This window comes from Salinivibrio sp. IB868, from assembly GCF_001995655.1.
GTDB classification, from domain to species: Bacteria; Pseudomonadota; Gammaproteobacteria; order Enterobacterales; family Vibrionaceae; genus Salinivibrio; species Salinivibrio siamensis.
In genome coordinates, this window is sequence record NZ_MUEW01000002.1 from 1 (window position 1) to 57,671 (window position 57,671).

At 50.5% G+C, this 57,671-nt stretch carries 55 protein-coding genes and 1 tRNA gene (1 of these 56 running past the window's edge); 46 read left to right on the forward strand and 10 right to left on the reverse strand.

Annotated elements, in window-relative coordinates; genetic code table 11:
- Positions 1 to 57 precede the first annotated feature (57 nt).
- From BZG20_RS02040 to BZG20_RS02055, 4 genes are all read left to right on the forward strand, one after another.
- Positions 58 to 1,131 (forward strand): DUF4297 domain-containing protein, encoded by a 1,074-nt coding sequence (locus BZG20_RS02040; RefSeq protein ID WP_077577986.1) that lies wholly within the window; start codon positions 58 to 60, stop codon positions 1,129 to 1,131.
- A 51-nt stretch (positions 1,132 to 1,182) separates the two neighbouring features.
- Positions 1,183 to 2,907: a hypothetical protein gene (locus BZG20_RS02045; RefSeq protein WP_077577987.1), complete on the forward strand. Its 1,725-nt coding sequence runs from the start codon at positions 1,183 to 1,185 to the stop codon at positions 2,905 to 2,907.
- A 441-nt stretch (positions 2,908 to 3,348) separates the two neighbouring features.
- Positions 3,349 to 4,347: a type IV toxin-antitoxin system AbiEi family antitoxin gene (locus BZG20_RS02050; RefSeq protein WP_077577988.1), complete on the forward strand. Its 999-nt coding sequence runs from the start codon at positions 3,349 to 3,351 to the stop codon at positions 4,345 to 4,347.
- Positions 4,301 to 5,134 (forward strand): nucleotidyl transferase AbiEii/AbiGii toxin family protein, encoded by an 834-nt coding sequence (locus tag BZG20_RS02055; RefSeq protein WP_077577989.1) that lies wholly within the window; start codon positions 4,301 to 4,303, stop codon positions 5,132 to 5,134. The genes BZG20_RS02050 and BZG20_RS02055 overlap by 47 nt, the downstream gene beginning before the upstream one ends.
- Before the next feature lie 82 nt (positions 5,135 to 5,216).
- On the opposite strand, the gene BZG20_RS02060 is transcribed toward BZG20_RS02055, so the two are convergent.
- Positions 5,217 to 6,077, reverse strand: a complete 861-nt coding sequence (locus BZG20_RS02060) for a pirin family protein (protein WP_077577990.1) — start codon at positions 6,075 to 6,077, stop codon at positions 5,217 to 5,219.
- Between the two features lie 349 nt (positions 6,078 to 6,426).
- On the opposite strand from BZG20_RS02060, the gene BZG20_RS02065 reads away from it, so the two are divergent.
- Positions 6,427 to 7,941: an AbgT family transporter gene (locus BZG20_RS02065; RefSeq protein WP_077578142.1), complete on the forward strand. Its 1,515-nt coding sequence runs from the start codon at positions 6,427 to 6,429 to the stop codon at positions 7,939 to 7,941.
- A 98-nt stretch (positions 7,942 to 8,039) separates the two neighbouring features.
- Positions 8,040 to 8,582: a tRNA adenosine(34) deaminase TadA gene (gene tadA / locus BZG20_RS02070; protein ID WP_077577991.1), complete on the forward strand. Its 543-nt coding sequence runs from the start codon at positions 8,040 to 8,042 to the stop codon at positions 8,580 to 8,582.
- Here tadA and BZG20_RS16040 read toward each other — a convergent pair.
- Both BZG20_RS16040 and mltF read right to left on the reverse strand, forming a co-directional pair.
- Positions 8,579 to 8,740 (reverse strand): hypothetical protein, encoded by a 162-nt coding sequence (locus BZG20_RS16040; protein ID WP_167369481.1) that lies wholly within the window; start codon positions 8,738 to 8,740, stop codon positions 8,579 to 8,581. The two genes, tadA and BZG20_RS16040, sit on opposite strands and share 4 nt — an antisense overlap.
- A 7-nt stretch (positions 8,741 to 8,747) precedes the next feature.
- Positions 8,748 to 10,268 (reverse strand): membrane-bound lytic murein transglycosylase MltF, encoded by a 1,521-nt coding sequence (gene mltF, locus BZG20_RS02075; RefSeq protein ID WP_077578143.1) that lies wholly within the window; start codon positions 10,266 to 10,268, stop codon positions 8,748 to 8,750.
- A 388-nt stretch (positions 10,269 to 10,656) separates the two neighbouring features.
- On the opposite strand from mltF, the gene purL reads away from it, so the two are divergent.
- The gene (gene purL / locus BZG20_RS02080; protein ID WP_077577992.1) at positions 10,657 to 14,547 is read left to right on the forward strand and encodes a phosphoribosylformylglycinamidine synthase; all 3,891 of its coding nucleotides are present in this window, start codon (positions 10,657 to 10,659) and stop codon (positions 14,545 to 14,547) included.
- Between the two features lie 150 nt (positions 14,548 to 14,697).
- Positions 14,698 to 15,036 carry a nitrogen regulatory protein P-II gene (gene glnB / locus BZG20_RS02085; RefSeq protein WP_046074987.1) on the forward strand — a complete coding sequence of 113 codons (339 nt, stop codon included), beginning with the start codon at positions 14,698 to 14,700 and terminating at the stop codon, positions 15,034 to 15,036.
- A gap of 104 nt (positions 15,037 to 15,140) precedes the next feature.
- Here glnB and BZG20_RS02090 read toward each other — a convergent pair whose 3' ends face one another.
- Entirely contained in the window at positions 15,141 to 15,758 is a 618-nt protein-coding gene (locus tag BZG20_RS02090; protein WP_046074986.1) for a YitT family protein, read from the reverse strand.
- A 522-nt stretch (positions 15,759 to 16,280) separates the two neighbouring features.
- On the opposite strand from BZG20_RS02090, the gene glyA reads away from it, so the two are divergent.
- The 9 genes from glyA to pgpA all read left to right on the forward strand — a co-directional run bounded on the left by glyA (position 16,281) and on the right by pgpA (position 23,677).
- The gene (glyA, locus tag BZG20_RS02095) at positions 16,281 to 17,531 is read left to right on the forward strand and encodes a serine hydroxymethyltransferase (protein WP_046074985.1); all 1,251 of its coding nucleotides are present in this window, start codon (positions 16,281 to 16,283) and stop codon (positions 17,529 to 17,531) included.
- A 182-nt stretch (positions 17,532 to 17,713) separates the two neighbouring features.
- On the forward strand, positions 17,714 to 18,163 hold the full coding sequence (gene nrdR / locus BZG20_RS02100; RefSeq protein WP_046074984.1) for a transcriptional regulator NrdR: 450 nt from the start codon (positions 17,714 to 17,716) through the stop codon (positions 18,161 to 18,163).
- On the forward strand, positions 18,160 to 19,290 hold the full coding sequence (gene ribD / locus BZG20_RS02105) for a bifunctional diaminohydroxyphosphoribosylaminopyrimidine deaminase/5-amino-6-(5-phosphoribosylamino)uracil reductase RibD (RefSeq protein WP_077577993.1): 1,131 nt from the start codon (positions 18,160 to 18,162) through the stop codon (positions 19,288 to 19,290). The genes nrdR and ribD overlap by 4 nt, the downstream gene beginning before the upstream one ends.
- A gap of 5 nt (positions 19,291 to 19,295) precedes the next feature.
- Complete coding sequence (locus BZG20_RS02110) at positions 19,296 to 19,958, forward strand: riboflavin synthase (protein ID WP_077577994.1); 663 nt, start codon at positions 19,296 to 19,298, stop codon at positions 19,956 to 19,958.
- Between the two features lie 10 nt (positions 19,959 to 19,968).
- Positions 19,969 to 21,078, forward strand: a complete 1,110-nt coding sequence (ribBA, locus tag BZG20_RS02115; protein WP_046074981.1) for a bifunctional 3,4-dihydroxy-2-butanone-4-phosphate synthase/GTP cyclohydrolase II — start codon at positions 19,969 to 19,971, stop codon at positions 21,076 to 21,078.
- A 123-nt stretch (positions 21,079 to 21,201) separates the two neighbouring features.
- Positions 21,202 to 21,672, forward strand: coding sequence for a 6,7-dimethyl-8-ribityllumazine synthase (gene ribE / locus BZG20_RS02120; RefSeq protein ID WP_046074980.1), 471 nt, complete (start codon positions 21,202 to 21,204; stop codon positions 21,670 to 21,672).
- Entirely contained in the window at positions 21,673 to 22,137 is a 465-nt protein-coding gene (gene nusB / locus BZG20_RS02125) for a transcription antitermination factor NusB (RefSeq protein WP_069363225.1), read from the forward strand.
- Between the two features lie 63 nt (positions 22,138 to 22,200).
- A complete protein-coding gene (gene thiL, locus BZG20_RS02130; protein WP_077577995.1) occupies positions 22,201 to 23,190 on the forward strand; it encodes a thiamine-phosphate kinase in 990 nt (329 codons plus the stop codon).
- Positions 23,177 to 23,677: a phosphatidylglycerophosphatase A gene (gene pgpA / locus BZG20_RS02135; RefSeq protein ID WP_046074977.1), complete on the forward strand. Its 501-nt coding sequence runs from the start codon at positions 23,177 to 23,179 to the stop codon at positions 23,675 to 23,677. The genes thiL and pgpA overlap by 14 nt, the downstream gene beginning before the upstream one ends.
- Before the next feature lie 15 nt (positions 23,678 to 23,692).
- Here pgpA and BZG20_RS02140 read toward each other — a convergent pair.
- Positions 23,693 to 23,768 (reverse strand) — tRNA-Arg (locus BZG20_RS02140).
- 51 nt (positions 23,769 to 23,819) lie between these two features.
- Positions 23,820 to 24,953, reverse strand: a complete 1,134-nt coding sequence (locus tag BZG20_RS02145; protein WP_077577996.1) for a flagella assembly protein FlgT — start codon at positions 24,951 to 24,953, stop codon at positions 23,820 to 23,822.
- Positions 24,954 to 25,163: 210 nt separating this feature from the next.
- Between BZG20_RS02145 and BZG20_RS02150 the strand changes: the two genes are divergently transcribed.
- Positions 25,164 to 25,799, forward strand: a complete 636-nt coding sequence (locus BZG20_RS02150; RefSeq protein WP_046074975.1) for a FlgO family outer membrane protein — start codon at positions 25,164 to 25,166, stop codon at positions 25,797 to 25,799.
- A 24-nt stretch (positions 25,800 to 25,823) separates the two neighbouring features.
- Positions 25,824 to 26,258: an LPP20 family lipoprotein gene (locus tag BZG20_RS02155; protein WP_046074974.1), complete on the forward strand. Its 435-nt coding sequence runs from the start codon at positions 25,824 to 25,826 to the stop codon at positions 26,256 to 26,258.
- Positions 26,259 to 26,560: 302 nt separating this feature from the next.
- Here BZG20_RS02155 and BZG20_RS02160 read toward each other — a convergent pair whose 3' ends face one another.
- The 3 genes from BZG20_RS02160 to flgA all read right to left on the reverse strand — a co-directional run bounded on the left by BZG20_RS02160 (position 26,561) and on the right by flgA (position 28,117).
- Positions 26,561 to 26,995, reverse strand: coding sequence for a flagellar protein FlgN (locus tag BZG20_RS02160; RefSeq protein ID WP_046074973.1), 435 nt, complete (start codon positions 26,993 to 26,995; stop codon positions 26,561 to 26,563).
- A gap of 16 nt (positions 26,996 to 27,011) precedes the next feature.
- Positions 27,012 to 27,335 (reverse strand): flagellar biosynthesis anti-sigma factor FlgM, encoded by a 324-nt coding sequence (gene flgM, locus BZG20_RS02165; RefSeq protein WP_046074972.1) that lies wholly within the window; start codon positions 27,333 to 27,335, stop codon positions 27,012 to 27,014.
- An 89-nt stretch (positions 27,336 to 27,424) separates the two neighbouring features.
- Positions 27,425 to 28,117, reverse strand: coding sequence for a flagellar basal body P-ring formation chaperone FlgA (gene flgA / locus BZG20_RS02170; protein ID WP_077577997.1), 693 nt, complete (start codon positions 28,115 to 28,117; stop codon positions 27,425 to 27,427).
- 125 nt (positions 28,118 to 28,242) lie between these two features.
- Here flgA and BZG20_RS02175 point away from each other — a divergent pair, with 125 nt between their 5' ends.
- The 13 genes from BZG20_RS02175 (at position 28,243) to flgL (ending at position 40,988) form a co-directional block, all read left to right on the forward strand.
- Complete coding sequence (locus BZG20_RS02175; protein ID WP_046074970.1) at positions 28,243 to 29,166, forward strand: chemotaxis protein CheV; 924 nt, start codon at positions 28,243 to 28,245, stop codon at positions 29,164 to 29,166.
- Between the two features lie 26 nt (positions 29,167 to 29,192).
- A complete protein-coding gene (locus BZG20_RS02180; protein ID WP_046074969.1) occupies positions 29,193 to 30,020 on the forward strand; it encodes a protein-glutamate O-methyltransferase in 828 nt (275 codons plus the stop codon).
- Positions 30,021 to 30,206: 186 nt separating this feature from the next.
- A complete protein-coding gene (flgB, locus tag BZG20_RS02185; RefSeq protein WP_046074968.1) occupies positions 30,207 to 30,602 on the forward strand; it encodes a flagellar basal body rod protein FlgB in 396 nt (131 codons plus the stop codon).
- 3 nt (positions 30,603 to 30,605) lie between these two features.
- Entirely contained in the window at positions 30,606 to 31,019 is a 414-nt protein-coding gene (gene flgC / locus BZG20_RS02190; RefSeq protein WP_046074967.1) for a flagellar basal body rod protein FlgC, read from the forward strand.
- 14 nt (positions 31,020 to 31,033) lie between these two features.
- Positions 31,034 to 31,777, forward strand: a complete 744-nt coding sequence (gene flgD / locus BZG20_RS02195; protein ID WP_046074966.1) for a flagellar hook assembly protein FlgD — start codon at positions 31,034 to 31,036, stop codon at positions 31,775 to 31,777.
- Between the two features lie 24 nt (positions 31,778 to 31,801).
- Positions 31,802 to 33,115 (forward strand): flagellar hook protein FlgE, encoded by a 1,314-nt coding sequence (gene flgE / locus BZG20_RS02200; protein ID WP_046074965.1) that lies wholly within the window; start codon positions 31,802 to 31,804, stop codon positions 33,113 to 33,115.
- A gap of 172 nt (positions 33,116 to 33,287) precedes the next feature.
- Positions 33,288 to 34,037, forward strand: a complete 750-nt coding sequence (gene flgF, locus BZG20_RS02205; RefSeq protein WP_046074964.1) for a flagellar basal-body rod protein FlgF — start codon at positions 33,288 to 33,290, stop codon at positions 34,035 to 34,037.
- A 22-nt stretch (positions 34,038 to 34,059) separates the two neighbouring features.
- Entirely contained in the window at positions 34,060 to 34,848 is a 789-nt protein-coding gene (gene flgG / locus BZG20_RS02210) for a flagellar basal-body rod protein FlgG (RefSeq protein WP_046074963.1), read from the forward strand.
- Between the two features lie 20 nt (positions 34,849 to 34,868).
- Positions 34,869 to 35,663 (forward strand): flagellar basal body L-ring protein FlgH, encoded by a 795-nt coding sequence (locus BZG20_RS02215; protein WP_101494468.1) that lies wholly within the window; start codon positions 34,869 to 34,871, stop codon positions 35,661 to 35,663.
- 25 nt (positions 35,664 to 35,688) lie between these two features.
- Entirely contained in the window at positions 35,689 to 36,777 is a 1,089-nt protein-coding gene (locus BZG20_RS02220; protein WP_046074962.1) for a flagellar basal body P-ring protein FlgI, read from the forward strand.
- Positions 36,778 to 36,785: 8 nt separating this feature from the next.
- Positions 36,786 to 37,736: a flagellar assembly peptidoglycan hydrolase FlgJ gene (flgJ, locus tag BZG20_RS02225; RefSeq protein ID WP_077577998.1), complete on the forward strand. Its 951-nt coding sequence runs from the start codon at positions 36,786 to 36,788 to the stop codon at positions 37,734 to 37,736.
- A 169-nt stretch (positions 37,737 to 37,905) separates the two neighbouring features.
- Positions 37,906 to 39,783, forward strand: coding sequence for a flagellar hook-associated protein FlgK (flgK, locus tag BZG20_RS02230; protein ID WP_077577999.1), 1,878 nt, complete (start codon positions 37,906 to 37,908; stop codon positions 39,781 to 39,783).
- 11 nt (positions 39,784 to 39,794) lie between these two features.
- Positions 39,795 to 40,988: a flagellar hook-associated protein FlgL gene (gene flgL / locus BZG20_RS02235; RefSeq protein WP_046074959.1), complete on the forward strand. Its 1,194-nt coding sequence runs from the start codon at positions 39,795 to 39,797 to the stop codon at positions 40,986 to 40,988.
- Positions 40,989 to 41,094: 106 nt separating this feature from the next.
- Here the strand turns inward: flgL and BZG20_RS02240 are convergent, their stop codons facing one another.
- A complete protein-coding gene (locus BZG20_RS02240; RefSeq protein ID WP_077578000.1) occupies positions 41,095 to 43,197 on the reverse strand; it encodes a tetratricopeptide repeat protein in 2,103 nt (700 codons plus the stop codon).
- A 445-nt stretch (positions 43,198 to 43,642) separates the two neighbouring features.
- On the opposite strand from BZG20_RS02240, the gene BZG20_RS02245 reads away from it, so the two are divergent.
- From BZG20_RS02245 to fliI, 14 genes are all read left to right on the forward strand, one after another.
- On the forward strand, positions 43,643 to 44,785 hold the full coding sequence (locus BZG20_RS02245; protein ID WP_046074957.1) for a flagellin: 1,143 nt from the start codon (positions 43,643 to 43,645) through the stop codon (positions 44,783 to 44,785).
- A gap of 268 nt (positions 44,786 to 45,053) precedes the next feature.
- Positions 45,054 to 46,178 (forward strand): flagellin, encoded by a 1,125-nt coding sequence (locus tag BZG20_RS02250; protein WP_077578001.1) that lies wholly within the window; start codon positions 45,054 to 45,056, stop codon positions 46,176 to 46,178.
- 56 nt (positions 46,179 to 46,234) lie between these two features.
- Positions 46,235 to 46,663 (forward strand): flagellar protein FlaG, encoded by a 429-nt coding sequence (locus BZG20_RS02255; protein WP_046074955.1) that lies wholly within the window; start codon positions 46,235 to 46,237, stop codon positions 46,661 to 46,663.
- 18 nt (positions 46,664 to 46,681) lie between these two features.
- Positions 46,682 to 48,040, forward strand: coding sequence for a flagellar filament capping protein FliD (gene fliD, locus BZG20_RS02260; protein ID WP_046074954.1), 1,359 nt, complete (start codon positions 46,682 to 46,684; stop codon positions 48,038 to 48,040).
- An 11-nt stretch (positions 48,041 to 48,051) separates the two neighbouring features.
- The gene (locus tag BZG20_RS02265; RefSeq protein ID WP_131825338.1) at positions 48,052 to 48,345 is read left to right on the forward strand and encodes a hypothetical protein; all 294 of its coding nucleotides are present in this window, start codon (positions 48,052 to 48,054) and stop codon (positions 48,343 to 48,345) included.
- A gap of 12 nt (positions 48,346 to 48,357) precedes the next feature.
- A complete protein-coding gene (gene fliS / locus BZG20_RS02270; RefSeq protein ID WP_046074953.1) occupies positions 48,358 to 48,762 on the forward strand; it encodes a flagellar export chaperone FliS in 405 nt (134 codons plus the stop codon).
- A 163-nt stretch (positions 48,763 to 48,925) separates the two neighbouring features.
- On the forward strand, positions 48,926 to 50,410 hold the full coding sequence (locus BZG20_RS02275; protein WP_077578002.1) for a sigma-54 dependent transcriptional regulator: 1,485 nt from the start codon (positions 48,926 to 48,928) through the stop codon (positions 50,408 to 50,410).
- A gap of 138 nt (positions 50,411 to 50,548) precedes the next feature.
- Entirely contained in the window at positions 50,549 to 51,598 is a 1,050-nt protein-coding gene (locus BZG20_RS02280) for an ATP-binding protein (RefSeq protein ID WP_046074951.1), read from the forward strand.
- Positions 51,595 to 53,004 (forward strand): sigma-54 dependent transcriptional regulator, encoded by a 1,410-nt coding sequence (locus tag BZG20_RS02285; protein ID WP_046074950.1) that lies wholly within the window; start codon positions 51,595 to 51,597, stop codon positions 53,002 to 53,004. Before BZG20_RS02280 ends, BZG20_RS02285 begins: the two co-directional genes overlap by 4 nt.
- Positions 53,005 to 53,140: 136 nt before the next feature.
- Positions 53,141 to 53,425 (forward strand): flagellar hook-basal body complex protein FliE, encoded by a 285-nt coding sequence (fliE, locus tag BZG20_RS02290; protein ID WP_231637431.1) that lies wholly within the window; start codon positions 53,141 to 53,143, stop codon positions 53,423 to 53,425.
- Between the two features lie 15 nt (positions 53,426 to 53,440).
- Positions 53,441 to 55,216 (forward strand): flagellar basal-body MS-ring/collar protein FliF, encoded by a 1,776-nt coding sequence (gene fliF / locus BZG20_RS02295; RefSeq protein WP_077578003.1) that lies wholly within the window; start codon positions 53,441 to 53,443, stop codon positions 55,214 to 55,216.
- The gene (gene fliG, locus BZG20_RS02300) at positions 55,206 to 56,261 is read left to right on the forward strand and encodes a flagellar motor switch protein FliG (protein WP_046074947.1); all 1,056 of its coding nucleotides are present in this window, start codon (positions 55,206 to 55,208) and stop codon (positions 56,259 to 56,261) included. Before fliF ends, fliG begins: the two co-directional genes overlap by 11 nt.
- 22 nt (positions 56,262 to 56,283) lie before the next feature.
- Positions 56,284 to 57,246, forward strand: a complete 963-nt coding sequence (locus tag BZG20_RS02305) for a flagellar assembly protein FliH (protein ID WP_077578004.1) — start codon at positions 56,284 to 56,286, stop codon at positions 57,244 to 57,246.
- Positions 57,246 to 57,671 carry the start of a flagellar protein export ATPase FliI gene (fliI, locus tag BZG20_RS02310; RefSeq protein ID WP_077578005.1) on the forward strand. 894 nt of this gene lie beyond the right edge of the window, so 426 of the gene's 1,320 nt are visible here — the first part of the coding sequence; it begins with the start codon at positions 57,246 to 57,248; its stop codon lies off the right edge, out of view. Before BZG20_RS02305 ends, fliI begins: the two co-directional genes overlap by 1 nt.

Consider the following 57,671-nt stretch of genomic DNA (forward strand, 5'->3'; position numbering starts at 1 on the left):
ATTTTATGTTAATATTTATTTTAAAAGTAAAAATCACTTTTAGTTGGTTTAGGTCATATGGCAGACAATCCACTCGCAGAAGCTCAGAGAGAATCCGCAGGGGCAAGCACCTTTGGTAAATATAATTTTCAATTTCATTGGGCGTTGTGCGAGATCATTGAGAAGCACAAGAGTAAGAAAGAATATGCATTACTAATTGAGCATCATGAGGATGTCGTAATTGCAGATAGCTTAGATGCTGATAAAGCCCAATTTGAATTTTATCAAGTAAAAAACCAAAGTGCTAAGTACACACTAGCTTCACTCACCAACAGACAAAAGGGAGCCAATGATACTCTTAAGAACTCGGTTCTAGGGAAATTACTTAGCTCTTGCATTAATACAGAATATGAAGACCGAATTACAATTATTGGATTGGTCTCCTCAAGCGGGTTTAGCCTAAACCTTGATAAAGGGTTAAAGCTGGACGTGATCAAGGTTGGAGACATTGCCACAAGTGATTTGGCAAGTTTGACTCAAAATATTGATAATGAACTAGGAATTGAAGTTCTACCAGAGCACTTACAGTTTATTGTCCCTGATGTACAGTTAAAAAATCAGGAAGATTATGTTCTGTCTCACTTTGCTCGTCTCGTAAATACGCTGTTCCCCGGAGCATATTGCAACCCTGTAAACATCTATCGCTCTGTCGTTGATGAGATGGGACGAATTGGCCGCGTCGAGTATGACTATAGAGATTGGGCAAGACTAATCGACAATAAATCTCTCACTTCTACTGAAGTACATAACGTGATCACTCAATATACAACTCATCCAAGTGTAGATGAATTAAAAAGTGACTTTGACGACTTAGCAAGAGATTTAGGTTGGAAGGCAAAAAAAAAGCGCACTTTCAAGAGTAAACTGGCTTTGCTAGCACTACGAAGATCTGGGTTTATGAGTGCGCTAGATATTGAGATTACGAGTGTATTTAAACGATCTCACTGTAAGGTCGATGAAAATAATTATGCTGACGATATCACTTATCTTGAGGCTCTAGGTAAACAAGCCATTGAAGATGGTTTACTTGTGAAGGTTAGTGACCAAGATGAACTGCTTTTAGAAGTCATCTACTGCTTATTAAAGGCTTAATGATGAAAAGTAATTACAAGTTATTGATAAGAAATCTTAGGAAACATAAAAATGAAAGGCTTGCAATTTCAACGTCTAGTTCTACTGTCCGATTCGAAAAAACTGGCGAATCAGTTCACGTTTCCGAAGAGACTCAATCTCGTTACCGGAAGCGACAATAGTATTGGAAAATCAACATTAGTAAAAAGTCTACTCTGGGCCATTGGTTGCGAACCTCACTTTGATGAAGAATGGAGATCAAATGACGTTAAGGCCATCTTGTACTTCAAAATAAATCAGCAGGAATACATTGTTAGCCGATATGCAGATGGAGTTTATTTTGGCCGTAAAGGTTCTACATTAACGAAATACTCTAAAGTAACGGGAAAGTTTGCTGAAGACTTCGCAGAGGAAGTAGGTTTTGATCTAATGCTAGCAAATAGGAAAGATGGCCTTGATTGCCCTCCTCCTGCTTTTTACTTCCTACCATTCTACATTGACCAGAAGAAAAGTTGGGATGAACCATGGAATGGCTTTGAAGGGCTCGGTCAATACAGTAATTTCAAAAAAACATTAATCAAATACTTCTGTGGTTACTTACCTAGCGAGCACTTTGAACTTGAAGAGGATGTATTTGCGCAAAAAGCTATAGAAAAAGAAGCTAATCAACAAGCTAGTCGTATTTCAGATGCGATTAGCGTCCTTGAAGAGGTAGCACCAGAGCAGACTATTGCTTTTACTCAAGAAGAATTTGAATCTATTCAGCAGGAGATTGAAAAAGAACTAACAGTGTTTTCTGCTCACCAGTCTGAGCTTTTTGAGCAACGTTCAGCGCTAGCAAATGAAATCCATGATTTAGAACAACAACACCTTATTGCTAGTACTTCTGCAAGAGAGCTCGACGAAGATTACACTTTCGCAGTAGAAAACGTGCCCTCAGATTCTCTAGAATGCCCTTTATGTGGGGTTGAACACGACAACTCTTTGCTAACTCGTGCTGGTCTTTTAGCTGACAAGGAAGACTTAGAGCAACAAGCATATAGCATTAAAGCTGCACTTGAAGTTAAATATCGACAACGTACAGGGTTAACAGAAGAGTTGAATTTTATAACCTCTGAAATAGAGCGAATAAATTGTAAGTATTTAAAAGAAGATGCTCCTGAAGATAAATGTAATGAACAACAGATATTTGATCAAGCACTTCATGCTATTTCCCAAAAGAAAGTCAATAGTAGCGTTGCTCAGAAAAAAGAAAGCTACGTACTTCAATCGCAATGTGCTAAGGACAAGCAGAAAGGCATAAAAGCAGAGCAACGCAAGCTTGTTAAGAAGAAAGAGAAGGACGAGTTGAACGAGTTATTTATGGGCAATTTAGCCGAAATCATCAACGCGTTATCGGCTACTGGAGTTAACCTAAATGGTGTCAAAGCGCCGATGGATTATAGAAAAATCCTAGGTGGCGGTGCAGCAGAAGGGACACGAGGTACACTAGCCTACCAGCTTGCCGTTCTTCGCCAGATTAATTATGCCAACCATTGCCAACTCGCTCCGTTTGTTATCGATACTCCTAACCAACAAGAACAGGCAAAGCACCGATATGAGCAAGTCATGGATGTTGTTACTGACAACATTCCTAATGGCTATCAAGTGATTTTATGTGCTATGGACAACGACGCCTTATCCACCTATAAACAGGATGCTCATATCATTGAACTAGACGAAAACCGTCTATTGCGACATGAGTCTTATGCCCAACTTCGCGCTGAATATGAGCAAGTTGTTATAAGAAACAGTTAGAAGAAAAGGCTACTTTCGCTTAGCTCCACTGCTGGAAAAGGTCTAGGTTTCGAGCTAGACCTTTGAGGCGCTTACCTTGATGTATTGAATGAAGACATCACCAGTGACCGCAAAGCAGAAGGAAAAAAGCCGCCAAAGGAAGCACCATTAAAGACGAACGTTAAAAACGGCGTTGTTGATCAAGTTACTCACCTAAAGCACTAATCCCAAAGGGATTTCTCCCATCAATCAACTCGATAGCTAACAGGCATACCGAGTCTTATGACTTTGTTCATCGCTTTCACGTTGGCTCATACTTCGCCAACTTGTGCATCGTAATCACGCAGTATCAGTCGCGTGTCATGTTAACCGGTGCCAGCTTAACTCAAGCTCTCCGCCCATCTTGCGGAATGTATCGTTCACGACTATTATTTGTTCATGATTCATGAACGGTGTTTATGTGTGAACGAGAACGCGATACTACTAAAGCTAGCTTTGGATAATCTGCCTTCGCATATTCAAGGGGAGTTCTCTTTTGATCCTAAGCCGGATGGTGGGCCGTACACCGATGCCGAGGTGACTCTGACAGTGCACGGCGAACGCTATTTGTTTAGCACTGAAATAAAGCGTATCCATCGTAAAGAGAGCCTATCAGCATTACTAGGCGCTGCTCGTTCAGACACTCTATTGGTATGCAACAGACTAACGGCTCATCTCGCCGACTTTTGCTCTACGAACGCGATCAATTTTATTGATGAGGCCGGTAATGCTCGCGTGAGCTATGACGGGCTAAATCTATGGATTGAGGGCAAAAATCTCACTGAAAACCACCTTGCAATTCCACAGCCGGCAAAGCCAGGGTTAGGTTTTATGAAGCTTCTGTTTGCTTTGTTGGCTCAAGAAGATGTGTTACATCTGCCGTTTCGAGCCATAGCCGAGATGGCAAATATCTCATTAGGTATGGTGAGTAAGGGGTTTAAATATTTAGAAGCCGAGAAGCTTGTCAGTCTTGGTCGTACCCGTCGCATTCTGGATAAAGAGGCCCTTTATCAGATCTGGATTGAACACTATCGTACCGTGCTTAGACCAAAGCTCGGAGGGCTAAAATTAGTTGCGCCGGATGATTGGCGAGACATTCCTTTAGCATCCAAGGATTGTTGGGGAGGAGAAGTCGCTGCCGATGAACTAACACGCTATTTGCAGCCTTATGAGTTACAGCTCTTTACCTTTGAGCCACTGCAAAAAAAGCTTGCGCTGCTCAAAGCAAAGCCAGACGCTTCTGGCAGGCTCTGGTTGGTGCCTGCATTCTGGGGAAAGGCGCTGGATATTAATATCAATGCCAAGGCATTGCTGGCTGTCGCTGAGCTACTTGCAAGCAGAGATAGCCGAAACAAGGAGGTTGCCGAACTTATCAATGAGCAATATCTACACCTTAAAACACTCCCTGAACCCCGGGTTTGAGCCTGTACTGACACTGATCACCCGCACAACTCAGCAAACTGGCGTACCATTTTTTGTTGCTGGGGCAACGGCAAGAGATCTCGTTTTGTATCATGTGTTTGGCCGTGATCCCGGCCGTCAGACTCGGGATATTGATACTGGCATTCTGATACCGGATTGGGACGCGTTCGCCAGTGTAAAGCAGGCTTTGCTGGATGCCGGATTAAGCGCAACCAATAAAGCGCATCGGCTTAAAGATCCTGACAGTGGTTTGCCAATTGATATTATTCCCTTTGGTGCCATCGCCGATGACGCAGGTGAAATACAATGGCCACCGGAGCATGCTGTCACTATGACGGTAGCTGGATTTCAGGAAGCTTACGATGCCGCTCTATCAATAGAACTAGGGCAAGGCGATACCATCAAAGTTGCGTCTTTGGCTGGGCTGACTTTGCTAAAACTGATTGCTTGGCAGGAGCGGGGTGACGAGAGCAGTAAAGACGCATCTGACTTTCTAACTATTCTTCTTGAGTATCAGCATGTTCAGGCGGATCGTTTGTGGGAGCCTTATATCCCGGCAGAGCACTTAGAGTATGATACCGAGCGGCAAGGGGCCTTCTTGCTCGGATACGATTTGAGAATGATTTTATCTGAGCCTGCTACCAATCCGGAGACCATCAGCCGGATTACCAAATTGGCAGCTGATATAGATACTCTGGTCAGGGCTCAGTTCAGAAGTCAGAACTTTTGTAGTTATGAGAGGATAGAGCAGCTGCAAAATGACTTTTGGGCAGGGCTAGCGTTGTAAGAACAGTTTCAAAAAACAAAGCCCGCCAAATGTCGGGCTTTTCTATTGGTATTCGCGGATAACGGCGGTCCCGGCTCAGTCGCTATAACTGTCCGAATTTACCTGCTTGCAGATCGTTGAACGCTTGCAAAATCTCTTGCTTAGTATTCATCACAAAAGGGCCATGACCGACGATGGGATCGGTGATGGGCTCGCCACTGAGTAGCAAAATTACGCTATCTTGTGAGGCGTGCAATGCGACCTCGCGGCCTTGGCGGCTAAGCAGTGCTATATCGGCGTCGCCAATGGGGTCGGCGCCGTTGATACTGACATTGCCCTCCAATACTACCACCGCGGTGGTCCAGTCTTGGGGGAGCGTAAGCTGCGTTTTTCCGTCAGCGTTTAACCGTATATCCCAAACCTGCATAGGGCTGAAGGTCTTGGCCGGCCCCTGCTGGCCCTCAAACTCACCGGCTATGAGCCGTAATGTGCCCGCCTTATCGGCTAGGGCAACATCGGGAATATCGGCTTTGCGAATGCCTTGATAATTCGGGTCGGTCATTTTGTCTTTTTTGGGGAGGTTAACCCACAGTTGCGCCATTTGCAGCTTGCCGCCAGTGTGGCTGAACGCACTGGAATGAAACTCCTCGTGCATAATGCCGCTACCTGCGGTCATCCACTGTACATCCCCGGGGCCAATCACGCCGCCTTTACCGGTGGAGTCACGATGCGCCACTTCACCTTGATACACAATGGTCACGGTTTCAAAGCCGCGATGGGGATGCTCACCCACGCCTCGCTTCACGCCATCCGCCGGAAAGTGCATTGGGCCAGCATAGTCCAGCAGTAAAAAGGGGCTCATCTCCGCCGCTTGATTGTGATAGGAAAACAGCGAGCGGGCGGGGAAACCATTACCGACCCAGTGCGGTGCAGGGGCTTTTATGACACGCGAAATGGATTTCATGGTGCTCTCCTCGAGTGGGTTTACCTCCATCATATATTTGATGACATAGATTGCTAGGGGTTAAAACACGACTTCCACGCCATATAGGTTTTTTGTTTCTAAATGTTTCAGTGTCCTCAGTAAGCATCCGTTTTTTGTGCTGCTTTTCTAACTACAAATCAATTTAACATTTGGTTAACTGGCTTGCTTATGGCTAACTATGCTGTTTTTTGCTTTACTGGCGATGGATTGTCATTTTAATGTCGCTAAAGCCTGGTGGATCAGGTAAGCAAAGACACAACATCGAAAAATGGAGTAAACAGTGAGCCAACACATAAGCGACTCAACCGATGCTGGCCAGCCGCGCGGCATGGATCGGTTTTTGAACATGATAGAGCGGGCAGGGAACCGAATTCCGGATCCCGCGCTATTGTTTTTTTGGGGGCTGATCACCGTGTGGGTATTATCAGCCATTCTCTCTCAGGTCTCTTTTGATTCAGTCCACCCTTTGACCGGTGACGCTGTCCAAGTTAAAAACCTGCTCACCGGTAGTGCGCTCGCCCACTTTTTAGCCAATATGGTTGACACCTTTACTGGATTTGCGCCGCTGGGGATTGTTTTGGTGGCGATGCTCGGTGTGGGGGTGGCTGACCAGTCCGGCTTTATTACCACCGGCCTTAAGAAAATGCTGAGTGTGACGCCAAAGAAAGCGCTTACGCCGATGCTGATTCTGGTGGCGATCGTTTCTCATACCGCCGCAGATGCAGGCTATGTGCTGGTGATCCCGCTGGGTGGGATTATCTTCCACGCCGCGGGTCGTCATCCGTTGGCTGGTATTGCTGCTGCCTTTGCCGGGGTATCCGGCGGCTTCTCCGCGAACTTTATTCCGTCAGGGATTGACCCTTTGCTGGCCGGTTTTACTGAATCTGCCGCGCATGTGTTGGACGATAGCTATCAGGTAAACCCGCTTGCGAACCTCTATTTCACTGGTCTGTCATCGATTTTGATTGTGGCGCTGGGCTGGTTTGTGACTGAGAAAATAGTCGAGCCACGTCTTAATCGCACGCCGATTGATGAGGATGCAGAAGACGCACCGGATTTAGGCTCTTTTACGGCGATTGAAGGGAAGGCGTTTAATCGAGCTGGGCTGGCGATGCTGCTAGGAATTGCCGCGCTGGTGGCGGCCTCATGGCCGGAAACGTCACCGCTTCGCTCACCGGCGGGCGAGCTGACCGCCTTTGATGCACCGATTATGCAATCGATCGTGCCGCTGATTTTTGTGCTGTTTATAATTCCAGGCATTGTTTATGGCAAAACCGCGGGTACCTTTAAAACCAGCCAAGACGTGATCAAATCCATGTCTGACACCATGGCGACCATGGGCGCTTATATGGTGATGGCGTTTTTCTGCGCGCAATTCTTAGCCGCATTTACGCAATCAAACATTGGTACTTTGTTGGCGCTCAACGGCGCGGAGCTGTTGCAGTCAATGAACCTGCCAGGTGAGATGACGATTGTGGGGATGATTTTGCTGACGGCAATGGTGAACTTATTGATTGGTTCCGCGTCGGCGAAATGGGGGCTGATTGGGCCGATTCTCGTGCCGATGTTAATGGTCGTGGGCATTTCCCCTGAATTGTCGCAAGCGGCTTATCGTGTGGGTGATTCCGTGTCGAACATTATCTCGCCATTGATGGTGTTCTTCCCGTTGGTGGTGGTGTACTGCCAGCGTTATGTAAAAACCACGGGTATTGGTACCGTGGCCTCAATGATGATCCCTTATTCTCTGACCATGCTGGTGGGCTGGACCTTATTCTTACTCGCCTACTGGGCGCTAGGATTGCCTCTGGGCATTCAAGCCAGTTACCAATACTTGGTGCAGTAATACGCGGTTGCGCGTTGAGTGTCTTAAGCCGGCCTTCGAGCCGGCTTATTTGTATCGTATACTGAGGGCGTATTAGGTTGTTAGTCACAGAGGTTGGGATGAAAGATCCACATGCGTCGGGTAGCGAGCACGACGTTTATATGCGCCACGCGATCCAGCTAGCAGACAAAGCGGAGCAAGAGGGTGAAGTGCCTGTCGGCGCTGTCGTGGTGTATCAAGGTGAGGTGGTGGGCACGGGGTGGAACCGAACCATTACTCAGCATGATGCGACGGCCCATGCCGAAGTGATGGCATTACGCCAAGCCGGCCAAGTGCTGGGTAATTATCGTTTATTAGACGCGGATCTTTATGTGACATTAGAGCCTTGTCCCATGTGTGCGGCGGCGATGGTGCATGGCCGTGTCAGAAAGGTTTTCTTTGGCGCGCCTGATCCCAAAACCGGGGCCGCTGGCTCGGTAATGAACTTACTCAGCTATGACGGTGTTAATCATCATGTGCAAAGTGAGGGAGGGATGTTAGAAGCGGAATGCCGTGCGCAACTGCAAGCCTTTTTCCGCCGTCGTCGTGCCGAAAAAAAGGCCGCTAAAAAAGCAGCCTGTCAATCTCAATCTTGCTTACCTGACTCAGGCAAGGTGTCCTAAAACGCGTCATCAAAGGCCGCAAATTCACGAATCGCAAAGGCACGTTGTCGCCAAAGTACCTTCTTGTGCATATTTTGGCGCATACGCTTACGCCGGTTAGCGGATGAAATGTTGTTTTTGCGAAAGCTTTGTTTCACCAGCCGTTTTCTTGGAACCATGCTGTCCTCATTGCGGTTGCGTGTCTGATTGCGGTGTCGAGTTATCCTCTGACTGCGATGACGCCGGGTCAGGCGCTTGCTCGGTTGTTTGCTCGGGGGCATTTTCCGACGGCTCGTCAGGGGCGACGATCGTCTGCAGACCACCGAGATCTTCAACTTGTTGGCTGTCGAGTGACTCTACGTGCGCTTTCTCATAGCCTAGAATACTTTGGTAATAGCGGCGAATATTTTCGACGTAGCTAAGCGCTTCGTAGCCACGCGCGTAGCCGTAGCGTGTTTGGGTGTAATACTGGCGTTTGGCTAACAGTGGCAGACGCTGTTTTACATCACTCCAAGAGTTAGGATCGGCGCCTTGCGCCTCCGTCAGTCGGCGCGCATCCATCATATGGCCAAAACCAATATTGTAAGACGCGAGAGCAAACCAAATGCGCTCGTGTGGATTAACACTGTCTGGTACACGGTCAAGTACACGTTGCAGGTAGAGCGAGCCGCCTTTAATGCTTTGCTCTGGGTCGAGGCGATTGCGCACGCCCACGGATTTGGCCGTCGGCAGGGTAAGCATCATCATGCCGCGCACCCCAGTGGGGGAGATCGCCCGTGGGTTCCAATGTGACTCTTGATACGATAGGGCCGCCAGTAAGCGCCAATCAAAATCGTTCGCGTGCTTTTTGAAAAGCGGCTCCCACTTAGGCAACTTGCTCTCCAATGCCCGTAAAAAGGCGCGGGTATCGACGTAATCGAATTGGTCGACGTGACCAAAATACTTCTCTTCTAAAATAGCTAATTCGCCAGTTTGGTTTATCTCACCAAAGAAGTTGACCATTAAGGCATAGGCGCTGCTGTCGCCTTGTTTTTTCATAAACCAGGCCACGGGTTCGTCCTCACTGAGGGCCATGGCGACGGCAATATCTGGGTGGGTGCGTTGCATCAAGGCAATATCGACGGAGTCGGCAATGGTAAAGTCAATCTCACCGTCTGCGACTTGTTTAAGCAGCTCATCATCGTCGGCGTCCTGCACGACTTTCCAGCTGAGATCAGGGTGGTCTTGTTTTAACGCTTGCAAGGTGAGGTCGTGGCTAGAGTCTTCCACTACCGCCATGATGGCATCTTCACGATTAAAATCATCAACATCCCGCGGGCGCCAATGCCCTTTTTTATAGACCACTTGTTGGCTGACAAAGTAGTAGGCAGGGCCTGGGCGAAACTGAGCTAAACGTTGGTCGGTAATGGTAAGGCCTGCCGCAATCAGATCCACGTCGCCGCGTTCAAGGGCTGGAAAGAGGCCGGAAAGCGTATAAGTGGGCACCATTTCTAGCTTGACCCCGAGCTTGTCAGCAAACCGAGCGGCGAGCTCGTAATCTAGTCCGGTAGGGCCGTCGGGGCCGATGTAGTAAGAGAGTTCGTTGTTGAGTGTCCCGACTCTTAAGACACCACGGTCTCGAATTTTTTCTAGAACGGTACGATCGTCGAACGTCCAATCACAGCCTGTGACGGTGAGGCTAAGCACAAGCACCGTTAGGCTAATCATCCATGATCGCAAAGAAAAGTCACGCTGTGTCAAAGGCTGTCGCTCACTGTTGCATGCCAGCATCAAACGGCTAGCGATGATCGATAGACGCGCCATTCTACGTGAATAGACGTCAGACCGATAGAGGGAAAATTTTTTGCGCAAACGGTTGCGTCAGGTGTGTTGTCGGTGACAGTTTTCCCCTATAATGGCGGCCGCTTAGGCAAAACGCCAGTCTTAAAGCGCGTGTGGCGTGGCGACACCTCCGAGCAACGTGGGAGTCAGCGTTAACGATAACGGAGAGAGCAACCATTGCGGCAATGCCGGTGGTGATACCCAAGTTATGGTGCCAAGATGCGATAACTTGGGTATACCCCTTTCATTTACCGCTAACGAGAGACGTACGCACATGGATATTTTGCGTGGTTCCCCCGCACTGTCTGAGTTTCGTGTCAACAAATTACTGGCGAGCTGCCAAGCACACCAGTTACCTGTCACGGCACTGTATGCTGAGTTTATTCATTTCGCCGACTTGTATCATCCTTTGGATAGCGCGAGTCGCGAAAAGCTCGAAAAGCTGCTGACTTATGGACCAACCTTATCGCCGCACGCGCCGGAAGGCATATTGTTTCTCGTGACGCCTCGCCCTGGCACCTTGTCGCCGTGGTCCTCCAAGGCAACCGATATTGCCCATAACTGCGGCTTGGATGCGGTCAAACGCTTGGAGCGCGGGACGGCGTACTATATTCAGTTATCTGCACCTTTGACCAATGAGCAACACGCGACCTTAGTCGGATTGTTGCACGATCGGATGATGGAAGCGGTGTTCGATGAGCTTGAGGCCGCCGCGGTGCTGTTTGAGCAAGCGGAACCTGCGCCGATGCATAGCGTAGACATTCTCTCCGGTGGCCGAGCCGCCTTAGTCGAGGCCAACCAAGCCTTAGGGTTGGCACTGGCAGAAGACGAAATTGATTATCTGGTCGAGAACTTCACCCAGCTGGGGCGTAACCCAAACGACATCGAACTGATGATGTTTGCGCAAGCTAACTCAGAGCATTGCCGACACAAAATCTTTAACGCCGACTGGACTATTGATGGTGAAAAGCAGCCTAAATCGCTGTTTAAGATGATCAAAAACACCTATGAGCAAACCCCAGATAACGTGCTGTCGGCGTATAAAGACAACGCAGCCGTGATGACTGGCTCAAACGTTGGACGCTTTTTCCCCACTCCAGAGAGCCACACTTATCAATATCATCATGAGCCGGCTCATATTTTGATGAAGGTGGAAACCCATAACCATCCCACCGCGATTTCACCGTGGCCAGGCGCAGCGACCGGCTCAGGCGGTGAAATTCGTGACGAGGGGGCGACCGGTGTCGGGGGCAAACCCAAAGCAGGATTGGTCGGTTTTTCTGTCTCTAACCTTAAAATTCCGGGCTTTATTCAGCCGTGGGAGCGCGATTATGGCAAGCCTGAGCGGATTGCCACTGCGCTCGATATTATGCTGGAAGGCCCGTTGGGCGGCGCGGCGTTTAACAACGAATTCGGTCGCCCTAACTTGCTGGGCTACTTCCGTACCTATGAGCAATGGGTGACCTCACATGCGGGGGAAGAAGTCCGTGGCTACCACAAGCCGATCATGATCGCCGGTGGTATGGGTAACATCCGCGATGGCCATGTGCAAAAAGGCGAGATAGATGTGGGCGCCAAACTGATTGTGTTAGGTGGCCCGGCGATGAACATCGGCCTTGGCGGCGGGGCGGCATCGTCGATGGCATCAGGCCAGTCGGCGGAAGACTTGGACTTTGCCTCGGTACAGCGTGAGAACCCAGAAATGGAGCGTCGCTGCCAAGAGGTGATTGATCGTTGCTGGCAGCTTGGCGACGATAACCCGATTGCCTTTATCCACGATGTGGGTGCGGGTGGCCTGTCCAATGCCATGCCAGAGTTGGTCGATGATGGTGGCCGTGGTGGACGCTTTAATTTGCGTGATATTCCTAATGACGAGCCGGGAATGAGCCCGCTTGCCATTTGGTGTAACGAGTCACAAGAGCGCTACGTTTTGGCGGTCAAACCCGAAAATATGGCGCGTTTTGAAGCCTTGTGCGAGCGTGAACGGGCGCCATACGCGGTGATTGGTGAGGCCTCCGATGCGCGTCACTTGTCGCTTGAAGATAGCCACTTCGACAATACCCCCATCGACATACCGATGGACATCTTGCTGGGTAAAGCGCCCAAAATGCATCGGGATGTGACGCGTCAGCAAGTGACAGGTGTTGCGCTTAACACCCAAGGCATTGAGCTGGAGGATGCCTGTGAGCGTGTTTTACGCTTGCCGGCGGTGGCGGAGAAAACCTTCTTGATCACTATCGGTGACCGTTCGGTGACCGGGTTGGTTGCGCGTGACCAAATGGTCGGCCCTTGGCAGGTACCGGTCGCCAACTGTGCGGTGACGGCGGCCAGTTATGACAGTTACCACGGCGAAGCGATGGCGATGGGTGAGCGTACCCCAGCCGCCTTACTCGATTTTGCTGCCTCTGCCCGTATGGCGGTGGGAGAAGCACTCACCAATATCGCCTGTGCCGATATTGGTAGCCTGACCAACATTAAACTGTCTGCGAACTGGATGTCCGCGGCGGGGCACCCCGGTGAGGATGCTGGCTTGTACGAAGCGGTCAAGGCCGTGGGTGAGGAGCTGTGTCCTGAGCTGTCACTGACCATTCCAGTGGGTAAAGACTCAATGTCGATGAAAACCCAGTGGCAGCAAGACGGTGAAAACAAAACCGTGACCGCGCCGATGTCGCTGATTATCACCGCCTTTGGCCGCGTGGAAGATGTGCGTCGTACCGTGACCCCACAACTGCGTACCGATAAAGGTGATAGCCACTTGATCGCAATTGACCTCGGTGAAGGGGCGCAGCGTCTGGGCGCAACCGCGTTGGCTCAGGTTTATCATCAATTGGGCGATAAGCCTGCCGATGTCACCAGCAGCGCTCGCCTAAAAGGCTTTTTCCATGCGATGCAAACCTTGGTGGCAGAGCAAAAGCTGCTGGCGTATCACGACCGAGCCGATGGCGGACTGTTCGTTACCTTGGCGGAAATGGCGTTTGCCGGTCATACCGGTATTGACGTGGATATCGCCCGTTTAGGCGACGATGCCTTGTCGGTACTGTTTAACGAAGAGCTGGGCGCGGTGATCCAAGTGGCAGCGTCAGATCTCGAGCGTGTTAATGCGGTGTTGGATGAACATCAATTAACCGCATGCAGTCACCTGATTGGCGGCTTAAGCGATAGCGATGAGATTATCTTGCGTCACAGTGAGGCATCTATCTATCAAGCCAGTCGCCAGCACTTACGTCAGACTTGGGCTGAAACCACGTATCAGATGCAAGCGCGTCGCGATAATCCGGACTGTGCTCGCCAAGAATTTGACGCTAAGCAGGCGGTCGATCCCGGTTTACACGCTAGCCTGAGCTTTGACGTGCACGAAGATATTGCTGCGCCATATATCGCCACCGGTCAACAACCGACCATGGCTATTTTGCGTGAGCAAGGCGTGAACTCGCATGTGGAAATGGCAGCTGCCTTCGATCGCGCTGGATTTAACGCCGTGGACGTTCACATGAGTGAAATTCTTTCCGGGCGTGTCAGTTTGGACGGCTTCCAAGGGCTGGTGGCCTGTGGCGGCTTCTCTTACGGTGACGTGTTGGGCGCCGGTGAAGGTTGGGCAAAATCAATTTTGTTTAACAGCCGCGCGCGCGATCAATTTAGTGCCTTCTTTACGCGTGAAGACACCTTAGCACTTGGCGTGTGTAATGGCTGTCAGATGCTATCGAACCTGCATGAATTGATCCCTGGGGCCGCACACTGGCCACGATTTGTTCGTAACGAGTCGGAGCGCTTTGAAGCCCGCTTTAGCATGGTGGAAGTGCAATCCAGCCCCTCCGCCTTCTTTGCCGGGATGGCAGGGTCACGGATGCCCATTGCGGTATCGCATGGTGAGGGACGCGTGGAGGTGCGCGATGCTGAGCATTTGGCGACGATTGAAGCGTCCGGCACGGTGGCGCTACGTTACACCGATAATCACGGCCAGCCAACACAAGCGTATCCGGCTAACCCGAATGGCTCACCAAATGGCATTACCGCGCTGACCACAGAGTCGGGCCGCGTCACCATTATGATGCCGCACCCTGAGCGGGTATTCCGTACAGTCGCCAACTCTTGGCACCCAGATGATTGGGGCGAAGACAGTGCGTGGATGCGTATGTTCCGCAATGCGCGGGTGACCTTGGGGTAGCCCTTAAATGTGATACAAGCCGCCATCGTTTGGCGGCTTTTTCGTGTTATGCGTGAATCGATGGATGATTTTTTATCCTGCTGCGATACAATTTGAGCTAAACACTTGATCCATCAGGACCGGCCAGCGGCCAACGAGAGGGATAACAGAATGAAAAAAATTGAAGCCATCATCAAGCCATTTAAACTCGATGACGTCCGCGAGGCGCTCGCCGACGTGGGGATTACGGGGATGACCGTCTCAGAGGTAAAAGGCTTTGGTCGTCAAAAAGGCCACACTGAGCTTTATCGCGGCGCCGAATATATGGTCGATTTTTTACCCAAAGTGAAGCTTGAAGTGATCGTCAGTAACGATGTGGCTGAGCAGTGTGTGGATACCATTATTGATACCGCACAAACCGGTAAAATCGGTGATGGCAAAATCTTTGTCTTTGATGTTGAGCGCGTGGTGCGCATCCGTACCGGTGAAGAAGACGAAGAAGCGATTTAATCACGCGCTATAAGCGAATACGATCAGTAGTAAAAAGCCAAGCATCATGCTTGGCTTTGTTGTTTTCCGCCGTGCTGTCGGATTGATTAGCGTTGAGAGGGCGCTCAAGCCCCGGGGTTAGCAGGATGCGCCTGATAGCGCCCGGGCTTATGATTCATCGCCAAGACTAAGTTGAGCACAATCGCGCCAACCACCGACCACATCAAGAGGTTGAGGTCGATGAGGAAGAAAGATAACGCGAGGATGGTGCAGTCGATGCCCATTTGTAGCTTTCCTGCCGAGATCCCAAACTTGTCCTGACAATAGAGCACCAAGACGTTAAAGCCGCCCAAGCTGGCGTTGTGACGGAAGATCATCAACATGCCGACGCCCATTAGCAACCCACCAATGACGGCACAGTACGCAGGTGCCAGCCAGGTAATTTCAAAGAAATAGGCAATATGGTCAGCCATCACCGATACCGCGCCCCCCGCAAGTAAGCTGCGCAGTGCGAAGCGTGGGCTCATGCGAAACCATGCCATCAAATAAAACGGGCAATTACACAGAAAGTACAGGGTACCGAAGGACAAGTCTGTAAATTGACTGACCAACAGAGCCAGCCCTGTGGTTCCGCCCGTTAAAAGTCCGGCTTGTTGCAAGAAAAACACCCCTTGGGCGACTAAGAACGCGCCAGAGGCGATAGCAATAATGTCTTCTTTAAAGCTGTGTTGATACTGACTCACACGGCTTCTCCCTACTTATTAGCGTGACAACAACAAAAACGTGATAACAACAAAAAGCCCGCCAAAACCCAAAGGGCTGGCGGTAAAAAGTTAATGGGATAATCGGGCGCGGATTTTATCGCCAATTAGGACGAAGAGAAAGGCGGGGAGGTAAATCACTTGAATGTAGAATGTCAGCATTATGATACTCAGCTGTAAAACCTTTACACCGACTATGTTCGTTGACGCCCGACCATTACGATTGCCATGCGCGATAAAAAATTGTGACGCAGGCTACCTGATAGGTTGGATTTTTTGTAGAATAGCAAACGCAGTCATAGCGGTAACGAAAACGTTTGCGTGGTGCTGGTATGGCGAACGATTTTCCTTGGCTTAATCGCTTTGATTTGTCATCTTAAGGCGACTAAGCCAAGGCGTGATCTAAGCCATCGCCCCTGCGCCGGTTTTTGCTAGGTGAGCTGAAAAAGCCCTAGCGTTTGCTTTATGGGTAATTGCCCGCCAATGTTAAGTCAGGAGAGACAAATGCTAAAGCGTGACATGAAGATTGCGGATTACGATCCCGCCCTGTTCGCCGCCATTGAAGAAGAAACGGCACGTCAGGAAGAACACATTGAGCTGATCGCATCAGAAAACTACACCAGCCCACGCGTCATGGAAGCGCAAGGCTCTCAACTGACCAACAAGTACGCGGAAGGCTATCCCGGCAAGCGCTATTACGGTGGGTGTGAGTATGTCGATAAAGCTGAAGCGCTGGCGATTGAGCGCGCGTGTGAGCTGTTTGGTTGTGAGTATGCGAATGTGCAGCCTCACTCAGGTTCACAAGCAAATAGCGCGGTATATATGGCCCTGCTCAACCCCGGAGATACGGTTCTGGGAATGAGCTTGGCGCATGGTGGTCACCTGACTCATGGCTCGCCGGTCAACTTTTCTGGTAAGCATTACCATGTCATCCCTTACGGTATCGATGAAGCGGGTAAAATTGACTATGAGCAAATGGAACAGCTTGCGCTGGAGCACAAGCCCAAAATGCTCATCGGTGGCTTTTCAGCTTATTCACAAGTGGTGGATTGGAAGCGCATGCGTGAAATCGCCGATAAAGTGGGCGCATGGCTGTTGGTCGATATGGCGCACGTCGCGGGTTTAATTGCGGCAGGCGTATATCCAGATCCATTGCCACACGCGCATGTGGTGACGACCACTACCCACAAAACGCTTGCGGGCCCTCGCGGTGGTTTGATCCTGTCGAATGCGGGTGAAGACCTTTATAAGAAGCTCAACTCCGCCGTGTTCCCAGGTGGCCAAGGTGGCCCTTTGATGCATGTGATTGCGGGTAAAGCGGTGGCGTTTAAAGAGGCGATGGAGCCTGAGTTTAAGGCTTACCAAGCGCGCGTGATTGATAATGCTCGCGCGATGGTCAAAGGCTTCCAAGCGCGTGGCTACAAAATAGTATCAGGCTCAACCGATAATCATTTGTTGCTGGTTGACCTTATCGATAAAGACATTACCGGAAAAGAAGCAGACGCAGCACTGGGCGCGGCTAATATCACTGTGAACAAAAACAGTGTGCCGAACGACCCACGCAGCCCGTTTGTCACCTCTGGTATTCGTGTAGGCACCCCAGCCATTACACGTCGTGGCTTTACTGAGCAAGATGCTGAGCAGCTTGCGCATTGGATGTGTGATGTCTTGGATAATATCGATAATGAGCAAGTGATTGCCGAGACCAAAGAAAAAGTCCAAGCGATTTGCCGTCGTCTGCCTGTGTATGCCTAATTAATGACACGGAAATGAATAGGTTATAAGGCGCCCTCGGGCGTCTTTTTTGTTTTTATCGACACGATGTGCCTCACTGGCTTTGTTTAGCACACAAAACCACCATAAAGTCCTCTTCGATAGGCTTTTTCATCGCTACAAATCGGTTACACTAGCAAGACGATATTGAGGAGGCGACACTCATGCACTGTCCATTCTGTGGTGCTACCGACACCAAAGTGATCGATTCTCGTCTTGTGGCTGATGGTCACCAAGTTCGCCGTCGCCGCCAGTGTTTGGCGTGCGCAGAGCGTTATACCACGTTCGAAACGGCGGAATTAGTGATGCCACGGGTGATTAAGACCAACGGTAACCGAGAGCCGTTTGACGAAGAGAAACTGCGTGGCGGCATTCAACGCGCATTAGAAAAGCGTCCAGTGAGCGCGGATGATATTGAAAAAGCGATCAACAGTATAAAGTCACGTTTGCGTGCCACCGGAGAGCGCGAAATTGGCTCTGCCATGGTAGGGAACTTGGTCATGGAAGCGCTCAAGGAGCTCGATAAAGTGGCTTATATTCGCTTTGCCTCTGTGTATCACAGTTTTGAAGACATTCGTGAATTTGGCGAAGAAATCGCACGGTTGCAAAAATGAGTCAAAGCGATCGGGATACAACCATGATGATGCGCGCGTTAGCGCTCGCGGCCCAAGGCTGTTATACCACCACGCCCAATCCTAATGTCGGTTGTGTGATTGCACAGGGCGACGAAGTGGTCGGTGAAGGGTTTCATATTGCCCCCGGCGGCCCGCACGCTGAAGTACATGCATTAAAGGCTGCGGGAGCACGCGCACAAGGGGCGACAGCTTACGTCACCTTAGAGCCTTGCTCTCACTATGGTCGCACGCCGCCGTGTTGCGATGCGTTGATTGCTGCCAACGTTAGCCGCGTCGTGTGCGCGATGCAAGACCCAAACCCGCAAGTAGCTGGACGTGGTATCGCACGGTTACAAGAAGCCGGCATTGAGGTGGTTGTGGGCGTGATGGCCGAGCGCGCCAACGCGCTGAACCCCGGTTTTATCAAACGTATGCAAACTAAAATGCCCTATGTGCAGCTCAAACTGGCAGGCAGCCTCGATGGTCGCACCGCCTTGGCGAATGGGCACAGTAAATGGATCACTGGGGAGCCCGCGCGCGCCGATGTGCAAGCATTTCGCGCGCAAGCCAGTGCCATTTTATCGACCAGTGCCACGGTGATTGCGGATAACCCGAGCCTCAATATCCGTGACAACCAACTTCCTCGTGCTGTCCTCGACCATTATCCTCAATCGACGCGACGCCAACCGACACGTGTGATCTTGGATAAACACAACCAAACCGTGCCGGAAGCGAGTGTCTATCAACTTGCGGGCAACGTGATCCGTATTGTTGATACGCCGAGTAATAAAGCGTGGCCAGATAACGTGCAAGAATGGGTGATGCCCGATGCATCGCTCACCACTATCCTTCGCGCATTGGCGGAACATGATATTGACAAAGTATGGGTGGAAGCAGGCGCGAGGCTGGCAAGTCAACTGCTGAGTGAATCCTTGGTGGATGAGCTGATTGTCTACCAAGCGCCGGTATTATTAGGGGCCGATAGCCGTCCTTTGGTCGCATTAGGCGGATTAGAGTCGATGGATGACGCGCCACGTTTCCACTTTAACCAGGTAAAGACTGTCGGTGACGATGTCCGCTTACGGGCGAGCCTCTCTGAGCATGCCGTGATTACGCAAGAGTATTAAGAACAATGTTTACTGGAATTATTGAAGCGATAGGGCGCGTACAAACCCTGAGTCGTCGGGGACAAGACGTTACTCTGACGATCGACAGCGGTGCGCTTGATCTCTCGGACGTCAAACTGGGTGACAGCATTGCCACCAACGGGGTGTGCTTGACTGTCGTCGCATTGACCGCAAAGGGCTATAGCGCGGATGTCTCCTCTGAGACTTTGGCGCGTTCATCGCTGGGCGCCTTGTCGGTAGGAGATAGCGTTAACCTTGAAAAAGCCATGCTACCTACCACCCGTTTTGGCGGTCATATGGTTTCGGGGCATGTTGATGGCTTGGGAGAAGTAACGTCCGTTAGCCAAACTGGCCGCGCCTGGGAGTACTGGATTGCATTACCGCCTGAACTCGCCAAGTATGTGGCATTGAAAGGCTCTATCACGGTGGATGGGATCAGTTTGACGGTGAACGATGTGAACGGCAGTGCGTTTAAACTTACCATCGTGCCGCACACGGCTGAGCAAACCACTATTCAGCACTTTGCGCCTGGGCGTAAGGTAAACATCGAAGTCGATGTCATTGCTCGTTACCTTGAGCGATTGATGCTCGGTGACAAGGCCGCTGAACCGACACAATCAACGGGTGTCAGTCTAGACACATTGGCCCGTTCCGGCTTTTTGAAATAAGGATCCCAAGATGGCAATTAGTAGCGCTCAAGAAATCATTGACGATATCCGCCAAGGCAAAATGGTGGTGTTGATGGATGACGAAGATCGCGAGAATGAAGGTGATTTGATCATCGCGGCAGAAGCAGTGACCCCAGAAGCGATCAACTTTATGGCCACGCATGGCCGAGGGTTGATTTGTTTGACGCTGACCCAGCAGCGCTGCCAGCAACTTGGGTTGCCTTTGATGGTGTCGGACAATAATGCGCAATTTTCCACCGCGTTTACCGTGTCGATTGAAGCGGCAGAGGGTGTTACCACCGGGATATCGGCGGCTGACCGCGCACGCACCGTGCAAGCCGCGGTTACCCCCGACGCTAAAGCGGCTGACTTGGTGCAGCCGGGCCACGTCTTCCCCTTGATGGCGCAAGAAGGAGGGGTGCTCACCCGTGCTGGCCACACCGAAGCGGGGTGCGATCTGGCCCGTTTAGGTGGCTATAGTCCTGCCTCCGTGATCGTTGAGATCTTAAATGAAGACGGCACCATGGCGCGTCGCCCAGACTTGGAAGTATTCTGTGACAAACACGGCATCAAGCTGGGCACCATTGCCGATTTGATTGAATACCGTAATCTCAACGAGACGACCATTGAACGGGTGGCGTCTTGTAAACTGCCGACGGAATTTGGTGAGTTTGATTTAGTTACCTACCGCGACACCATTGATAACCAAATCCATTATGCGATGTGTAAAGGCGAGGTGACCGCCGATCCCACCCTAGTGCGTGTGCATCTGCAAGACACTTTTACCGATGTGCTCCAATCTGATCGGACGGCTGAGCGCAGCTGGAGCCTGACCCGCGCGATGCAAAGGGTTAGCGATGAAGGCGGGGTGTTGGTGATTCTGGGTAAAGAAGAAACCAGCGATGCCATTATCAACAAAGTGAAAGCGTTTGAAGCGCAAGATAAAGGTGAAAAACCCGCCGGCGCTAAATGGCAGGGGACCTCTCGCCGAGTAGGGATTGGGTCGCAAATATTGGCAGATCTTGGTGTCAAGCAAATGCGCCTGCTGTCGTCGTCGACCAAGCGTTATCATGCCTTGTCAGGCTTTGGCCTGAACGTGGTGGAATACGTCACCGAATAAGATAGATAAACGGGGCGCGCGATTAGCACCATCATCGACTGGCACGGAACATGGTGCCATCGGATAAAAATGTGGTAGAATCGCGCGGTTTCTCATTCCGGAAAGCAAGTCACAGGAAGGCTCATGAACGTAATCGAAGGGGCATTTGCCGCGCCCAACGCGCAGGTTGCTATTGTTATCTCTCGCTTTAATAGCTTTATCAACGAGAGTTTGCTGGATGGTGCGGTTGACGCACTGAAGCGCCAAGGCCAAGTCAACGACGATAATATCACCGTGGTGCGTTGCCCAGGTGCCTACGAGTTGCCTGTGGTGACCCAAAAGCTCGCCAAGAGCGGTCGCTATGACGCGATTGTGGCACTCGGATCGGTGATCCGTGGTGGCACACCGCATTTTGACTATGTCGCCGGAGAATGTAATAAAGGGTTAGCACAAGTTGCACTGGAGTTTGAAACCCCAGTCGCATTTGGTGTGCTGACGGTAGACACCATTGAGCAAGCGATCGAACGCGCAGGTACCAAGGCTGGTAACAAAGGGGCAGAGGCTGCACTGAGCGCGCTTGAAATGGTGAATGTTCTGTCCCAAATTGAATCCTAAATGGGGGTTAAAGTGAAACCAGCCGCACGACGTAATGCACGTCAGTTTGCATTGCAAGCCATCTATTCATGGCAGCTAGCGCAAGGCAATGTCGCTGATATTGAAGCCGCGTTTCTTGCCGCAGATAAATACGAAGAAGAAGACGAGCATCAGAAAACAGAGCCGCTTCTACGTGAACCAGAAACGGATGTTGCTTATTTTCGTAATCTGTTTAGCGGTGTAGCGCTTAGCCATCAAGAGCTTGATAGTAAGATGCGCCCGTACCTATCCCGTCCTTTGCAGGATTTAGATGATATGGAGCACGCCTTACTACGCCTTGCGATGTATGAGCTGATCAAGTGCGACGATGTCCCCTACAAAGTGGTTATCAATGAGGCCGTGGAACTGGCCAAACGCTTTGGCGCAGAAGACAGCCATAAGTTTGTTAATGGCGTCTTGGATAAAGCGTACCCTCGGCTGCGCTAATCCCTTCCTGACTAGGCCAGCACTGCTGGCCTTTTTATTATTCTTATCCAACACATACGAGTTATGACACGCAACGAATTTGATTTGATTCGCGACTACTTCGCTCGTCAGCCGGTCAAGCGTCGTGATGTCGCTTTAGGTATTGGTGATGACTGTGCGTTGGTCGAGGTCCCTGAAGGCTGTCAGTTAGTGGTGACCACAGATACGCTGGTGGAGGGCACCCATTTTCTTCCGACTGCGAGTGCCTCTGATGTGGCGCATAAAGCGTTAGCCTCTAACTTAAGCGATTTGGCTGCAATGGGCGCAATGCCAGCGTGGTGTTCTCTGGCGCTCACATTACCAGATCCCGATGATGCTTGGGTGGCAGGGTTTTGCCAAGGCTTTACCGCCCTTGCCGAGCATTTCCACGTCCAACTCATTGGCGGCGATACCACGCGTGGGCCCAAAAGCATCACCATTACCTTACATGGTCATGTTCCTAAAGGGCAGGCGCTGACTCGTGCGGGCGCCAAGCCGGGAGACTGGCTTTTTGTGACCGGCACACTGGGTGAGAGCCAAGCGGGGCTCGATTATATTCTCGGCAAGCCAGTGGTTGATAAGGCCCGCGCAACCACATTGATCAATCGTCATTATCGGGCTCAGCCACGAGTGACCGCTGGACAGGCATTGCGAGGTATCGCGTCAGCGGCGATTGATATTTCTGATGGTTTACACGCAGACTTAACCCACATCCTCACCGCTAGTGGTGTCGGTGCAAAAGTTGATGTGACGCAACTGCCGCTTTCTGAGTCTTTGTTAGCGGAGATCGGCGATACTGAGCAGGCACAAAAACTCGCCCTCACCAGTGGCGAGGAGTACGAGCTTTGTTTTACGGTACCGGAAATGTATCGGGGGATGCTAGATACGACGCTTAAGCACAGCGGAGTCAATGTGCAATGCATCGGGCAAATAACCGGCAACCACCGCCTTGAACTTGTGGCAGACAGTCAGCCTCTCGATTGGGTGCTGTCTGGATGGGATCATTTTAAGGAGCCACGTCGTGACAGATCCTAAGCATCGTTTATCCTTGACCAATCCATATCATCTATTGGCACTTGGCTTTGGCAGTGGCTTATCACCGATAGTGCCGGGGACCGTCGGTACCTTGTTTGCGGTGCCATTCTACCTGGTGCTGGTGAACGTTGGGGGAACGCTTGCACTGTGGTTGGCGATTATTGTCGGTAGCTTAGCGGGCATTGCTATCTGTGGTCGGGCATCGAAAGACATGCAAGTGCATGATCATGGAGCGATTGTTTGGGATGAGTTTGTTGGTTTTTGGCTGACAATGGCGTTGGTGCCTACCACCGACTGGCAAACCGTTTTAGCAGGCTTTGTGTTATTCCGCCTCTTCGATATGGTTAAGCCATGGCCGATAAGCTGGCTGGATAAACATGTTCACGGTGGCTTAGGGATCATGCTGGATGATATTGTCGCTGGTGTGATGGCGATGGCCAGCCTCTGGCTACTGGCAACCTATACACAGGCCTTGACTTGGTTTTAGCCATACAGAAAGGAATGGCGCTCCCACAGGGACTCGAACCCCGATCGATCGCTTAGGAGGCGACTGCTCTATCCTGTTGAGCTATGAGAGCGTGTCCGACATTATACGTAAAAACAGGCGCGATTTAAGCGCCTGTTTTCATTTAATTTACCCCTTTGGTCACTATGTCGCCGATTTGTATGCTGCCGCTGAGATTATTGGGCTGAACCACGGCTTCCGCGCTGCTTTCATAAACGCGTGCAACGGTCAGTGTGATGCCGCTTTTTCGGCGTTGAGTACGTACGATACCTAAATCATCGGTGAACGAGGCAATGTGCCACAGGTTCAGTTGATCGCCTTGTTTAACCCCATTGATACGCCCGACATTTATTTGTGCAATATTGTCTTTGAGGGCGACGATTTCTGGCTTACTGGCGCGACAAGACAGTGATGACTCCAAGTCTAACAATATATTTCGACTCATTCGGCGTGCCATTTGCCCATAAGGAGATTGCCAAAAGCGCGCGGTCTGGGTATCGACTTGGCTATGGCGTTCAAACGGCCATTGGGCAACATCGCGATAGCGGCGTTGAAATATGACTTCACCACTCTCACTGTCCATTGCCTGGACATTGACGGCCAATTGGCGGTTATTTTGTGCCTCACCAAAGCCACTGGCGTCCGTCGTGGCAGACAGATCAGTGATTGCGCCGGTGATCACAAACTGCGCGTCTTTGTCTTCAGCTAACATGGCCACCGTGCGGGGCGCATTAGGAGAGACATCAACATTGGCGATACCACGCCCGACAAAGCTCTGTGCGTGTTGTTTTATCTCACGGTTGAGGAGTACCGAAAAGTCATCGCCAAATTGATAAATGCCCCCTAACGCGGCTTGTTGGGGTGAAACAATCGGAAAACGTGTTAATACCATGCCTTTTCTATACTGGGTTTTGTGGCAAGCGTTTGCCGATGGATAGATATCTAAGCGCAGATTGACAACATAATTGCCGCCTTGAGTGCCTTCTTCTAACACTTGTACCTCGCGTACCGCATTGCCGCTAAACTGATAACCAGGTTTAGCTTGCGAGTAAAAACGCTTGAGTTGCTGCAAGCTGCCTACATCGGCACCGGCAAAGCGCATAGCATCAAAGGTCGCGGCTTCAAGTGCCCGAACACGGGCGGCTTGCTGGCTTTCGAGTATGGGGGAACTGGCCGATACTTCATACCACGCCGCGTGTGTCCAAGGAGCGACACTCAGGCTGACAATGAGCGTTAACCGCGCCAAAAGGGTTTTCATAGTCAAGATCTCACTTAGTGGGTATGGAAATTGCTTTCAATCTATTAGTGCGTAGGGTTAAGCCCTACCAAAAAGATGACGCAAAGACGCTGATGCAAGTTGTGTACCTAAATAGAGCCAGCAATCAAAGGTAAAGGTTTCATCAAATCAACCGATACCCTTAATGACACACTTGTCTCACATCGATGACTGAGCGCGGAGCATGATACGATGAAAAAGTGGATAGTGGCGATAGTAGCGCTATTGGTAACAGGCTGTGCTTACACGCCAATTTATAACGGCAAAGAGCCGTATTCGGGCAGTGAGTTTTTCCTTAAGCAGCGGCCACGTCACACGCTTGATTACTTTCTAAACAGTATGGCCGATGAGCTGTTAGCCACCAATGCGTATTTGACAGCGCGAACGCCCTTGGCGGTCACCTCGTTTGTTGATTTGCAAAAAATGGATGAGACCAACTGGTTAGGTAATACCGTCACCGAGGGACTGATTTATCAAATGCAGCGCCGCGGCTTTACGGTGATTGACTTTAAATCGACGGGCGCGATTCGGGTGACGGAAGATGGTGATTTTACCATTAGCCGAGACTGGAAAGAGCTTAACCCTGAACAACAAATCGATTATGTATTGACGGGGACTATGTTGCGTCAAGGCGGCGGGGTATTGGTTAATGCCCGGGTAATCGGTATGGAATCTCGCGTGGTGGTTGCCTCGGCGCAAGGTTTCTTGCCGGCCGATCGTATTGGGCGTGATATTGATAGTTTATACAAGGTTCGCAAACGCGATGGCGTGATTATTCGAGACGATCAAAACCGCGTGAAGCGAGAGACAGTGGTGCTAAAACCTTAGTACAGGAAAGAGTAAGGTAGATAAATGTTTACGAAACACGGATTTGTCATCGCAATCTTGCTGATGCTGTCGGCCTGTCAGCCATTAACCAAGATGAAAGAAGAAAACATCATCTCGGCGGTGGGAATGGCATCAATTAGTGCACAACAAGGCGCAACCCAAGAAGAAAAAGAAACCCGGGCCATGCGCGCCTCTAAAGTGGATGCGTACAAAGAATTGAGTGAACAAGTATATGGCTTGCGGGTTAGCAGCCGTGCACGCGTTGATGATCAAAGTTTAGGCCGCGACACGACCCAGGGCGCGGTGGATGGTATTATTCGCGGCGCAGAAGTGGTGGCCAGTTATAAAGTGGGTGACAGTTACGTCACTGAACTCGAACTCGATCTCGATACCATGCAGAAAATGAAACGCTATGGCGAATCGCAGCCTGTACCGAATAACAATAATATTATTTTCTAGCCACTAGGGCGTCTTGCTTTGATCAAATGAGAAGGATGACGCCAACATCTTGGCACTTAAGCAGGCAGGGTGTAAAAACGACGTATGCCTTTAGACGGAGAGCGAGCACTATGCTCGCTTTTTTTGTGCTTGAGTCAGGCACCATCGTGGCGCGATAGCGCGTTAGGCCATCTTAGGGAGCAAGCCAGAGTCGACAAAAAACAGGCAGACGATCGTGCGCCGATAAGATAGGCAAGAAAAGCGAGACAAATAGGTGGCCGGTGTGGTGGCTTGGAGCGTGGTCGTTGTTCGTAGGAAAGACGTTATGCTTTAACGTTAGTGCCTAGGGTTTTTCTCCCCGACGCATTGCCGTCTTGATTATAGGTCAATTCTGACTTACCACCGCTTTCTTGGAACAGGTTGCGCAGGCGATGAATACTCAGACTCGCGCGCTGAAGCGCGATGCCATTGGTTTCATTTTGCTGTTTGCAGGCTGAGAGGGTGGCTTGAATGGCATTCACGTGTTCACTTAACGTTTCATCATGGTTAAGTAAATCGCGTTCTGGATGACGGCTAATTTGCGCATCATTACGTTGAATTTCGTTGATAAGCGACTGTTTTTGCTTGGCTATTGCTTCGATATCTTCGGAGGAGCGGCTGGCAATGACACCGGCTTCTTGCTCGAGCACGCTTTGTAGCGCTTGGACTCGCTCGAGTTGCTGTTCAACCAAGGTTGTTAAAGGCGCAGTAGGGGTCATAACCACTCCAATCAGCTTAGCTGTCGTTGAGATCGTTCTCGAAACGCATCATGTTTGCGGCGAGCTTATCAGGATCTACTTTGTAAGAGCCGTTTGATATCGCTTGCTTGATTTGATCAACCTTGGCGCTATCAAAGTAGGGCTCAGATGCCATTTTCTGATTCATTTTATCGATCACTTGGCTTTGTTGGCTGAGCGAAACAGCGTCGTCTTGGGGTTTTACCCCTTGCTGTTCACGGACTGAGCCGCTTTGCGTTTCTTGTGTTTTGGTCTGGTTACTCGTATTACGAGTTGTGGTCAGGGGTTGCTGATTACCACGTAGTTGGTCAATACTCGCCATAACATCGCCTTACTGTCAGTCGCTTTTTGAGTCCGTTGCTCAGCATATCGGCACACCTTGCTGTTACTTTAGCATTGTGACGTAAAAAGTTAGAAATTAACCGTTACTTCGCCGACCGCTGAGATTGTAGCATCGACAATCCGGTTAGATTTATTGTTCTTCACTTTTATTTGCTCACCTAGAGCGCCATCACTTAATGCCGTGCCTTTTGCAACAATGTTCAGTCCGTTTCCTTGCGCAGTGATCAAAACGTCATCATTTCGACACACGGCGCAGACATCGTTACTGCTGATCGGTTCACCTATTCCCACGGTTCGTTTGACTTTAGAGCCAATTAAACGCGCGGGTTGTGTATAGGTATGCCCGCGTTGAAACCGACTATTTACCATTTGAACGGCTAGATCATTCGAAGCAATAGTCATGCCACGATTGAGTGGTCGCTTTGCGACAACCGAGGGGGTCATCAACTCGATTTTAACCGGAATATACACTTGCCAGTTGTCTCGATCACAAGACACCATTACGGTGACCGAGGTATTAATCTGTTGACGGCCTGGCACTTTGGTATCGAGTGGCACGGGGCAATCGGTTAGGCGCATGCGCGAATCAAGGTTCCCCGCCGCGATGTTGAGTTCGCCATTTTCAGGCAGCGAAATAATACCGGCGACATGCGCCTCCGCGGCTTCTTGCACCGCTTCAATTTGACTTACTGTCGCAGCAGCTATACTTAGGCTAAAGCTTGTAAGCCAAACGACGATAAATAAACGTAATATCTTGGACATAGTTCAATCCATCAGTAGCGGACGTTAAGAAAAAAAATCCCTTCTTTTCTCGAGAGTCATGTGATTACCCACTATGATTACCATGCTACTCTACAAAAAAAACGGGGCAATATGGAGTTTATCTTATGACAGGTGGTGTTCTTGATTCGGTCAACCAGCGTACACAGCTGGTAGGACAAAACCGGTTAGAGCTGTTGACTTTCCGCCTGATGAGAAAACAGCGCTTTGGCATTAATGTTTTTAAAGTCAAAGAAGTGTTGCAGTGCCCACGGCTCACCGCAATGGCAAATTTGCATCCTTTGGTGAAAGGAGTGGCCCACATCCGCGGTCAAACCGTCTCTGTCATCGACATGAGCCTAGCAACTGGCGGGCCAGCTATTCCCGATCCAGAGAACCGCTTTGTGATTATTGCCGAGTTTAACCGTTCCATGCAGGGCTTTTTAGTCGGCTCGGTCGAGCGTATCGTCAATATGAACTGGGAAAAAATTCTTCCTCCCCCGCAAGGGACAGGGCGATCGCACTACCTCACCGCGGTCACCGAAATTGATAACGAGTTGGTGGAAGTGCTCGACGTTGAAAAAATTCTCAATGAAATCGCGCCCGTGAATGAAGATGTGAGTGAGGAAGTACTCTCGAAACGGCAAGAGCGGGAAGAAAGTGCGCCTAGCCAAGTGTTAGTGGCCGATGACTCCAGCGTCGCACGCCGTCAGGTGAAGCGCGCGGTTGAAAGCGTCGGGTATGACGTTATCTTGGTACAAGATGGCAAAGAAGCGTTAGAAAAACTGAAAGAAATGGCCGCCGAGGGAAGCATCTACAGTCAACTTGCCTTGGTGATATCCGATATCGAAATGCCTGAAATGGATGGGTATACCCTCACAACCGAGATTAGAAAAGATTCGAGTCTCAAGGATCTTCATGTAGTATTGCATTCATCATTGAGTGGGGTATTTAACGAGGCCATGGTTCAGCGTGTCGGGGCTAACTCGTTTATTGCGAAGTTTGACCCTGATGAATTGGGCTCTGCCGTACTCGAGGCGGTTAAGTCGTAACCCAACCAGAGCGATTGAGTTAATTAATGACAAATGTAGCAATCAGTGACCAAGAATATCGAGACTTTTGCAAACATCTCGAAGCCAAGTGTGGGATCGTACTGGGAGATAGCAAGCAGTACCTGGTACGTAGCCGCTTGAGCCCGCTGGTGAATAAATTTGGCTTGGGGTCGCTGTCAGAGTTGATAAAGTCAGTCACCACTGGACGTAATCGCGAGCTGGCAGTCGCTGCGATAGATGCGATGACCACCAATGAAACCTTATGGTTTCGCGATACTTATCCGTATGAAGTGCTGGCACATCGTTTGTTACCCGAGCTAGCCAAATCTCGTAAGCCGATAAAAATCTGGTCTTCAGCAAGCTCCTCAGGGCAGGAGCCCTACTCCATTGCCATGACAGTGGCGGAAACCCAGCAACGCAAACCTGGCATGCTTGGAAGCGTGAGTATCACCGCGACTGATATATCGACATCCATGCTGGAGGCGTGTCGCCAGGGGATATACGACAACTTGGCACTGGGACGCGGACTGTCGCCGGAACGTCGACGTACCTTTTTCGAGGACGTGGGAGATGGCAAAATGCGGGTGAAAGAAAATATCAAGCGCATGGTGACGTTCCGCCCGCAAAACTTGATGGAAAGCTATAGTCTGTTAGGCAAGTTCGACATCATTTTTTGTCGTAATGTACTGATCTACTTTTCACCAGATATGAAAGCCAAAGTGTTGAATCAGATGGCGGGGGCATTGAATCCTGGCGGTTACTTGATCTTGGGCGCGTCGGAGTCACTCACGGGGTTAACCGACAAGTTTGAAATGATCCGCTGTAACCCCGGCATTATCTATAAGCTTAAATAGCAGGCGGCAAAGCGGCACATGGTTTGCCGCTTTTTACATCTCTCTGCCGCTCTCTCACTTTTTATCGATAGACATTCCTGTCTCTCACCCCGCGTCCCACCTGAACTGAAGACAAAAACAAGGCCTTGTTGAAAACTTGGCACCCTGTTTGCTTTATTACATGCAGTAAGAACTCGGAGGTTGTCCATGGCGATCACATTTGACAATGCACTTGGTGTGCACCAGCACACAGTTGGCGTTAGAGGCAAGCGGGCAGAAACCCTGTCTAGCAACATTGCGAATGCCAACACGCCAGGTTACAAGGCGCAAGACATCGACTTTCAACGCGCCTTAAAAGCGGCAACATCCGAGGCAAGTATTGGCCTAAGCCGCACCAATGAGCGGCACATTGCTGCCTCTAGCCAGGTGATGGGGGAAAAGAAATACCGTATCCCCACGCAACCAGACACTGGCGATGGCAACACGGTTGATGCGCAATTAGAAAAGAATTTGTTCATGCAGAACGCACTAGAATACCAAGCCTCACTGGACTTTCTTGGCTCTAAGTTCAAGAACATGAAGAAGGCATTGAATGGGAAATAATCGATGAGTTTGTTTAATATTTTTAACGTGTCGGGATCGGCGATGAGTGCCGAGTCAGTACGATTGAACACCACATCAAGCAACCTGGCCAATGCCAACTCGGTGAGCAGTTCTGCGGAAGAAACGTATCGAGCTCGGCATCCGATTTTCTCTGCGGAGCTTAACCGCTTCAAACAGCAAGGGGAAAGTGTGCCGGTCAACATTGACGGTATTGTGGAAAGCCAAAAGCCATTACGGGCGGAATATAACCCTGATCATCCAATGTCGAATGAAGAAGGGTATATCTTCAAACCGAACGTCAATGTCATGGAAGAAATGGCGAACATGATTTCGGCATCGCGGGCCTACCAGACCAACGTGCAGGTTGCCGATGCCAGTAAACAAATGCTGATGCGTACGCTTCAGATGGGGCAGTAATGTAGGAGGCGAAGATGGCCGGAATCGACGGTACAGGTTCGAGTAACGGACTGTCCTACATTGACCAGCTAAAGGCGCAGCAAGAGAAAAAACTGCAAGAGAGCCAAGATAGTACAACAGGCAAACAGGCACTCAAGCAAGAAGACTTTCTTTCTCTGCTCACCAAACAGCTGTCACAACAGGATCCGTTCAAACCTGTCGATAATGACAAGATGATCTCGCAGATGGCGTCTTTTGCGACGGTAGAAGGCATCGGCAAAATGAACAATCAGTTTGATACGTTCAACGAGTCGATTACTTCCAACCAAGCATTGCAAGCGTCATCCTTGGTCGGACGTGATGTCCTTGTGCCTGGATCGACAGGTGTTAAAGGAGAGACTGGCGGTGTGGCTGGTATGGTGAAGTTGCCGCGTGCGCTCGATAACGTCAGTGTCCGAGTTGAAAACGAACAAGGACAGCTATTACGAACGTTCAGTATGGGTGCCAAACCGCCGGGCGATCACCGTGTGGAATGGGATGGGCTCGACGATAACGGCAATCCTATGCCGGAAGGGACCTATAAGCTCAAAGTTAGCGGCTTGGTTGATGGCCAAACTCAAGAGTTTGATGTGTCGACCTATGCCAATGTAAACAGTGTCTTGCTGGGGAATGGCGATGGCAACGTGATGCTAAATCTTGCCGGCTTCTCCTCACCGTTTAAGCTTGCTGAAGTGCTAGAGGTCGGTAATGCCGACGTCGGAAATGTGACGAAAGGCTAACCGATTTATTAGGAGTGAAAAGCAATGGGTTTTAATATTGCGTTAAGTGGCCTTGGTGCGGCCCAGAAAGACATGAACACCACCAGTAACAACATCTCGAATGCCAATACGTATGGCTTTAAGGAGTCACGTGCTGAGTTTGGTGATGTCTACTCAACCTCCATCTTCTCTAATTCGAAGACCACGAACGGGACCGGTGTACAAACGTCGACCGTGGCACAGCAGTTCCACGAAGGCTCGAGTATCTACACCAACAACCCGCTTGATTTGCGGATTAGCGGTAATGGTTTTTTCGGCGTGTCAAATGACAAGCTGCAAAACAACGATTACCACTTAACGCGCAACGGTGCCTTCCACCTTGATAAAAATAACGACATTATCAACTCTGAAGGCCAGTATCTGCTCGGTTATAATGTCGACCCTGATACTCAGCAGGTTTCGTCGTATGAGCCGCAGTCGCTCAACGTCCCGGATCAGTTTGGCCAGCCTCGTGCGTCACAAAATGTTGATATTGGCTTGAACTTGCCTGCCGGCGGGGAAGAGAAAGATCCCGCGCAGTTCAATTTTGAAGATCCAGAAACTTACAATAAGCAAACCTCTGCCACAGTCTATGACTCCCTCGGTCAGCCATATAAGTTGTCGACGTACTATGTAAAAGGCAACGATCCGGCGAACCCGAACAGCTGGTCAGTGTACTACACCATGACAGATCCTGAAGGCGAGAAGCCGGTGAATATCCAAGGGGGTAATTCAACCAATGCCGCTGGACAGGTTGGCCACACCATCGACTTTAACTCTGATGGCTCAGTGAACAATATCAATGGTGGTAACCCGATCGTGACCGATGCCCTAGGGCCTGCGGGGGCGGGATTGGAAATGAACGGCGCGAATGGTGATCAGCAGCTTACGCTCAACTTCGATAATCCGACCCAGTATGCGGCACCGTTTGAGATGCGAAAATTCACCGATGATGGCGCAACCACGGGGTATCTCACCAAAGTCGACATTGATCCTAAAGGCACTATCATGGCGACATACAGTAACGGTGAAAATGTCGCGCTAGGACGAGTGGCGATGGTGCGTGTTGCCAACCAGCAAGGCTTGGCACAAGTGGGCAATACGCAATGGGATGTGACGCAAGACTCGGGTGACCCCATTTTTGGTGAAGCCATGCAAGGCGCCTTCGGGCAGGTAAAAAGTGGCACGATCGAACAGTCCAATATCGATATGACCCAAGAGTTGGTTGATTTGATCACCGCGCAGCGAAATTTCCAAGCGAACTCGCGTGCCTTGGAAGTGAGCAACCAGATGCAACAAAATATCCTACAGATCCGCTAGCGATGATACGCCTTGCCGCTTAGTCATAGGGCGGCAAGGCTTTTCCATTCTCCCCCTTTTTTCTTTCTTTTTAACCACACTACCCCCGTTAACGTACTGATACTAAACGATTAAAATTACTGGCACGCTCTTTGCTTTCTTCTCTGTAGAACGATTGTGGAGGCAACCAATTATGGATCGCTCGTTATACCTAGCCATGAGTGGCGCAAAGCAAGATATGCAGGCCATGCAACTGCGCGCCAATAACCTGGCCAATGTCAGCACCACAGGCTTTCGAGCAGATTTAGAGCAATCTCGCTCCATGCAGGCCTATGGTGAAGGACTACCCAGCCGTGTGTTTAACATGACTGAGCGACCTGGATATAGCTTTGAACAAGGCTCGACGATCACCACTGGCCGAAACCTCGATGTGGCGGTGCAAGGTGAAGGCTGGATGTCAGTGCTAGATAGCCAAGGGCAAGAAGGCTATACCCGTGCGGGCCATCTCAAAGTGGATCAAACCGGCTTACTCCAAAACAGTAATGGTAACCTCATTGTCGGAGAGAGTGGGGGCCCGATATTTATTCCCCTCCCTGCAGCCAAAATTGAAGTGGGCAAAGACGGCGGTGTCTCTGTACTCCCCCAAGGTGCGCCAGCTGATGCGATGGAAGTGGTGGATAGAATCAAACTGGTTCGCCCAGATAATCAAGATCTCTTTAAAGACAAAGACGGCGTGTTCAAACCCAAAGAGCCCGGCACTGTGTTTCCGGCCGATGCGGGTGTGACGTTGCAAACGGGCGCGTTAGAAGGCAGTAATGTCAACGCTGTGGGTGAGATGACTGGGTTAATCGACTTGCAACGTCATTTTGAAATGCAAGTGAAGTTAATGAAAACCGCGGAAAAAATGGACGAGTCGTCTTCATCGTTATTACGGCTTGGCTAAGGTTTATTAAGAGGAAGTAATTATGCATCCAGCATTATGGGTCAGTAAAACCGGACTTGATGCGCAGCAGACCAATATCTCGACGATTTCGAATAACCTAGCCAACGCATCCACGGTCGGGTTTAAAAAATCACGCGCGGTGTTTGAAGATCTCTTCTACCAGAACATCAACCAACCAGGTGGGCAATCCTCACAGAACACTGAGTTGCCCAGTGGATTGATGCTCGGTGCTGGTTCAAAAGTGGTGGCCACTCAGCGCGTGCACACCAATGGTAATGTGCAAACCACAGACAATGCCCTTGATATGATGATTGAAGGGGATGGCTTTTTCCAAGTATTACTGCCTGATGGCAACATTGGCTATCAGCGTAACGGCCAATTTACCCTGAATGACGAAGGCACGATAGTGACATCAGGTGCGGGCTATACGCTAGAGCCAGAAATTACTGTTCCTGAAGACGCGGTACAAATTACGGTCGGAACGGATGGTGAAGTGTCTGTGCGATTACGTGGTCAACAAGAGAACCAAGTACTCGGGCAAATAACCACGGTTGATTTTATTAACCCAGGTGGGTTGGAGCCTATCGGCCAGAATATTTACCTGCCCACTGGTGCGAGTGGTGATCCTCAAGAGGGGGTGCCTGGACTCGATGGGTTCGGTGAAGTGAAGCAATCGATGCTGGAAACCTCTAACGTGAATGTCACCGAAGAGCTGGTGAATATGATTGAGGCTCAGCGCGTCTACGAAATGAACTCCAAAGTGATCTCGTCGGTCGACCAGATGCTCAGCTACGTCAATCAGCAGCTGTAATAAGGGTTAAGGAGGCAATGATGACGGTGCAACGTATATTAATCCCAGGCCTTTTCCTTGCCACCTTGTTGGGGCTAGGTGGCTGTTCATTGCCGGGGCAACAAGACACAGGCAGTGATCTTGACCAAGCGACCTCGACCACCGACGCGGTCGAAGGGGACACCACACCGGACAGCGAAGGCTTGATTGGCTTATTGCGTCAACGTGAAGACCCCAAAGCGGATGATCCTGCGTGGTCGCCAATCCGGCCGCAACAAGCGCCCGAGCATTACGCCACGGCGACAGGATCCTTATTCAACGTGAATGACCAGCGTGACCTGTACGATGGTTCAAAACCACGTAGTCTGGGTGACATTGTGACCGTGATGCTGGAAGAAAACACCCAAGCGCAAAAAAGTGCCAGTTCTGACTTGGCTAAATCCAATGATCTCAGTATGGATCCCTTATCACTAGGCGGTGAGGAGATCACCATTGGCGAGCGAACACTGTCGTACGAGGTCAGTAACGACAACTCGGTAACCGGCTCCACCTCGGCGGATCAGAGCAACAGCCTGCAAGGCTCTATCTCTGTACAGGTGGTGGATGTACTCGCGAATGGGAATTTGATGGTACGCGGTGAAAAGTGGCTTACCTTGAATTCAGGGGATGAATATATCCGCCTCAGCGGTACAATTCGCCCGGCCGATATTGGCCCTGACAACACCATTGCTTCGACCCGTATTTCCAACGCTAGAATTCAGTATTCAGGGACAGGTGAGCGACAAGATACCCAAGAGCAAGGCTGGTTGGCACGATTCTTTAATGTCACCTTGTAGCCCTACAATGTGTCGGAGAGTTGACGTGAAAAAGTGGTTGTTATCGATAGTCTTGCTGATGGTGGCGATGCCAAGCCTCGCCGCACGCATCAAAGATGTGGCGGAGGTCGCAGGGGTACGCAGTAACACCCTAACCGGCTATGGCTTGGTGGTGGGGTTACCCGGTACAGGTGAAAGCACGCCCTTTACCGATCAAAGCTTTAAGTCGATGCTGGAAAACTTTGGCATCCAATTGCCGCCAGATATCAATCCTCAATCAGCTAACATTGCCGCCGTTGCCGTCACCGCTGACTTGCCCGCGTTTGCAAAACAAGGTCAAAAACTTGACGTTACCGTGTCGTCGATTGGTTCGGCAGAGAGCTTACGTGGTGGCACCTTGTTACAAACTTTTCTCAAAGGCTTGGATGGTAATGTCTATGCGACCGCACAAGGAAACTTGATTGTAGGCGGTTTTAGCGCCACCGGTGCTGATGGCTCTCAGTTGGTGGGCAACACCCCAACCGTTGGACGGATCACTAATGGCGCGTCCGTTGAGCGGGAAGTTCCTAATCCTTTTGGTCGTGGTGATTACCTGACTTTCAACTTATTCCAATCCGACTTTACTACCGCACAGCGTATGGCGGATGCGGTTAATCGCTTTCTTGGTCCGTCAACCGCATCAGCTATGGATGCAACCTCAGTGAGAGTCAGAGCGCCGCGTGATGTTAGCCAGCGTGTGGCTTTCTTATCAACGGTTGAAAATATTGAGTTTCAGCCGGGTGATGCGGCAGCGAAAATAATCGTTAATTCTCGCACTGGCACGATTGTGGTCGGGCAAAATGTGCGCCTTCGCCCTGCGGCGATCACCCATGGCGGCATGACGGTCTCGATCCAAGAAGACTTCAATGTTGATCAGCCTAATCCATTAGGTGGCGGTGAAGCTGTGGTCACGCCTGATACCGAGATCAATGTTGAGGAAGAGCAAGGGCGGATGTTCCACTTTAAACCTGGCGTGACATTAGACGACTTAGTCCGCGCCGTGAATGGCGTTGGTGCTGCCCCCTCCGATCTCATGGCGATTCTGCAAGCGCTGAAACAAGCTGGGGCCATTGATGGCCAATTGATAGTGATATAGGGCAACGCATGAAATCTCCTGTTGATAGTCAATTTGTACACGATATAAGCCAGCTCGACTCACTACGTCGCCAAGCCGTGAAAGGGGAAGAAGGGGATGAGCAAGCGGCGTTGCGTTCAGCCGCCGAGCAGTTCGAGTCCTTATTTACCCAGATGCTGTTCAAGTCAATGCGTGATGCCAATGAGGCGTTTGAGTCTGACTTAATCGACGATCGTACCTCGAAGTTTTATGAGCAGATGGCCGATGAACAAATGGCCAGTGAACTAAGCCGAGAGGGCTCACTGGGCCTCGCGGATATGATTGTTGAACAATTAGGCAAAGCGCAAGGCGACAGCCAGCCAGATATGAATGAAGCGGCTCGCGCGTCGGCGCAATCTTTGCCGTTGGATCAAAACCGTAGTCGAGAGGCAGCAGAAAAAGCGATTGCGGCGCTCGATAGTCAGTCTATCGCGCCGCCAGTCGCCAGTCCCCCTACGCCCCAACGTTCAGAAGGCTTCGATTCGCCTGATTCCTTTGTGAACACGCTGGCACCGCATGCTCGTCGCGCGGCTCGCGCGTTAGGCACGGATCCGGCGATTATTCTTGCTCAAGCAGCACTAGAAACCGGTTGGGGGAAAAAGGTTATCGCCAATGCCCGCGATAACAGTCATAACTTGTTTAATATAAAAGCGGATCAACGTTGGGGAGGCGATAAAGTCGCCACACAAACCCTGGAAGTGTATGACGGGATCCCGGTCAAAGAAACGGCAAGCTTTCGGTCGTACCCCTCCTATCAAGAGAGTTTTGACGATTTCGTCTCATTTTTGCGTGACAACCCGCGCTATGAGCAAGCTTTATCGCAATCTGCGCAACCTGAACAGTTTATTCGGGCGCTTCATCAAGCCGGATATGCCACCGATCCGGAATATGCCGATAAAGTCATTCGTGTGCTCGACCAAGTGCGTGGCATGATGGACTAAGGCGGCGGCAGGCAAGAGCTTGCCGTTTTTACTTCATCTTGCTTCAATTGTACTCTTGAACTCCTTAATGCATTGTTTTAATTAGACAATAACTCAAATTCACTCCTTGGCTCAATTTTTGCTTAACCCCTAGTATCTCGTTTTAATTGCCGGGTTATTTGGAGGCACAATGGGCTTGGACCTGCTTTCCCTTGGGTCGCAAGGCGTACTGACTGCGCAGCGACAGCTGAATACAACAGGTCACAATATCTCTAACGTGAATACGGAGGGATATAGTCGTCAGTCGGTTGAGCAAAAAACCAATGATGTCCAGTTTTGGGGCGGCAATAACTACGGCACCGGTGTCCATGCCGCGGCAATACGCCGCAACTATGACAAGTTTGCGGTCAACGAGTTAAATGTCTCGACGTCAAACCTTTCTCATGCTGCTGCCCGCAATGAACAGCTTGGGCGGCTTGACGATATGATGGCGCATTCGGCCAAAAAAATACCCGAGAATATGAACGAATTTTATGGGGCGGTCAAAGGGCTGGCAGATAGCCCCAGCGACATGGGCGCTCGTAAAGTCGTGCTCGAGAAAGCGCGTATGGTCGCTTCTGGTATGAACGATGTTTATGGTGTGTTGCAGCAGCAATCAATTGATACGTCCTCGCAAATTGATGCCACCGTCAAACGAATGAATGACATTGGTCAAGAGTTGGTGGATGTGCATAAAGCCATACTGAAAACGCCCGCCGAAGCCAATGACTTGCTAGACCGGCATGACAAGCTGATCCGAGAGCTCTCTGAATATACCCAAGTGAGCGTAAACGCGCGAGAAGATGGGCTATTCAACGTGATTATCGGCAGTGGCCATATGTTGGTGTCTGGCATGAATAGCAGTGAATTGACCACCTTGCCGGGTAAGCCTGACCATCAAGAGCGTCGTTTGGCGTTGGTGGAAGGGAAGACAGTGAAAGCGATTTCTAATCAAGACATCCGCGGCAAACTCGGGGCATTGTTTGAATATCGTGATGATACCTTAGGACAAGCGCGAGACGAATTAGGTCGGATGGCCATTGGCTTCTCTCAATCTCTCAATGACTTACAGAGTCAGGGTTTTGATCTGAATGGGGAAGTGGGAAAGAATATTTTCACTGACTTTAACAATGACCGTATTGCCAGCGCCCGAGTGATCCAAAACGGCGACTCTACCGCTGACTTAAAAGTCTATATCGATGATCTTCAGCAGCTCAAACGGGGCGATTATCAACTGAAATTTGATGGCACCCAATATACCCTGACATCACCGGATGGAAAGCAATCGACGGTAACACCGAGTGGCACCCCGCCTAGTTTTAATGTTGACGGAATGCGAGTGCAAGTGGATGCCGGCTTGGCGGCCAATGAACGCGTATTGATTCGTCCCGCTCGCTCAGCAGCAGGGCAAATGCGTGTGACCATGGAAGATCCGGCAGATATCGCGGCGCAAAGTTATGTCAGTGCAAGCTCGGTGAGCCATGGCGACGGTGATGTACGAATTCTACAAGCCGGTGGACAAAAAGAGTTTCAAGTGCGGATCTCCCCCGATGGTAGCCAATTTGCGGTGACCGACCCTAAGGGGCAAGTCTTGGTCGCGCCACAGGCCTACCCACCGGGTGGGCCGGTTGATGTCAATGGCACCATCATTGAGATCAACGATAAAGCGGCACCGGATGATGTGCTGGCTATCAGCCTTATCCCGGCTGATGGTGACAATAGTAATCTTATCCGTATGCAGGAGCTGCAAACGGAAAAACTAATGGATAACGGTCGCTCGACGGTGCTCGATGTCTATGAGGGACTAAGTACCGATCTTGGGGTACAAAAAGCCTCTTATGAGCGTCTGCAAGATGTGAGTATGGTTGAACACGATGCCGCAGAAAGTCGTGTGGCGGAAGTGTCTGGGGTGAACCTAGATGAAGAAGCGGCCAATATGATGAAGTTTCAGCGCGCGTACATGGCGGCGTCACGGATTATGACCGCCGCTAACGAAACATTTGACTCTCTGCTCAATGCAACGCGATAAGGTAGGACAGTATGATTAGTCGTATTGCCAGCTTTCACAATTACCAGTCGGTCTCCAACGACATTATGCGTCAGAATGTGAAGGTGCAGGATAACCAAGAGCAGATGGCGACGGGGAAACGTGTTATTACATCCGGTGATGATCCGGTGTCGTCTATCTACATTCAAAACTTTCGCCAGCAAGATGAGCAGATTGACCAATTTATTGACTCGATAACGTTAGCGCGAAACCGACAAACTCGCGAAGAAATCGCGATTGATGAGTCCGAACAGCTCATGGACGGCGCGAAACGCAAAGTGATGGCGATGATCAACGGCTCGTTATCGGTGGAAGACCGCACCGCGCATCGGCAAGATTTGCAAGGGATGTTTGATAACTTTATGGACTTGGTGAACACCAAGGATGAGTCAGGCAATTTCTTGTTTTCTGGTACCCAAACCAGTACGCAGCCTTTTTATCGTGATAGCCAAGGCAACGTGCGTTATGCGGGGGATAGTTACTTTCGTACGGCCCAAGTAGCCCCAGCGGTGGAAGTGCCGACGTCTGATCCAGGCGATAAACTGTTTATGGAAATTGATAACCCTTTTGGTGATTATCAGCCTGAATACGATCTTGAAGACGGGTCTTTACTGCTGATGGCGAAAGCGGAAAACACCAATGATGCGGATACCTCTAACTATTCGGTGTCTTTTGACGTTAATGCGAGTGGGGACACCACCTACTCGTTGATGCAAGATGGTACTGAGGTCAGTGCCGGGCTCTATGATCCTCAAAACGGCGTTGAGTGGAACACGCTGAAAATGACTTTCGAGGGTGAGATGAAGCCAGGTGATACCATTAATCTTGAAAGGCAAGACAGTTTTAACGTTTTTGATTCGTTTAAAAATGGTGCCGCGCTGTCTTATGCCGATATTGACGATGCGTCTGCCACAGCAGAACTCCACCAAGTGACCGAACAGTTTGCAGCAGCCTTCAAGCATTTGAACAAGGCTCGTTCAGAAGTGGGAACACGACTGACCACCTTAGATCGGCAAGAAAGTATGCACAAAGACTTCAAGTTGGTACTCAACCGCTCACTGGGCACCATGGAAGACTTGGACTATACCCAGGCGGCCATCGATATGAACGAGGACATGCTCGCGCTGCAAGCGTCCCAACAGGCCTTTGCCAAAACGAAAGATCTCTCGCTGTTTAATTATATCTAACCCAAAGCGTAAGCCTTTGGTGGCCACAAGATGCCGAGGATAAGAGAAAAACGGGGTCGCATCAGCGGCCCCGTTTTGTATCCGTTTAGACTTGCAGTCTCATCCTTTAGGGGCAGAGGTCACTCACCATACGGTGTGCCATGGCATCGAGCAGGGGTTGCTTATCTTTGAGCATGGGCGGATAACTGAACGCGTACTCATGGTTCCCCGGCATCGCGTCAGGGGTTTGCATATCACTGTGCTGATGGCCGGCAAAAAACACATAACATGGGGTGCCAACGGCGACGGTCAGCCTGTGTACCGCTGTCCCTGCGGTAAACACACCAGACAATTGTTTGATTGTGTGCGCCGTCCCCATAAAGTCATTTTTAAGATCCAGTCCCGGCAAGGAGACGATCTCGATCCCCGTTTGTTTCTTAATTTTACTGAGTTCTTTATCACACTCGCCATATTGCAAATTGACAAACTGGGCATTGGGGCAAAGCTGGCGCATGGTTTTTATCCAGCCAGCCAATTCATCCGCGACCAAATAGTGAATATTACGGGTGGCGGCGGCGAGGCCACTTCGCCAACACACGCCAAACACGGGCCCGTGTTGATGTAGCTCGGCTAACGGGGCGATCCAAGGCGCATCGGCGGCGACATCTGGGACAATGTAGGTTTGGTGATACAAATGGCGCCCAAAGTGTTGGTAGCACAGGCCCGCCAACGAGCCACCGGCAATCCAACTATCAATATCGGCTAGGACATGCTCTGGCACAAAAATGTCTTTCCCGTCAGTACGAGAAATGGGCACAATTTCCGTGCTGGGGAAAGCTTGGCGTAGTAGGGGCTCTAAGCGGGGATCACAGCCGACATACACTTTCCGAGCGCGTTCAACCACCATGGCAACATTGTGAAAATAAGCCAGTTCATCCCCAACCCCTTGCTCGGGCATGATAAGCACGGCATCGGTTTTTGGCCGAGATAAATCCCAACGGGGTAAGTTGCCGTGATATTTGAGGCGGCGACCGCATTCAATCCCAGCTTCATTGGCTTGGTAGAATTTCTCCCAGGCCATTTGCGTACGATAGACAAACGCCAGGTTAAATCGCAGTGCCTGATCATCCGGCTGCGCCGATAGCAATGCTTCTAGACGATGCTGTGCTTGCTCAATATCGCCCATATACCAATCAAGCTCGCCCAGTTGTGCTTGTAACGTATTGGCTTGCTTATCCTTGACATGATTGAGTGCCTTGAGGTGGATCTGGTAGCAATCGGTTAATTTATCTTGGGTAAATTGATGGTGCTGCTTGAGCAGTTCGAAGGTCGCACGGGCATAGGCATAGTGTAATTCACCGCGCTCAGGTTCATCACGCAAACATTGTTTGGCCAGTTTACTTGCTTCTAGCCAGTTAGCTTCATTGAGATAAACCACCAGGAGTTGACGTAAAAATGCCGTGTCTTGCGTTTGCTTATAGGTCGTTAAACAGCGCTGGCGCGCGCTGGCATACTCCCCCAGTCCGGCTTCTGCGCGGATGAGTAGCAGTTGCCAAACTGGATGAGCCTGTGCTTTTTCACTGCCACGTAGTAGCAATTGTTGTGCTTTGCCGAACGCTTTCTGATCCAATGCTTGTTGCGCCAATGCCATCAGCGCCGGTGGGTAATCCGGCTCCAGCGTGAGTATGGTTTGGTAAAGCTGCTCAGCTTGGTCACTATGCCCATCAGCGACCAAATCAGCCGCCACTGACAAGGTTTTGTTAATTTCATCGGCCAACCCTTGGTTTTTTAGCTGGTGGAGCTCGTCACGCAAAGCATGCGTTCGACGACTTTCTCCCTGTAGGCCGAGCTTGGCCGTTAACTGCTCACGCAAATTAAGGATGTCTTGGTTCGTCGGAGCGGCGGCAAACAATGTCTCAACAAGTTCCATGGCCGCGTGATTATGCCCTTGTTGCGTCAATAACTGTGCCTTATCGAACAACAAAGACAGATCGTCAGGGGCATGCTCAAGCGCGTGGTCAAGGTGAGCCATTGCTTGCGCGTGTTGCCCCGCTTCCGCATCCAATACGGCCAGCACTTGCCGCACTTGCACGGTATCGGGTGCGTGGCTCAGTATTTGCTCGAACACTTGCCGCGCGTCGGTTTTCTTCCCTTCTTGGTAAAGACGAATCCCGAGCTGGAAGGCGTCATCCAGCGTCATATTAGTGTGGCCGTCATTGTCTTGCGTCATCGGTTACATCGTCCTGTTATCCGTGAGAGCCTCGCGTATTACCGCAAGAGGCTGGCGAGCATCGATAAGCCAATAATTTAGCAAAAAATATGCCTCGCGTCCGGCTGTTGAGCGAAGTTGGCCGCTAACTTGCAGGCTAACGCTCACATAGACGGCAAAAAGCTAGGCGAGGCATTGCCGCACCTTGCCGCCAAGCACAGAAAAGCGGCAGCGTTTTTTGAATCAATTTTGGCTGTTAGTACAACGAAAAGCATTTAACATTATGATTTTTAATGATTTATAAAAGTTGGCACACATATTGTATTTATTCGAACAAGCGGCCAGTTTTTGAACGGGCTGATTTTGAAACTGATTAACAAGCTGTTCCCGCAGCACCGCCAAACACAGTGCAACACGTCGCGGGTAGGCTGTTTCGCAAAGCAAGCGAAAGTCAAAGGAGAGCAAAATGGGTGTAACAGTTAACACCAACGTGTCTGCGATGACTGCGCAGCGTTACCTGAATAAAGCGACCGATGAGTTGAATAATTCAATGGAACGTCTGTCGTCAGGTAGCCGAATTAACAGTGCTAAAGACGACGCGGCGGGTTTGCAGATCTCTAACCGTTTGGTTGCCCAAACACGAGGCCTTGATGTGGCAATGCGAAACGCCAATGATGGTATTTCTATTGCGCAGACTGCCGAAGGGGCAATGCAGGAATCGACCAACATTTTGCAGCGTATGCGGGATCTTTCCCTCCAGTCTGCAAACGGTGCCAATGGTAAATCTGAGCGTGTCGCTATCCAAGAAGAGGTAGAAGCACTGAAAGATGAGCTTAACCGGATTGCTGAAACCACGGCGTTTGGTGGCCGTCGATTGCTTAATGGCTCGTTTGGTGAAGCCTCGTTCCAAATTGGTGCGGATGCCGGTGAGGCGATCATCATGGGACTATCGAGTATTCGCGCTGATGATTTCCGCATGGGTGGGGTCGAGTTCACGGGTACTCAGCCAAAATCGGCAGGGTGGGAAGTCGATCCTGCGGCGGCAACGTTGCAGCTGCAGTTTACTACTAAAGATGGCCAAAACGTGAGCATGGCCATCGCCGCGAAAGCGGGTGATGATGTCGAGGAGCTGGCCAGTTACATTAATGGTCAGTCTGGCGAAATGTTAACCGCCTCAGTCGATGAAGAGGGTCAACTTCAAGTCTTTATCGAAGAGCACAAAGTTGAAGGTGCGGTGACCTTTGGTGGCGGACTGGCGACCTCGTTGGGGATGGTGTCTGGCAATGGTGATTTGGTCACCGCCGCCGACCTCGATGTGTCGGATGTTGGTGGCGCGCAAATGGCCGTTGGGGTGATTGATTCGGCTATGCGCTATATTGACAGCCAACGTGCGGACTTGGGTGCCAAGCAAAACCGACTCAGCCACACCATTAGCAACTTGTCGAATATTCAGGAAAACGTGGCGGCATCGAATAGCCGGATCCGCGATACCGACTTTGCCCGAGAGACCACGGCAATGACCAAAGGGCAGATCTTGCAGCAGGCGGGCACCTCCATGTTGGCGCAAGCGAAACAGATGCCACAAGCGGCACTGAACCTTCTGCAATAATTCTCTTCATATCAACACACTAAAAGCGGCAATGGGTTGCCGCTTTTTTTTGTGCCATTTTTTCGCAAAATCTTGCTAAAGATATTTCTCCTTTGGGCGTTAACCTTCATAGCGCCTTACGGCAGTGGTGTAAATGCACCGCCAAGCACCGACAAAAAAAGCTAAAGCTTTCTCAACGTGCGCCGCTAAATGGGTTGTGAACAATTTTGATACTGGTTTTCCCTGGTCAGCTGGGCGAAGCCGGACCTAGAACCAAAGGAGAATAGTTATGGCTATTACTGTTAACACTAACGTCCCTGCGATGACTGCTCAGCGTTATTTGAATAACTCAACGGATGCGCTGAACAACTCGATGGAGCGTTTGTCATCCGGTTCTCGCATTAACAGTGCTAAAGACGACGCGGCAGGCCTTCAGATTTCTAACCGTTTGATGGCACAAAGCAGTGGTTTGGGCGTGGCTGTACGAAATGCGAATGACGGCATCTCAATGGCGCAAACCGCTGAAGGTGCGATGGAAGAGTCAAGCAACATCTTGCAACGTATGCGTGACTTGTCACTGCAATCAGCTAACGGTGCCAACGGTGATTCTGAACGTGCTGCAATCCAAGAAGAGGTTGTTGCGCTGAAAGACGAACTGAACCGTATCGCAGAAACCACCTCGTTTGGTGGGGCGAAACTGCTTAACGGTACCTTCGGTACGCGCTCTTTCCAAGTGGGTGCAGACGCCGGTGAAGCTGTGATGATGGAGTTTAAAAACATCCGTGCAGACCACAGTGAAATGGGTGGGGCAAGCTTTACGGCGGCTAACGCAAAATCAGCAGGTTGGACGGCGACTGCCGGTGCCACCATGGCAATCAATATCACTAACGCTGACGGCACGTCTACGTCTATCAACGTGACGGCCAAAGGCGGAGATGATATTGAAGAGATCGCTACTTACATCAATGGTCAATCTCAAGACAAGCTGAGCGCGTCTGTGACTGAAGATGGCGAGCTGCAAATCGTAACCGGTGCTGGATCAGATGCTACCTTCACCGGCGCCTTGGCAACATCGCTAGCCATGGGTACCAAAGTAGATGAAACCATTAAAGATGTTGATGTTTCGTCTATGGGTGGTGCGCAAAAAGCCGTGGGTATGATTGATAATGCAATGCAGTTTATCGACTCTCACCGTGCGGAATTGGGTGCGAAGCAAAACCGCTTGAGCCACACCATTGCCAACTTGGATAACGTTAATGAAAACGTCTCGGCCTCTAACAGCCGTATCCGTGATGTTGACTTTGCCAAAGAAACAACCAACTTGACCAAGTCACAAATCTTGCAGCAATCTGGTACCTCTATTTTGGCGCAAGCCAAGCAGGCACCACAAGCCGCACTGAGCTTGCTCGGTTAAACCATTCACGAGTGGCGGCCTAATCGCCGCCGCTACGTTTTGGGAGGTGAATAACGATGGACATTTCATCCGTTACAAATTCATCCCTGCCGCACTCAGTACACTCTGATGGCACAAAGGTTGCTAGAGATGTAAGAGTTGGAAAAGTACGCCCAGATCCGGTCAGCCAGCACCAGCAGGCAGAGCGTCGTGAGGCGAGAGAGTCAATGCAACAACGCCGTGTAGAGCAGTCACAGCGCATTGAGGAAAATCGTCAGCTACAACGCAAACAACTGGAGAAGTTGGTAGAGCGGCTCGATGAGTTTATGTCCGACTTTAACAAGGGGCTCGCATTTCGTTTGGATGAAGACACAGGACGCAGTGTGATCACCGTTTATGAAATGAACAGTGGTGACATCATCCGTCAGATCCCAGAGCAGGAAATGTTAGAGCTTGCTAAGCAATTGTCGCAACACGCGCGAGGGCTTGTCACAGAAAAGGTATAACGAGGTGAGAGAGTCGTTATGAGTGTTAAGGCAGCAGGCATGGGCGGTGGCATGGATATCAACTCCATGGTCACTAAAATCGTGGATGCTGAGCGTGCACCCAAACAAGAGCGTATCGTCAAACGCATGAATGATGTCGAAACCGACATCAGTGCGTTTGGCCGCTTAAAAGAATCTCTCGATAAACTCAAAACCCAAATGTATGATTTTCGTCGCAATGAAGGTTTTGCGGCGAGAACCACATCAGTTAGCAATCCAGACGCACTTGGCGCCAGCGCGACGCCAGATGCCATCCCCGGTCGTTATCAAATCGATGTTCAGCAACTCGCGGGTGCACACAAGCTTGTGTCACCGGGCGTTGATGCTGATGCGTCTTTAGGTAGTGGCAAGCTCACTATTACCATGGGTAATCGCACCAGCGTGATTGATGTTCCCCAAGGCAAAGACAGCTTGGCAGACATCGTGCGTGCGATTAATAGCGATCCGAAAAATCCCGGTGTACAAGCGTCGCTTATCCAAGATGATAGCGGCGCACGCATGGTGTTGAATGGCAATAAAACGGGCGCGGATAATCAGGTGGAAGTCAGTGTTGATGCGCAAGTGGGGAGTGCGCTTCATCAGTTAGGCTTCAAAGCGGGACAAGCTAATAACGGCATGGCACAAATGCAAGCTGCACAAGATGCCAAGATACTGATTGATGGTATCGCATCAGTCTCCAGTGCCACGAACACCTTTGATAATGCCATCGAAGGCGTATCACTGGAAGTCGCGCAAACCAGTGATAAGCCGTTGGCACTCGCCGTTGAACATGACCGAGAGTCTGTACGTTCGACCATTACGTCGTTCGTCGATAATTACAATGCGTTTTTCCGTGTCTCGCAAGCGGTCAGTAAGTATGACCCTGAGACCCAGCAAGGTGGCCCTTTGGTGGGGGAAAGTGTCATTCGAACGGCAACCAGTCGATTGCGCAATCTTTTCTCGTCACCGATTGAGCAAGCCCCGGAGGGAATGAAAACCCTGAGCGAGCTTGGTGTCACTACCACTATGGACGGTCGTCTAGAAGTCGACAACAAGGTGCTTGATCGGCAACTGCGTCAAAACTTTAACGCATTGGAAGGTTTTTTTGGTGGTAATGATGGCTTTGCGCGTCAGCTTGAACAAGTCGTTGGCGGCTTTACCGGCGCGGGTGGTGCGATCAGTAATCGTGAAAGCACATTGTCAGAGCAAAAACTTCGCCTTCGTGATGACCAACGAGAGTTAGACCGCCGCATGGAAAACTTAGAGTCGCGCACTATGCAGCGCTTTTCTGCGATGGAAGAAGCCACCTCGCAAATGCGTTCACAGTTACAAGCTATGCAAAACATTATGCCGGGTTAATGATGACCCAGGTGTCCGAATGGCTCGATGCACTCGAGCAGATTGATGAAGCAATTGCGCAGCAATTGAGCATGAGTGACATTGATTCAGAAAAACTGGCTCAGCAATTGCATGACAGACAAGCGTTGCTTGAGCAGATTGCAGCGTCGCCACAAGCGCCGAATCAACAGCAATGGTCTCAGGCGTTAGCAAGAACAGAAACGCTCATTGATGCACTCGAGGGGCAGAAAGCCGATGCTGCCAAGCGCTTGTTACAGCAGCGCAAGGGGAAGCAGTCTGTGCAGCTGTATAAGAAATTTCAATAAGTGAGGAAGACTATGAGAGGCTCACTACAGGCCTACAAGAAGGTCTCGGTTGACAGTCAATTAAGCGCTGCGTCGCCTCATAAGGTTATCCAAATGCTGATGGCCGGCGCGATTGAGCGCTTAATTCAAGGCAAAGCTGCCATGGCACAAGGCGACTTATCCGTCAAAGGTGAGCGGTTAGGTAAAGCGCTAGATATCATTATTAATCTACGTGCATGTCTATCAATGGATGATGGCGGCGATATTGCTGATAACTTAGACGCCATCTATGACTTTATGATTCGTCAGGTGAGTACCGCGAATTTGGAAAACAAACCGGAACCCATCGACGATGTGATTGAGCTGTTAAGAGAGATAAAATCCGCTTGGGACCAGATCCCTTCCGAATACCATAATATGACTCAAGCGACCAGTTAAACTGCCTATCAAACCACTGACATGGCACTGGAGTCACAGGTTTACTGTGTCTCCGGTTGCCTTATGCGCGTTCTCTATTACAATGTCTTGATTAAAATTGAGATTGTTGTTGCTTAAAAGCGACACAATTATAAAAAGTTATCAGGGCAGACGTATCTCACACATGCAAGATTTAGCAAAGATCCTCGTTATCGATGACGATGACCAGTTTCGTCACGATCTCGGCGTGATACTCGACTTTATCGGCGAGCGTTACGCGCTTCACTCGACCACAGATGTCAGTGATGCACTTTGGGAGCAAAACTGGGGCGCATGTTTTCTTGGCCACGTCCGCTCGACACCGTTACTTGAAAAAGTACTTGAGCAGCTTGCTACCTATCATCACGTGCCTGTGATTGCGATTCGACGCCACGATCGTGAGCTTTCAGGGTTACCTAACTATGTGGGTGAACTTGGGCTACCTTTGAACTACCCGCAATTATTCGATGCACTCCATCATTGCCGCGAGTTTGCCGGTAAACAGGCTTTCAGTATTCCACAGTTGTCTGGCGATAATACCGCCTTTCATAATATGGTGGGCAAAAGCGATGCCATCGAACAGGTCCGTCATCTTATTGAACAGGTCGCTTTTACCGAAGCCAGTGTTTTGATCCTCGGTGAATCCGGTACCGGAAAAGAAGTGGTGGCGCGTCATATTCACCATGCCTCATCGCGCGCGTCTGGCCCCTTTGTGCCCGTCAATTGTGGGGCGATTCCAGGAGAGCTGTTAGAAAGCGAACTCTTCGGTCACGAGAAAGGTGCCTTTACGGGCGCGATTTCAGCGCGTAAAGGGCGCTTCGAACTGGCGGAAGGCGGAACGCTGTTTTTGGATGAAATCGGCGACATGCCGATGCCAATGCAAGTCAAATTGTTACGTGTGTTGCAAGAACGCACGTTTGAGCGAGTGGGAGGCAACAAAAGCATTCGCGCCAATGTTCGCGTCGTTGCTGCGACTCACCGTACGCTAGAAACCATGATCAAAGAAGGTGAGTTTCGAGAAGATTTGTATTATCGACTCAATGTCTTTCCTATCGAAATGCCAGCGCTGCGCGAGCGAATTGATGATATTCCGCTATTGATCCATGAGCTCATGTCTCGTCTCGATGTGGAAGGTAATGGTCGGATCCATATTTCACCTCGCGCGATTAATTCGCTGATGGAGCATGAGTGGCCAGGCAATGTACGCGAGCTGGCTAATCTCATTGAACGCTTGGTTATCTTGTATCCTGGGCAAATGGTCGATGTGAACCATTTGCCAGCTAAATATCGCTACAGTGATATCCCTGAATTCCAGCCTGAGGCCTATTCGGTCGAAGATACTGAAATGGCGGAGCGTGATGCGCTAACGGCGATGTTTCATGAGCCGGACGAACCTGCTTTCGAAGAGGATATGCCAGGCTTTGTAGATAGCCCAGGACTCACAAGCTTGCCGCCTGAGGGGGTTAACTTGAAAGAAACCCTCGCCGAGGTTGAGATTGATTTGATTAAGCAGGCGCTAGAGGCGCAGTCTGGTGTGGTTGCTAGGGCGGCTGACATGCTGAGTATGCGGCGAACGACACTGGTAGAAAAGATGCGAAAGTACGGATTGAATAAGGAAGAATTAATCTAGAACGACGAGGCGTCAAAAAGCGGAGTCAAAAAAATGACTTCGCTTTTTTGTCTTCAACTATCTGATAATATTATTTATTTTTATGGCATAATCTCTGCTTAAGTGAGTAAAACCTTGATCGAAATGTGTGTTGCCTAAATGGAAACCCAATCTTCGCCACTGGGATCAGTGGATCAACAAGTCACTCGGTATAAGCAAGTTCTCGATGTGATGCCAGCAGGCGTTATTTTGCTTGATGCGAATGGCCGTGTCGCTGAAGCCAATCCAGAGGCACATCGCCTTCTTGGGGAACCGCTTACTCAGCAGCGATGGTTTGATGTGATTCAACGCGCATTCTCGCCTCGAGATGATGATGGACACGAAGTCTCTCTCAAAGATGGTCGTCGGGTGAAGCTTGCCATTTCTGCGTCCGATTCAGGGCAACTTATCTTGATCACCGACATGACAGAAACCCGTTTATTGCAGTCGCGCGTCAGTGATCTGCAACGGCTATCGTCGTTGGGGAAAATGGTGGCGTCGCTGGCACATCAAGTGCGTACGCCGCTATCTAGCGCGATTTTATATGCGTCGAATCTTGGCGCGCCCAACCTCAACGATGCAACACGGCAGCGGTTTCAATTCAAACTGTTAGACCGGCTACATGACTTGGAAAAGCAAGTGAATGATATGTTGTTGTTTGCGAAGGGTGGCGACAACAAAGTGGTTAAAGTGTTTACCGTTGAGCAGTTGTTTAACGAGTTCGAGCCGATGGTGGATGCGGTGATTCAAGGTCACGATGTTGACTTTGCCATCAACAGTGATGATGAGAGTCTTGCGTTGCTCGGTAACCCCAATGCATTGGCCAGCGCGCTGAGTAACTTGGTCGTCAATGCCGTTCAAGTGGCAGGCAAGGGCTGCCAAGTTGTGGTTGATTCGCGCCAACAAGGCGATAATTTATTGCTGTCTGTTGCGGACAATGGTCCTGGGATTGCGCCTGAACTGCAAGCGAAAGTTTTAGAGCCTTTTTTTACTACACGACAGCAAGGTACAGGTCTTGGCCTCGCCGTTGTGCAAATGGTGTGTCATGCCCATGATGGCAAGCTCACCTTACAATCGGAGCCTGAAAAAGGGGCCTGTTTTACATTGTGTTTGCCGCTCGCCAAGGGTGTAGCGGCAGAGCAGGGTAAGAGCGTAGGAGAAACACAATGAGCCAAACCACAGTGCTAATCGTTGAAGATGATGAAGGTTTGCGCGAGGCGCTGGTCGATACCCTAGCCTTGGCGGGATACCATTGGCGTGAGGCGGACAGTGCAGAGCAAGCCCTAGTGACACTAAAAGCCGAGCCGATTGATATTGTTGTTTCAGATGTACAGATGGCGGGTATGGATGGCTTGGCGCTTTTGCGCTCAATCAAAACACATATGCCGAATTTACCCGTTTTGCTCATGACGGCTTATGCCAACATTGAGGATGCGGTCGCTGCCATGAAAGAGGGGGCGATCGACTATATGGCCAAACCCTTTGCGCCTGAAGTGCTACTTAATATGGTCAGTCGCTACGCCCCGGTTAAAAGTGACGACTCGGATGCCATTGCAGAGGATCCTAAAAGCGTCGCCTTGTTAGCCTTGGCCGATAAGGTTGCCAACACTGATGCCAACGTGATGATCCTTGGACCCTCAGGGTCGGGTAAAGAAGTGATGGCGCGCTATATCCATGACCATTCTACCCGCGCGAGTGCCCCGTTTGTCGCGATTAACTGTGCCGCGATTCCAGAAAACATGCTGGAAGCAACCCTTTTTGGCTATGAAAAAGGGGCGTTTACCGGTGCTGTGCAAGCGTGTCCGGGAAAATTTGAGCAAGCCCAAGGTGGCACTATCTTATTGGATGAAATCAGTGAGATGGATTTGGGGCTACAAGCCAAACTGCTCCGTGTGTTACAAGAGCGAGAGGTGGAACGCCTCGGGGGTCGCAAAAGCATTCAGCTTGACTTGCGCGTGCTTGCTACTAGCAACCGCGATCTAAAAGACTATGTTGCCCAAGGACACTTTCGTGAAGACTTATATTACCGTCTGAATGTGTTTCCCATCACGTGGCCTGCGTTATATGAACGCCCAGGTGACATCATCCCGTTGGCAAACTATTTATTATCACGGCATTGTCAAAAACAAGGTCTCCCTTGCCCAAGCATACAGCCTGACGCTGAGCAAAAGTTGTTGAATTACACCTGGCCGGGCAATGTCAGGGAGCTTGATAACGTGATGCAGCGTGCCTTGATACTGGCAACCCAATCTCATATTCAAGCGACAGATATTTTACTTGAAGGGCAAGACTGGCAAGATGCCTCGAGTTTACAAAGTAAGGTGATGGATAGCCAATCAACCGTTTCGGCGACAACGTCATCTTCAGTACCGAGTCATGATGCGATGGAAGCGCAGTCTAATGGTGCAGGGTTAGGCAATGAATTACGCGATCAGGAGTTTTCCATCATACTGGAGACCATTCGAGCCTGTGAGGGGCGGCGTAAAGATGTGGCAGAGCGCTTAGGGATCAGCCCCAGGACACTGCGCTATAAGCTCGCCAAAATGCGCGACGCCGGAATTGATATTCCCCAGTAATCACCAAAGTCGTCAGCCTTTGCGAAAGTGGTCTCAAAGTTGCACATGGTAAGATGACTGATGAAAATCTGACTGAATTGACAAAATATTGACACAGGAAGGATCGACGATGAAAGCGAATGCCTTGACGCAAGAGATGCAAGCCATGGCGGCAGCGGCGAAGAATGTCTCTCAGCCTGCAACCGGTCAACAAGTCAGCCAAGAATTTGGCGATATGCTTGCCAGTGCGATTAACCATGTAAATGGATTGCAAAAGACGTCGGGTGAGCTTGCCACACGGTTCGATGAAGGTGACCGCAATGTAAGCTTATCGGATGTCATGATTGCTCGAAACAAGTCGAGTGTGGCGTTTGATGCCACCGTACAAACGCGCAACAAGTTAGTTGAGGCGTATAAAGAACTCATGAATATGCCTGTTTAATGTAGGAATTAATCAGTGGCTGAAGAGAACCAAAACACCGATCTGGCGGTTTCAGATGGCGCAGCAGCACTGCCATCAACCGATGCGGCATTAGACGCAGAGCAAAGCACGCAAGATCCGGACGCATCAGAGCAGTCAGCATCGTCAAACTCGATATTTGGCGATCTCGACATGGTGCGCCAGTTGATCTTGGTGTTAGCGGTTGCGATTTGTGTCGCGCTGATCATGATGCTGTTTTTTTGGGTGCAGGAACCCGAAATGCGGCCACTGGGTACGTACGAAACAGAAGAGCTGATCCCTGTTTTGGATCACCTTGACCAAAACAAAGTAGAATACCAGTTGGATGGTAATACCATCCGTGTCCCCTCAAGCGATTATTCCTCGATTCGTCTCGGTTTAACCCGGGTGGGGCTGAATACCAGCACGGCCGAGGGCGATGAAATTTTGCTCAATGACATGGGTTTTGGCGTCTCGCAAAAACTCGAGCAAGAACGTTTAAAACTCAGCCGTGAGCGACAGCTCGCCGCCGCGATTGAAGAAGTGCGGCAAGTGCGAAAAGCACGTGTCTTGTTAGCGATGCCCAAACAGAGTGTCTTTGTGCGCCACAATCAAGAGGCATCGGCCACGGTATTCTTAACCTTGGGAGGGACGAACACCTTGGGTCAAGAGGAAGTGGACTCCATCGTTGATATGGTCGCCTCTGCCGTCCCCTCGCTAAAACCCACGCGCGTCACCGTTACCGACCAACATGGTCGCTTGCTAAATTCTGGCAGTGAAGATCCTGCGTCAGCGGCGCGACGCAAAGAGTACGAATTGGAGCGTAAACAAGAACGTCAATTGCGCGAAAAAATCGACTCAATACTGATCCCCGTACTAGGGCTGGGCAACTATACCTCGCAAGTCGATGTGTCACTGGATTTCAGTTCGCTAGAAGAAACGCAGCGTCAGTTTAACCCCAACACACCGGCAACACGCAGCGAATATACGCGCGAAGATTATAATGGCTCGGATCGTGTAGCGGGTATTCCAGGGGCGTTAAGCAACCAACCGCCGGCCGATGCCTCCATTCCGGAAGACGTCAGGGACCTTAAAAATGGTGCAGGCGGTACCGGCTCAGTGAGCCGTGAAGCCACCCGCAACTTTGAACTCGACACCACCATTCGCCACCGACGCGCACAGTCAGGCGTTATTGATCGGCAAACTGTTTCTGTGGCGGTGAACTTTAAACAAAGTGTCGACCCTGAAACGGGGGATACGGTCAAGCAGCCGTTGTCAGACGATGAACTGGCCAAAATCCGCCGTCTCTTAATGGGCGGGGTGGGCTTTAGCGAACAACGTGGGGATGTACTTGAAGTCATCGCCGTCCCGTTTGTTGAGCCAGAGCAAGCGGCAGAGCAAGATGTGCCGATTTGGGATCATCCCAACTTTAATGACTGGGTACGTTGGTTAGCGGCCGCCTTGGTAATCATTGTCATTATCGTGGTGTTGGTGCGTCCAGCGATGAAAAAGCTGCTTTATCCAAATACCGACGAAGATGGCAATACCGTGGGGCCCAATGGCGAAATCCTTGGCCCAGATGGCTTACCTATCACCCCAGATGGGGATGATGTTGGCTTGATAGGCTCTGAGCTTGACGGTTCTAGCAACTTTGCGATGTCAGCGTCGGATGTGGAGCTGCCAAACTTACATAAAGATGAAGACTTGTTAAAAGCGGTGCGGGCGCTGGTGGCCAATGAGCCAGACTTGGCCGCACAAGCGGTGAAAAATTGGGTAACCGAAGATGGCAAATGAAGTCGCAACCACAGGCGGTGATGAGCAAGCTGGCTCAAACTTCGATATCAGCTCGTTGAGTGGGATTGAAAAAGCCGCCATTTTGCTGCTCAGTTTAAGTGAACAAGACGCCGCAAGTATCATTCGCCACCTTGAGCCGAAACAGGTTCAACGGGTGGGCGCGGCCATGACCTCGATGACTGACCTTAATTCGGACAAAGTGGCTGCGGTCCATCGTGCTTTTTTGGAGGAAATCCAAAAATACACCTCGATTGGGATGGGGAGTGAAGACTTTGTGCGCAACGCCCTGGTGGCAGCCTTGGGTGAGGACAAAGCGAATAACTTGGTCGATCAGATCTTGTTGGGTAGCGGCTCGAAAGGCTTAGACTCACTGAAATGGATGGATCCGCGCCAAGTAGCCAGCATTATTATCAACGAGCACCCGCAAATCCAAACTATCGTCTTATCCTATTTGGATCCCGAGCACTCGGCAGAGATCCTCTCGCAATTTGTAGAGCGTGACCGTCTCGATTTAATGATGCGGATTGCCAACCTTGAAGAAGTGCAACCAGCCGCGCTCCATGAGCTGAATGAGATCATGGAGAAACAGTTTGCAGGTCAAGCAGGGGCACAAGCGGCCAAAATTGGTGGCTTGAAAGCGGCAGCGGAAATCATGAACTACATGGACAACAGCGTCGAAGGGGTGTTGATGGACTCGATTCGCGATCAAGACGAAGAGATGGCCTCACAAATCCAAGACTTGATGTTCGTGTTTGATAACTTGATTGATGTGGACGATCGCGGCGTACAAACCTTGCTACGTGATGTACCACAAGAAGTGCTGCAAAAAGCGCTCAAAGGGGCGGAAGATAACTTGCGCGAGAAAATCTATCGCAACATGTCTAAACGTGCAGCAGAAATGTTGCAAGATGATATCGAAGCCATGGGGCCAATCCGGGTTTCAGACGTGGAAGGGGCGCAGAAAGAGATTCTATCTGTCGCACGCCGTCTCGCTGATGCAGGTGAAATCATGCTTACCGGAGGCGGCGGCGATGAATTCGTCTAAGTCGTTTTTGTAAGGGGCAACGATGAGTTTAGAAAAACGCCGTGGCTATATCCGCGTCGATGAGGCCGATGCCGAAAGCATTGATAGGTGGGCACTGCCCCCTTACAACGAAGGCGAAAACCTGCCCAAAGAGACCGCACTCAATTACGACCCCAGTTGGGAGCCGGACGTTGAGGTGGAGCCGGAGGAAAACGAGCCAGCCCCCGAACCTTTAACCGCCGATGCCCTCGATGCTATTCGTCAGCAGGGCTATGACGAAGGGTATGAAGAAGGCAAGCAGCTGGGGCATGCTGAGGGGCTCGAAGCCGGTTTAGAACAAGGGCATGAGAAAGGCCATGAAGAAGGAAAAAAGGCGGGGTTTGAGCAAGGCCTCGCCGATGGCCAAGCGCTGATTGAAGCGCGTTGCCAGCAGCTTGACAGTATTCTCAATCAGCTAAGTCATCCATTAGAAAAGCTGGATATCGATGTCGAGCAACAACTGTTGGTGATGGTCCAGACCTTGACGAAATCATTGACAGGCGTGGAGCTAGACACTAATCCTCAGGTGATTCTACACACCTTACGGGCCGCCATTGCCGCTTTGCCAGTGGCCGACCACCCGGTTACTGCTGCTTTGCATCCAGATGACTATGCCATTGTCACCGACGCGTATGACGACGATATGCTGGCTGCCCGCGACTGGACTTTGCAATCAGAGCCCGCACTCTCGCGTGGAGACGTCCATGTAAAAGCCAAAGATTCAGTGGTCGACTATCGCTATGCTGACCGCGTGGACGCGTTATTAAGAGAGTTTCAAGGGCAGAATCAACCCCGGCAATCCACGCCATCAGACGGCGCAACGGTAGAGCCTGTTGATACCGGCGCCTATGCCAACGAATCAGCGACCGCTGAGCGCGAGCCGTCGAGTGACGAACCCGTTGAGCAAGACGCCACGGCCACGACGCAAGATGAACCCACATCGACTGAGGATCCAGGGCAATCATAATGAGCCAACTCGCTGAGCGGTTAAAACAATGTCAGCTTGATAATTTAGCCCCCAAGCCAGTGGCGTCGGGCAAATTGGTGCGTATGGTTGGGCTGACACTTGAAGCGATAGGCTGTCGCGCGCCCATTGGGTCTGTTTGTTCGGTTGAAACCCTTAATGGCACCATTGAAGCCGAAGTCGTGGGATTTGCCGACGAACTTTTATATCTGATGCCCAACGAGCAAGTATCAGGCGTATTGCCAGGTGCAAGAGTGACGCCTTTGTCTGAACGCAGTCAACTCTCGTTGGGTATGGAGCTGTTGGGACGTGTTATTGATGGCATGGGTAATCCACTGGACGGTAAAGGCGACATCTACACGGATAAACAGGCGAGCTTGGAGGGCATGCCCATTAACCCCTTATCACGTCAACCCATCCGTGAGCCG

What these genes read in the sequence shown, in the direction of transcription:
- BZG20_RS02160 (WP_046074973.1), bottom strand. Translation starts at nt 26,995, where the DNA reads ATGACCCCTACTGCGCCTTTAACAACCTTGGTTGAACAGCAACTCGAG.
- BZG20_RS02040 (WP_077577986.1), top strand. Translation starts at nt 58, where the DNA reads ATGGCAGACAATCCACTCGCAGAAGCTCAGAGAGAATCCGCAGGGGCA.
- flgD (WP_046074966.1), top strand. Translation starts at nt 31,034, where the DNA reads ATGGCCGGAATCGACGGTACAGGTTCGAGTAACGGACTGTCCTACATT.
- BZG20_RS02250 (WP_077578001.1), top strand. Translation starts at nt 45,054, where the DNA reads ATGGCTATTACTGTTAACACTAACGTCCCTGCGATGACTGCTCAGCGT.
- flgK (WP_077577999.1), top strand. Translation starts at nt 37,906, where the DNA reads ATGGGCTTGGACCTGCTTTCCCTTGGGTCGCAAGGCGTACTGACTGCG.
- nrdR (WP_046074984.1), top strand. Translation starts at nt 17,714, where the DNA reads ATGCACTGTCCATTCTGTGGTGCTACCGACACCAAAGTGATCGATTCT.
- ribE (WP_046074980.1), top strand. Translation starts at nt 21,202, where the DNA reads ATGAACGTAATCGAAGGGGCATTTGCCGCGCCCAACGCGCAGGTTGCT.
- fliD (WP_046074954.1), top strand. Translation starts at nt 46,682, where the DNA reads ATGAGTGTTAAGGCAGCAGGCATGGGCGGTGGCATGGATATCAACTCC.
- glnB (WP_046074987.1), top strand. Translation starts at nt 14,698, where the DNA reads ATGAAAAAAATTGAAGCCATCATCAAGCCATTTAAACTCGATGACGTC.
- BZG20_RS02275 (WP_077578002.1), top strand. Translation starts at nt 48,926, where the DNA reads ATGCAAGATTTAGCAAAGATCCTCGTTATCGATGACGATGACCAGTTT.
- BZG20_RS02055 (WP_077577989.1), top strand. Translation starts at nt 4,301, where the DNA reads ATGAGCAATATCTACACCTTAAAACACTCCCTGAACCCCGGGTTTGAG.
- BZG20_RS02110 (WP_077577994.1), top strand. Translation starts at nt 19,296, where the DNA reads ATGTTTACTGGAATTATTGAAGCGATAGGGCGCGTACAAACCCTGAGT.
- purL (WP_077577992.1), top strand. Translation starts at nt 10,657, where the DNA reads ATGGATATTTTGCGTGGTTCCCCCGCACTGTCTGAGTTTCGTGTCAAC.
- BZG20_RS02060 (WP_077577990.1), bottom strand. Translation starts at nt 6,077, where the DNA reads ATGAAATCCATTTCGCGTGTCATAAAAGCCCCTGCACCGCACTGGGTC.
- BZG20_RS02045 (WP_077577987.1), top strand. Translation starts at nt 1,183, where the DNA reads ATGAAAGGCTTGCAATTTCAACGTCTAGTTCTACTGTCCGATTCGAAA.
- flgM (WP_046074972.1), bottom strand. Translation starts at nt 27,335, where the DNA reads ATGGCGAGTATTGACCAACTACGTGGTAATCAGCAACCCCTGACCACA.
- BZG20_RS02145 (WP_077577996.1), bottom strand. Translation starts at nt 24,953, where the DNA reads ATGAAAACCCTTTTGGCGCGGTTAACGCTCATTGTCAGCCTGAGTGTC.
- nusB (WP_069363225.1), top strand. Translation starts at nt 21,673, where the DNA reads ATGGGGGTTAAAGTGAAACCAGCCGCACGACGTAATGCACGTCAGTTT.
- ribBA (WP_046074981.1), top strand. Translation starts at nt 19,969, where the DNA reads ATGGCAATTAGTAGCGCTCAAGAAATCATTGACGATATCCGCCAAGGC.
- flgF (WP_046074964.1), top strand. Translation starts at nt 33,288, where the DNA reads ATGGATCGCTCGTTATACCTAGCCATGAGTGGCGCAAAGCAAGATATG.
- thiL (WP_077577995.1), top strand. Translation starts at nt 22,201, where the DNA reads ATGACACGCAACGAATTTGATTTGATTCGCGACTACTTCGCTCGTCAG.
- BZG20_RS16040 (WP_167369481.1), bottom strand. Translation starts at nt 8,740, where the DNA reads ATGGTTCCAAGAAAACGGCTGGTGAAACAAAGCTTTCGCAAAAACAAC.
- BZG20_RS02155 (WP_046074974.1), top strand. Translation starts at nt 25,824, where the DNA reads ATGTTTACGAAACACGGATTTGTCATCGCAATCTTGCTGATGCTGTCG.
- BZG20_RS02245 (WP_046074957.1), top strand. Translation starts at nt 43,643, where the DNA reads ATGGGTGTAACAGTTAACACCAACGTGTCTGCGATGACTGCGCAGCGT.
- glyA (WP_046074985.1), top strand. Translation starts at nt 16,281, where the DNA reads ATGCTAAAGCGTGACATGAAGATTGCGGATTACGATCCCGCCCTGTTC.
- flgE (WP_046074965.1), top strand. Translation starts at nt 31,802, where the DNA reads ATGGGTTTTAATATTGCGTTAAGTGGCCTTGGTGCGGCCCAGAAAGAC.
- flgG (WP_046074963.1), top strand. Translation starts at nt 34,060, where the DNA reads ATGCATCCAGCATTATGGGTCAGTAAAACCGGACTTGATGCGCAGCAG.
- fliE (WP_231637431.1), top strand. Translation starts at nt 53,141, where the DNA reads ATGCAAGCCATGGCGGCAGCGGCGAAGAATGTCTCTCAGCCTGCAACC.
- BZG20_RS02280 (WP_046074951.1), top strand. Translation starts at nt 50,549, where the DNA reads ATGGAAACCCAATCTTCGCCACTGGGATCAGTGGATCAACAAGTCACT.
- flgJ (WP_077577998.1), top strand. Translation starts at nt 36,786, where the DNA reads ATGAAATCTCCTGTTGATAGTCAATTTGTACACGATATAAGCCAGCTC.
- BZG20_RS02285 (WP_046074950.1), top strand. Translation starts at nt 51,595, where the DNA reads ATGAGCCAAACCACAGTGCTAATCGTTGAAGATGATGAAGGTTTGCGC.
- BZG20_RS02215 (WP_101494468.1), top strand. Translation starts at nt 34,869, where the DNA reads ATGACGGTGCAACGTATATTAATCCCAGGCCTTTTCCTTGCCACCTTG.
- BZG20_RS02305 (WP_077578004.1), top strand. Translation starts at nt 56,284, where the DNA reads ATGAGTTTAGAAAAACGCCGTGGCTATATCCGCGTCGATGAGGCCGAT.
- BZG20_RS02065 (WP_077578142.1), top strand. Translation starts at nt 6,427, where the DNA reads ATGGATCGGTTTTTGAACATGATAGAGCGGGCAGGGAACCGAATTCCG.
- flgA (WP_077577997.1), bottom strand. Translation starts at nt 28,117, where the DNA reads ATGTCCAAGATATTACGTTTATTTATCGTCGTTTGGCTTACAAGCTTT.
- BZG20_RS02255 (WP_046074955.1), top strand. Translation starts at nt 46,235, where the DNA reads ATGGACATTTCATCCGTTACAAATTCATCCCTGCCGCACTCAGTACAC.
- BZG20_RS02150 (WP_046074975.1), top strand. Translation starts at nt 25,164, where the DNA reads ATGAAAAAGTGGATAGTGGCGATAGTAGCGCTATTGGTAACAGGCTGT.
- fliS (WP_046074953.1), top strand. Translation starts at nt 48,358, where the DNA reads ATGAGAGGCTCACTACAGGCCTACAAGAAGGTCTCGGTTGACAGTCAA.
- BZG20_RS02240 (WP_077578000.1), bottom strand. Translation starts at nt 43,197, where the DNA reads ATGACGCAAGACAATGACGGCCACACTAATATGACGCTGGATGACGCC.
- tadA (WP_077577991.1), top strand. Translation starts at nt 8,040, where the DNA reads ATGAAAGATCCACATGCGTCGGGTAGCGAGCACGACGTTTATATGCGC.
- mltF (WP_077578143.1), bottom strand. Translation starts at nt 10,268, where the DNA reads ATGATTAGCCTAACGGTGCTTGTGCTTAGCCTCACCGTCACAGGCTGT.
- ribD (WP_077577993.1), top strand. Translation starts at nt 18,160, where the DNA reads ATGAGTCAAAGCGATCGGGATACAACCATGATGATGCGCGCGTTAGCG.
- BZG20_RS02180 (WP_046074969.1), top strand. Translation starts at nt 29,193, where the DNA reads ATGACAAATGTAGCAATCAGTGACCAAGAATATCGAGACTTTTGCAAA.
- flgB (WP_046074968.1), top strand. Translation starts at nt 30,207, where the DNA reads ATGGCGATCACATTTGACAATGCACTTGGTGTGCACCAGCACACAGTT.
- flgL (WP_046074959.1), top strand. Translation starts at nt 39,795, where the DNA reads ATGATTAGTCGTATTGCCAGCTTTCACAATTACCAGTCGGTCTCCAAC.
- flgC (WP_046074967.1), top strand. Translation starts at nt 30,606, where the DNA reads ATGAGTTTGTTTAATATTTTTAACGTGTCGGGATCGGCGATGAGTGCC.
- BZG20_RS02175 (WP_046074970.1), top strand. Translation starts at nt 28,243, where the DNA reads ATGACAGGTGGTGTTCTTGATTCGGTCAACCAGCGTACACAGCTGGTA.
- fliG (WP_046074947.1), top strand. Translation starts at nt 55,206, where the DNA reads ATGGCAAATGAAGTCGCAACCACAGGCGGTGATGAGCAAGCTGGCTCA.